At 44.6% G+C, this 57491-nt stretch carries 59 protein-coding genes (2 of these 59 cut by a window edge); 42 read left to right on the top strand and 17 right to left on the bottom strand.

Going from position 1 to position 57491, the window contains the following annotated elements; all coding sequences use genetic code 11:
* Positions 1-1680 carry the 3' portion of an arginine--tRNA ligase gene (gene argS / locus Q0230_RS05440; protein WP_298608815.1) on the top strand. It extends 33 nt beyond the left edge of the window, so 1680 of the gene's 1713 nt are visible here — the last part of the coding sequence; its start codon lies beyond the left edge, outside the window; its stop codon occupies positions 1678-1680.
* A gap of 46 nt (positions 1681-1726) precedes the next feature.
* Here the strand turns inward: argS and dacB are convergent, their stop codons facing one another.
* Positions 1727-3433: a D-alanyl-D-alanine carboxypeptidase/D-alanyl-D-alanine-endopeptidase gene (dacB, locus tag Q0230_RS05435; RefSeq protein ID WP_298608813.1), complete on the bottom strand. Its 1707-nt coding sequence runs from the start codon at positions 3431-3433 to the stop codon at positions 1727-1729.
* A gap of 254 nt (positions 3434-3687) precedes the next feature.
* On the opposite strand from dacB, the gene Q0230_RS05430 reads away from it, so the two are divergent.
* From Q0230_RS05430 to Q0230_RS05420, 3 genes are read left to right on the top strand one after another with little or no spacing between them, the layout of a single operon-like run.
* Positions 3688-4092: a septal ring lytic transglycosylase RlpA family protein gene (locus Q0230_RS05430; protein ID WP_298608811.1), complete on the top strand. Its 405-nt coding sequence runs from the start codon at positions 3688-3690 to the stop codon at positions 4090-4092.
* 33 nt (positions 4093-4125) lie between these two features.
* Complete coding sequence (locus Q0230_RS05425) at positions 4126-4950, top strand: polysaccharide deacetylase family protein (protein ID WP_298608810.1); 825 nt, start codon at positions 4126-4128, stop codon at positions 4948-4950.
* A 24-nt stretch (positions 4951-4974) separates the two neighbouring features.
* Positions 4975-6024, top strand: a complete 1050-nt coding sequence (locus Q0230_RS05420; protein WP_298608809.1) for a tRNA (5-methylaminomethyl-2-thiouridylate)-methyltransferase — start codon at positions 4975-4977, stop codon at positions 6022-6024.
* A gap of 120 nt (positions 6025-6144) precedes the next feature.
* On the opposite strand, the gene Q0230_RS05415 is transcribed toward Q0230_RS05420, so the two are convergent.
* Positions 6145-6435: a hypothetical protein gene (locus tag Q0230_RS05415; protein WP_298608808.1), complete on the bottom strand. Its 291-nt coding sequence runs from the start codon at positions 6433-6435 to the stop codon at positions 6145-6147.
* A 200-nt stretch (positions 6436-6635) separates the two neighbouring features.
* On the opposite strand from Q0230_RS05415, the gene Q0230_RS05410 reads away from it, so the two are divergent.
* From Q0230_RS05410 to Q0230_RS05390, 5 genes are all read left to right on the top strand, one after another.
* Positions 6636-8300, top strand: a complete 1665-nt coding sequence (locus Q0230_RS05410; protein WP_298608807.1) for an AMP-binding protein — start codon at positions 6636-6638, stop codon at positions 8298-8300.
* Positions 8301-8357: 57 nt separating this feature from the next.
* Positions 8358-10088 carry an ATP-binding protein gene (locus tag Q0230_RS05405; RefSeq protein WP_298608806.1) on the top strand — a complete coding sequence of 577 codons (1731 nt, stop codon included), beginning with the start codon at positions 8358-8360 and terminating at the stop codon, positions 10086-10088.
* Positions 10081-11433 (top strand): sigma-54 dependent transcriptional regulator, encoded by a 1353-nt coding sequence (locus Q0230_RS05400; protein ID WP_298608805.1) that lies wholly within the window; start codon positions 10081-10083, stop codon positions 11431-11433. The genes Q0230_RS05405 and Q0230_RS05400 overlap by 8 nt, the downstream gene beginning before the upstream one ends.
* A gap of 80 nt (positions 11434-11513) precedes the next feature.
* Positions 11514-11930 (top strand): XisH family protein, encoded by a 417-nt coding sequence (locus Q0230_RS05395; RefSeq protein WP_298608804.1) that lies wholly within the window; start codon positions 11514-11516, stop codon positions 11928-11930.
* Positions 11918-12325 carry a XisI protein gene (locus Q0230_RS05390; protein ID WP_298608803.1) on the top strand — a complete coding sequence of 136 codons (408 nt, stop codon included), beginning with the start codon at positions 11918-11920 and terminating at the stop codon, positions 12323-12325. The genes Q0230_RS05395 and Q0230_RS05390 overlap by 13 nt, the downstream gene beginning before the upstream one ends.
* Positions 12326-12395: 70 nt before the next feature.
* On the opposite strand, the gene Q0230_RS19670 is transcribed toward Q0230_RS05390, so the two are convergent.
* Genes Q0230_RS19670 through rimO form a run of 3 tightly spaced genes read right to left on the bottom strand, consistent with a single transcriptional unit; the run spans position 12396 to position 14404 of the window.
* Positions 12396-12806, bottom strand: coding sequence for a formylglycine-generating enzyme family protein (locus Q0230_RS19670; RefSeq protein ID WP_367274126.1), 411 nt, complete (start codon positions 12804-12806; stop codon positions 12396-12398).
* Positions 12807-12847: 41 nt separating this feature from the next.
* Entirely contained in the window at positions 12848-13054 is a 207-nt protein-coding gene (locus Q0230_RS05385; protein WP_298608802.1) for a hypothetical protein, read from the bottom strand.
* Between the two features lie 33 nt (positions 13055-13087).
* A complete protein-coding gene (gene rimO / locus Q0230_RS05380; RefSeq protein ID WP_298608801.1) occupies positions 13088-14404 on the bottom strand; it encodes a 30S ribosomal protein S12 methylthiotransferase RimO in 1317 nt (438 codons plus the stop codon).
* 261 nt (positions 14405-14665) lie between these two features.
* Between rimO and Q0230_RS05375 the strand changes: the two genes are divergently transcribed.
* The 3 genes from Q0230_RS05375 (at position 14666) to Q0230_RS05365 (ending at position 16811) form a co-directional block, all read left to right on the top strand.
* Complete coding sequence (locus tag Q0230_RS05375) at positions 14666-14899, top strand: hypothetical protein (protein ID WP_298608800.1); 234 nt, start codon at positions 14666-14668, stop codon at positions 14897-14899.
* 39 nt (positions 14900-14938) lie between these two features.
* Complete coding sequence (locus Q0230_RS05370) at positions 14939-15340, top strand: hypothetical protein (protein ID WP_298608799.1); 402 nt, start codon at positions 14939-14941, stop codon at positions 15338-15340.
* Between the two features lie 553 nt (positions 15341-15893).
* Positions 15894-16811 carry a phosphoribulokinase gene (locus tag Q0230_RS05365; protein WP_298608798.1) on the top strand — a complete coding sequence of 306 codons (918 nt, stop codon included), beginning with the start codon at positions 15894-15896 and terminating at the stop codon, positions 16809-16811.
* Between the two features lie 7 nt (positions 16812-16818).
* Here the strand turns inward: Q0230_RS05365 and Q0230_RS05360 are convergent, their stop codons facing one another.
* The 7 genes from Q0230_RS05360 to Q0230_RS05330 all read right to left on the bottom strand — a co-directional run bounded on the left by Q0230_RS05360 (position 16819) and on the right by Q0230_RS05330 (position 24293).
* Positions 16819-17232 carry an HIT domain-containing protein gene (locus Q0230_RS05360; RefSeq protein WP_298608797.1) on the bottom strand — a complete coding sequence of 138 codons (414 nt, stop codon included), beginning with the start codon at positions 17230-17232 and terminating at the stop codon, positions 16819-16821.
* Positions 17229-18266, bottom strand: a complete 1038-nt coding sequence (locus tag Q0230_RS05355; RefSeq protein WP_298608795.1) for a CDP-6-deoxy-delta-3,4-glucoseen reductase — start codon at positions 18264-18266, stop codon at positions 17229-17231. The genes Q0230_RS05360 and Q0230_RS05355 overlap by 4 nt, the downstream gene beginning before the upstream one ends.
* Positions 18267-18390: 124 nt before the next feature.
* Positions 18391-19674: a TRAP transporter large permease gene (locus Q0230_RS05350; protein ID WP_298608794.1), complete on the bottom strand. Its 1284-nt coding sequence runs from the start codon at positions 19672-19674 to the stop codon at positions 18391-18393.
* The gene (locus Q0230_RS05345; protein WP_298608793.1) at positions 19671-20291 is read right to left on the bottom strand and encodes a TRAP transporter small permease; all 621 of its coding nucleotides are present in this window, start codon (positions 20289-20291) and stop codon (positions 19671-19673) included. Before Q0230_RS05345 ends, Q0230_RS05350 begins: the two co-directional genes overlap by 4 nt.
* Before the next feature lie 92 nt (positions 20292-20383).
* A complete protein-coding gene (locus Q0230_RS05340; protein ID WP_298608792.1) occupies positions 20384-21391 on the bottom strand; it encodes a TRAP transporter substrate-binding protein in 1008 nt (335 codons plus the stop codon).
* A gap of 376 nt (positions 21392-21767) precedes the next feature.
* A complete protein-coding gene (locus Q0230_RS05335) occupies positions 21768-22907 on the bottom strand; it encodes a DUF1501 domain-containing protein (RefSeq protein WP_298608790.1) in 1140 nt (379 codons plus the stop codon).
* Positions 22908-22919: 12 nt separating this feature from the next.
* Complete coding sequence (locus tag Q0230_RS05330) at positions 22920-24293, bottom strand: DUF1800 domain-containing protein (RefSeq protein ID WP_298608789.1); 1374 nt, start codon at positions 24291-24293, stop codon at positions 22920-22922.
* A gap of 160 nt (positions 24294-24453) precedes the next feature.
* On the opposite strand from Q0230_RS05330, the gene cysQ reads away from it, so the two are divergent.
* From cysQ to acs, 19 genes are all read left to right on the top strand, one after another.
* Complete coding sequence (cysQ, locus tag Q0230_RS05325; protein ID WP_298608788.1) at positions 24454-25242, top strand: 3'(2'),5'-bisphosphate nucleotidase CysQ; 789 nt, start codon at positions 24454-24456, stop codon at positions 25240-25242.
* Positions 25243-25374: 132 nt separating this feature from the next.
* Positions 25375-26100, top strand: a complete 726-nt coding sequence (locus Q0230_RS05320; RefSeq protein WP_298608786.1) for a response regulator transcription factor — start codon at positions 25375-25377, stop codon at positions 26098-26100.
* Entirely contained in the window at positions 26097-26480 is a 384-nt protein-coding gene (locus Q0230_RS05315; protein WP_298608785.1) for a response regulator, read from the top strand. Before Q0230_RS05320 ends, Q0230_RS05315 begins: the two co-directional genes overlap by 4 nt.
* Before the next feature lie 98 nt (positions 26481-26578).
* The gene (gene trmB / locus Q0230_RS05310; protein ID WP_298608784.1) at positions 26579-27268 is read left to right on the top strand and encodes a tRNA (guanosine(46)-N7)-methyltransferase TrmB; all 690 of its coding nucleotides are present in this window, start codon (positions 26579-26581) and stop codon (positions 27266-27268) included.
* A 125-nt stretch (positions 27269-27393) separates the two neighbouring features.
* Positions 27394-28209 (top strand): hypothetical protein, encoded by an 816-nt coding sequence (locus Q0230_RS05305; protein WP_298608782.1) that lies wholly within the window; start codon positions 27394-27396, stop codon positions 28207-28209.
* Positions 28210-28375: 166 nt separating this feature from the next.
* Complete coding sequence (locus Q0230_RS05300) at positions 28376-28927, top strand: M23 family metallopeptidase (protein WP_298608781.1); 552 nt, start codon at positions 28376-28378, stop codon at positions 28925-28927.
* 109 nt (positions 28928-29036) lie between these two features.
* Positions 29037-29483 (top strand): tol-pal system-associated acyl-CoA thioesterase, encoded by a 447-nt coding sequence (gene ybgC / locus Q0230_RS05295; protein ID WP_298608780.1) that lies wholly within the window; start codon positions 29037-29039, stop codon positions 29481-29483.
* Positions 29473-30159: a protein TolQ gene (gene tolQ / locus Q0230_RS05290; protein ID WP_298608779.1), complete on the top strand. Its 687-nt coding sequence runs from the start codon at positions 29473-29475 to the stop codon at positions 30157-30159. The genes ybgC and tolQ overlap by 11 nt, the downstream gene beginning before the upstream one ends.
* Positions 30156-30566: a biopolymer transporter ExbD gene (locus tag Q0230_RS05285; protein WP_298608778.1), complete on the top strand. Its 411-nt coding sequence runs from the start codon at positions 30156-30158 to the stop codon at positions 30564-30566. The genes tolQ and Q0230_RS05285 overlap by 4 nt, the downstream gene beginning before the upstream one ends.
* 57 nt (positions 30567-30623) lie before the next feature.
* Complete coding sequence (gene tolA / locus Q0230_RS05280) at positions 30624-32183, top strand: cell envelope integrity protein TolA (protein ID WP_298608777.1); 1560 nt, start codon at positions 30624-30626, stop codon at positions 32181-32183.
* 2 nt (positions 32184-32185) lie between these two features.
* A complete protein-coding gene (tolB, locus tag Q0230_RS05275) occupies positions 32186-33433 on the top strand; it encodes a Tol-Pal system beta propeller repeat protein TolB (protein WP_298608776.1) in 1248 nt (415 codons plus the stop codon).
* 25 nt (positions 33434-33458) lie between these two features.
* Entirely contained in the window at positions 33459-34163 is a 705-nt protein-coding gene (locus Q0230_RS05270; RefSeq protein WP_298608775.1) for an OmpA family protein, read from the top strand.
* A gap of 5 nt (positions 34164-34168) precedes the next feature.
* Positions 34169-35389: a tol-pal system protein YbgF gene (gene ybgF / locus Q0230_RS05265; protein WP_298608773.1), complete on the top strand. Its 1221-nt coding sequence runs from the start codon at positions 34169-34171 to the stop codon at positions 35387-35389.
* Positions 35390-35556: 167 nt separating this feature from the next.
* Positions 35557-38493, top strand: coding sequence for a molybdopterin oxidoreductase family protein (locus Q0230_RS05260; RefSeq protein ID WP_298608772.1), 2937 nt, complete (start codon positions 35557-35559; stop codon positions 38491-38493).
* 6 nt (positions 38494-38499) lie between these two features.
* Positions 38500-39195 (top strand): 4Fe-4S dicluster domain-containing protein, encoded by a 696-nt coding sequence (locus Q0230_RS05255; protein ID WP_298608769.1) that lies wholly within the window; start codon positions 38500-38502, stop codon positions 39193-39195.
* A 12-nt stretch (positions 39196-39207) separates the two neighbouring features.
* Positions 39208-40152: a DmsC/YnfH family molybdoenzyme membrane anchor subunit gene (locus tag Q0230_RS05250; RefSeq protein ID WP_298608768.1), complete on the top strand. Its 945-nt coding sequence runs from the start codon at positions 39208-39210 to the stop codon at positions 40150-40152.
* A 258-nt stretch (positions 40153-40410) separates the two neighbouring features.
* The gene (locus Q0230_RS05245; protein ID WP_298608767.1) at positions 40411-42642 is read left to right on the top strand and encodes a hybrid sensor histidine kinase/response regulator; all 2232 of its coding nucleotides are present in this window, start codon (positions 40411-40413) and stop codon (positions 42640-42642) included.
* Positions 42643-42728: 86 nt separating this feature from the next.
* Positions 42729-43511 carry an ATP-binding protein gene (locus Q0230_RS05240; RefSeq protein ID WP_298608766.1) on the top strand — a complete coding sequence of 261 codons (783 nt, stop codon included), beginning with the start codon at positions 42729-42731 and terminating at the stop codon, positions 43509-43511.
* Positions 43512-43663: 152 nt separating this feature from the next.
* Positions 43664-45604 carry an acetate--CoA ligase gene (acs, locus tag Q0230_RS05235; protein ID WP_298608765.1) on the top strand — a complete coding sequence of 647 codons (1941 nt, stop codon included), beginning with the start codon at positions 43664-43666 and terminating at the stop codon, positions 45602-45604.
* A gap of 110 nt (positions 45605-45714) precedes the next feature.
* Here acs and Q0230_RS05230 read toward each other — a convergent pair whose 3' ends face one another.
* The gene (locus Q0230_RS05230) at positions 45715-46014 is read right to left on the bottom strand and encodes a DUF2288 family protein (RefSeq protein WP_298608764.1); all 300 of its coding nucleotides are present in this window, start codon (positions 46012-46014) and stop codon (positions 45715-45717) included.
* A 184-nt stretch (positions 46015-46198) separates the two neighbouring features.
* Here Q0230_RS05230 and Q0230_RS05225 point away from each other — a divergent pair, with 184 nt between their 5' ends.
* On the top strand, positions 46199-46882 hold the full coding sequence (locus Q0230_RS05225; RefSeq protein ID WP_298608763.1) for a SctK family type III secretion system sorting platform protein: 684 nt from the start codon (positions 46199-46201) through the stop codon (positions 46880-46882).
* Complete coding sequence (sctL, locus tag Q0230_RS05220) at positions 46860-47489, top strand: type III secretion system stator protein SctL (RefSeq protein ID WP_298608762.1); 630 nt, start codon at positions 46860-46862, stop codon at positions 47487-47489. The genes Q0230_RS05225 and sctL overlap by 23 nt, the downstream gene beginning before the upstream one ends.
* 52 nt (positions 47490-47541) lie before the next feature.
* On the opposite strand, the gene Q0230_RS05215 is transcribed toward sctL, so the two are convergent.
* The 3 genes from Q0230_RS05215 to cas6 all read right to left on the bottom strand — a co-directional run bounded on the left by Q0230_RS05215 (position 47542) and on the right by cas6 (position 48956).
* The gene (locus Q0230_RS05215; protein ID WP_298608761.1) at positions 47542-47736 is read right to left on the bottom strand and encodes a hypothetical protein; all 195 of its coding nucleotides are present in this window, start codon (positions 47734-47736) and stop codon (positions 47542-47544) included.
* Between the two features lie 86 nt (positions 47737-47822).
* A complete protein-coding gene (locus Q0230_RS05210; protein WP_298608759.1) occupies positions 47823-48167 on the bottom strand; it encodes a TusE/DsrC/DsvC family sulfur relay protein in 345 nt (114 codons plus the stop codon).
* Positions 48168-48269: 102 nt separating this feature from the next.
* The gene (cas6, locus tag Q0230_RS05205; protein ID WP_298608758.1) at positions 48270-48956 is read right to left on the bottom strand and encodes a type I-MYXAN CRISPR-associated protein Cas6/Cmx6; all 687 of its coding nucleotides are present in this window, start codon (positions 48954-48956) and stop codon (positions 48270-48272) included.
* Positions 48957-49143: 187 nt separating this feature from the next.
* Here cas6 and Q0230_RS05200 point away from each other — a divergent pair, with 187 nt between their 5' ends.
* Entirely contained in the window at positions 49144-50340 is a 1197-nt protein-coding gene (locus Q0230_RS05200) for an alanine--glyoxylate aminotransferase family protein (protein WP_298608757.1), read from the top strand.
* Between the two features lie 47 nt (positions 50341-50387).
* Here the strand turns inward: Q0230_RS05200 and Q0230_RS05195 are convergent, their stop codons facing one another.
* On the bottom strand, positions 50388-51254 hold the full coding sequence (locus tag Q0230_RS05195) for a TauD/TfdA family dioxygenase (RefSeq protein WP_298608756.1): 867 nt from the start codon (positions 51252-51254) through the stop codon (positions 50388-50390).
* 292 nt (positions 51255-51546) lie between these two features.
* Between Q0230_RS05195 and dsrA the strand changes: the two genes are divergently transcribed.
* From dsrA to dsrK, 8 genes are all read left to right on the top strand, one after another.
* A complete protein-coding gene (dsrA, locus tag Q0230_RS05190) occupies positions 51547-52845 on the top strand; it encodes a dissimilatory-type sulfite reductase subunit alpha (protein ID WP_298608755.1) in 1299 nt (432 codons plus the stop codon).
* A gap of 110 nt (positions 52846-52955) precedes the next feature.
* On the top strand, positions 52956-54029 hold the full coding sequence (dsrB, locus tag Q0230_RS05185) for a dissimilatory-type sulfite reductase subunit beta (protein ID WP_298608754.1): 1074 nt from the start codon (positions 52956-52958) through the stop codon (positions 54027-54029).
* A gap of 20 nt (positions 54030-54049) precedes the next feature.
* Positions 54050-54442: a sulfurtransferase complex subunit TusD gene (gene tusD, locus Q0230_RS05180; protein ID WP_298608753.1), complete on the top strand. Its 393-nt coding sequence runs from the start codon at positions 54050-54052 to the stop codon at positions 54440-54442.
* A gap of 3 nt (positions 54443-54445) precedes the next feature.
* A complete protein-coding gene (tusC, locus tag Q0230_RS05175) occupies positions 54446-54847 on the top strand; it encodes a sulfurtransferase complex subunit TusC (RefSeq protein ID WP_298608752.1) in 402 nt (133 codons plus the stop codon).
* Positions 54848-54856: 9 nt separating this feature from the next.
* Complete coding sequence (gene tusB / locus Q0230_RS05170; protein WP_298608751.1) at positions 54857-55171, top strand: sulfurtransferase complex subunit TusB; 315 nt, start codon at positions 54857-54859, stop codon at positions 55169-55171.
* 30 nt (positions 55172-55201) lie between these two features.
* Positions 55202-55540, top strand: coding sequence for a TusE/DsrC/DsvC family sulfur relay protein (locus Q0230_RS05165; protein WP_298608750.1), 339 nt, complete (start codon positions 55202-55204; stop codon positions 55538-55540).
* A 100-nt stretch (positions 55541-55640) separates the two neighbouring features.
* Positions 55641-56402 carry a respiratory nitrate reductase subunit gamma gene (locus Q0230_RS05160; protein ID WP_298608749.1) on the top strand — a complete coding sequence of 254 codons (762 nt, stop codon included), beginning with the start codon at positions 55641-55643 and terminating at the stop codon, positions 56400-56402.
* Positions 56395-57491, top strand: the 5' portion of a protein-coding gene (dsrK, locus tag Q0230_RS05155) for a sulfate reduction electron transfer complex DsrMKJOP subunit DsrK (protein ID WP_298608748.1). 490 nt of this gene lie beyond the right edge of the window; 1097 of the gene's 1587 nt are visible here — the first part of the coding sequence; it begins with the start codon at positions 56395-56397; its stop codon lies beyond the right edge, outside the window. Before Q0230_RS05160 ends, dsrK begins: the two co-directional genes overlap by 8 nt.

Here is a 57491-nt window from a genome sequence, read left to right as displayed (position 1 = left end):
ACTGCTGCTTTACATGCAGCCGTTGCGCCTGAGTCCACTTCTGCCATTATTAAGCCTTCGGCGCGACCTGAGTTTGGCGACTATCAAGCTAATGGTGTCATGGCAGCAGCCAAGCAGTTGAAGATGAACCCACGCGATTTAGCCGCTAAGGTTTTGGCGCAAGCTGAGCTAAGTGATTTAGCCGAGAAAGTCGAAATGGCTGGCCCCGGCTTTTTGAATATTCACCTAAAAACAGAGTGGCTAGCCGCAGAGTTGCCAAGCAATACTCAGCTTGATCCGGTGACTCCACAAACCGTCGTAGTGGATTATTCCAGCCCGAATCTGGCTAAAGAAATGCATGTCGGTCATTTGCGCTCCACGATTATTGGTGATGCGGTGGTGCGTGTGTTGGAGTTTCAAGGGCATAAAGTGATCCGCCAAAATCATGTGGGTGATTGGGGTACGCAATTCGGCATGTTGCTCGCGCATATGGCGGATTTGAAAGCACAGGGCGGCGAGTTGTCGATGCAATTAGCGGATTTGGAAAGCTTTTATCGTGAATCCAAGCAGCGCTTTGATGCAGAGCCAGCCTTTGCTGAGCGGGCGCGTGAATATGTGGTGAAACTGCAATCGGGCGATGCTGCATGCTTAGCACTGTGGCAGCAGTTTATAGCTATTTCCCTGACTCATTGTGAAGAAGCTTATCAAGAATTAGATGTTTCGCTGACGCGCCAAGATGTGATGGCCGAAAGCGCGTATAACGCTGATTTAGCGAATGTCGTCAGTGACTTACAAACTCAACATTTGCTGACTGAAAGCGATGGTGCACAGTGCGCTTTCATGGAGGAGTTTAAGAATAAAGACGGCTCTATCACACCACTGATTATTCAAAAAACTGGCGGCGGCTATTTATATGCAACCACCGATTTAGCCGCGATTCGTTATCGGAATAGCGTGCTGCATGCGGATCGGGTTTTGTATTTTGTCGATGTGCGCCAGGCTTTGCATTTCCAGCAAGTGTATACCTTAGCGCGTAAAGCAGGCTTTGCACCGGCAACCATGTCCTTAGAGCATATGGCTTTTGGCACGATGTTAGGTGAGGACGGCAAACCTTTCAAAACCCGTACCGGCGGCACAGTGAAGCTGGCTGATTTATTAGTAGAAGCGAAAGAACGCGCTTATCAATTAGTCAGTGCAAGAAGCCCTGAATTAAGCGAAGCCGAGCGCCAAGAAATAGCTCACACGGTTGGGATTGGTGCAGTTAAATATTCAGATTTATCCAAAAATCGCACCTCCGATTATGTATTTAGCTGGGAGTTAATGCTGAGTTTGGATGGCAATACTGCCCCTTATCTGCAATACGCCTATGCGCGCATTCAAAGTATTTTTAGAAAAGCCGGAGCTATTCAGCAAGCAACTATTCAATTACTTGAGCCGAGTGAACGCGCTTTAGGCTTAAAGCTGCTGCAATTCAATGAAATTGTGGAAAGTGTTGGGCGCGAGGGTCAGCCGCATCATTTATGTAATTACTTGTATGAGTTAGCGGTTAATTTCATGAGCTTTTATGAAGCTTGCCCGATTCTACGTGACGATGTATCAGCAGAGGTGCGTGCCAGTCGTTTGCAATTAGCGCAGTTGACTGCAAATACTTTGAAAACAGGTTTAGGTTTATTAGGCATTGGTGTGCTAGAGCGGATGTAACTACATTGAGCAAGAGCCAGGATAACTGACTCTTGCTTTAGGCGTTTTAGTAACCGAAGCTACGTGGGCCTGCAAACACCCATTCAACTAGATCATCATGCGCAGCCCGCACGGAGGCACGTGCACGCGGATCATTGTGCAGAATTGAGATCACATACATTTGCCCATTAGAAGCTTGTAAGTAACCTGCCAGTGCCCGTACATCGCGTAAAGTACCCGTTTTGAAGCGGCCACGGCCTGCGAGGCTCGAGTTCTTCATACGATTTTTCAGCGTGCCATCCACACCTAAAACCGCCATCGAGTTCATTAAATCATCCCGATAGGGGCTGTTGTAAGCATCAACGAGCATCTCACCCATATGTCGTGGGGTAATCTGCTCAATCCGACTTAAGCCTGAGCCATTTTCCAAACGCAATTCAGGGAAAGCTAAGCCGCGTGACTCTAGCCACTGACCAATGGCTTGCGCGCCTTTTTGCGGAGTGCCAGGAGCGCCTAATTGTTTAGCACCCACTGACAAGAGGATTTGTCTTGCCATGACATTATTGCTGTCTTTATTCACTTCCATAATGACTTCGCGTAAGGGACGTGAACGATGGGTGTAGACTAATTGTGCACTTTGTGGAGTGCCACCGCGCACGAAGGTTCCTTGCATTTGCCCGCCAAGTTCACCCACCCAAATCTTCCAGAAGCTCCCGAATAGGTTCACATTTAAGGCTTGGCGTGCTTGGGCATTAGCCGGCATGATGGGGCAAACTTTTTGCACCTTACCTTTGAGATCACGGAATTCGTAGCAGCTACCCCGTTCTTGATAAAGGATTGCTTCTGGCTGAGCATTATAAGCTGCCCCCGCATTTCCATCGAAAGCACCAGGGTCTTGGTACGGCACATTAAAGAAACCCGTGTCAGCGACTAGATTACCCTTAATACTGCTAATGCCACGCCCACGCAAAGCTTGTAGCATTTGTTTGAAATCGCTTTCTGCAAATTGTGGATTACCATAACCACGAATAATCACATCACCATATAAAGTACCGCCAGTGACATTACCATTAGTATAAATTTCAGTCGGCCAACGATAGTCAGGGCCAAGAATGCCTAAGGCTGCATAGGTCGTTACTAGCTTCATAGTCGAAGCAGGACTTTGTGGGTTATCCGCATTCGCAGTGAGAAGTGCAGGTTGATTGCCACTAGCTAGACGTACATAAGTACCCATGCCTGCTTCAGAAATACCATTAGCGCGTAAAGTTGTTGCAACTTGATCGGGTAAGCGAGTGAAGCGGCCAGGGCCGGTGTACATATGCCCTACGGCAAATTGTGCAACGGGACGGTTATCCGCTTGATTATCGGTATTAACAGTCGGTGGTGTACTAAACTGTTGTTGTACTTGCTCCATACGTTGACGCTGTTGCGCGCGCAGTTCGCGAGAGCGTTCTTGCATCGCTAATTGCTGTTGACGAGCAGAGTCAGCTTCCTGTTGAGCACGCTGTTCACGTTCGCGTCGTTCTTGCGCCAACAGGCGTAAGGCATTCTCTTGGCGTTGAGCTTCTTGTGCACGTTCTTCTTGCCAACGTTGTTGATTATAACGTTGAGCATTCGCTTGTTGCTGTTGTTGAGCAATGTAACGTTGCTGTGGTGGCGGAGCGGATGTTAATTCTCCGGCCGCTGGAATCTGGTTGCGTGGTGCAGGTGTCGTCCCACAAGCACTCACCAACGCTGAGCAAACAGCAATTACACTGAGGCGTAAAGTTAGCATGTAAATTCCCCGATCTTTTCCATCATGCTGAATTCAAGGGTCTAAGGGTAGAAGCTGTCTATAGAAAAAACAAGCTCATGATTAATTCAGGTTGCGCAATATGCGCAGCTTTAAATAAATATTCCCTGAATCTCTGAACTAAAAAATCGATTAAAACGCGTTGTATAAATGCTACAGCGAAAATACAACAATCAGTTTTAAAAAACTTATGGTATTTTCGCCCGAAAGCAACAACTTACAGAGGGATAAATAATATGAAGAAAGTTCTCGTATCAGTGTTGGGGTCGATGCTTATGGTAATGTGCATGACCAGCGAAGCCGCTACTCGGCATTCGATTAATGCCAATAAACCCGCTGCCGTGACTGAGGGTTTTGTAGGAATGGCTTCTTTTTATGCTAAGAAATTTCACGGTCGATTTACTGCCAGCGGCGAACGTTACTCTAATGATGGCTTCACTGCTGCACATAGTTTGCTACCGTTTGGCACTAAGCTCAAGGTGACAAATTTACGTAATAAACGTTTTGTTGTCGTCACTGTAAATGATCGAGGGGCTTTCCCTGCTTACGGACGGATTGTTGATTTATCGCGGGCAGCTGCTAAAGAGCTTGGTATGATTGGCCGTGGTACCGCCAAAGTGAAGCTAGAGGTGCTAGAATAAGCTAGTTAGCTATTTGCGGATTCTAAATTCTTGATGAAATTTAATTTAGCTCAAGCACTAATCTTTGGGTTATTGGCTTGGACAGGTATAGCGCAAGCCGTTGACTGTGAAGCAGTTCGGGCACGCTTTCAATGTGATACTACCACTAAATATCCATTACATTTAAGCTTCGATGATGGTCCCGCTTTACAAACCACTGATGTACTCAATGTTTTAAAGCAAGAAAAAATCCCCGCTACTTTTTTCGTTATTGCCAGCAAAGTCGATTGCCCAGCTATCCAAAAGCAATGCAAGATCGATCACCCCAATGAGGCTAAAGTCTGTACACAATCCGTACATGAATGTGAACAACGTAAACAGATACTTTTGCAAACTAAACAAGCTGGACATGTGATTGGCTCTCATTCGTATGAGCATTTGCACTATTCAGAAGTAGAACCAAAACTAATGCGAGAGCATTTCCGGTTAGCTCGCCAAGTCCTTGATCCTTATTTGAATACAAGTCCACCCTTGTTCCGTTTACCTTATGGTGATGGTTGGTTTAATCGCGAACAGCAGCCACAAGTGCTACAAGCTTTGAAGGAAACAGGTTTTCAACATATTGCTTGGCAATTATCAGCCTTTGATTGGGACGAAAAGAATCAACAGGGTGATAAGATTTTATCGAATGTATTGGAGCAAGTTTGTACACGTAAACAAGGTGGGGTAGTGCTATTCCATGATGGAGTGCACGATCAACTGCAACAAGGGCGTTTGTTTACAACCACTCATTTAAAAGAATGGATTCCTTCCTTGCGTTGTGTAGTGGATTTCAAACCACTGTCTTTCTTTGAAAAAGGGTATACTCCACGCCGTTAAATGGATGCTAGGGTAGTAAAACTGATGGACAGGCAACCGCGCGCTGTGGCTCTTATTTCCGGCGGGCTCGATTCGATGCTCGCTGCGAAAGCAGTAATGGAACAGGGTGTGCATGTAGAGGGTATCAACTTTTTCACAGGGTTTTGTGTCGAAGGGCATACCCATGCAATTCGTAAACAAGAACGCGACAAACCTAAGCGCAATAATTCACTGTGGGTAGCCGAGCAACTAGGGATCAAACTACATATTGTTGATATTGTTGAAGAATATAAAGATGTAGTGCTTAACCCCAAACATGGCTATGGTGCTAATCTAAATCCTTGTTTAGATTGCAAAATTTTCATGGTGAAGAAAGCTAAAGAATGGCTTATCCAGCATAATTTTGATTTTATTATCACTGGTGAAGTAGTTGGTCAGCGCCCCATGTCGCAACGTGCTTTTACCATGCCAATTGTAGCAGCTGAGTCGGGTGCAGAAGATTTGTTGCTGCGACCTTTATCTGCCCAGAACTTACCGCCCAGTCGTGCGGAGCGGGAAGGTTGGGTACAGCGTGAGCAGCTTTTTAATTTCAGTGGACGGAGTCGTAAGCCACAAATTGCTCTAGCCAACCGATGGGGGATTGAGGAGTATGCCCAGCCAGCAGGGGGTTGCTGTTTCCTAACGGATGCGAATTATTCAGGTAAGTTACGTGATCTTTGGGCGCATCGCCCGAGTCGTAATTATGAGCTGGATGATATTATGTTGCTGAAAATTGGTCGGCATTTGCGCCCACGTCCGCATTTTAAAATGATTCTTTCCCGTGAAGAGGGGGAAACGAATTTTTTGGAAGGCTACAAGAACGAATTTGTTTGGATTAAAACGGCCAGCTGCTCAGGGCCGCTAACTTTATTGGATGGTGATAATCTAACCGAAGACGATATTCAGTTAGCGGCTCAGTTAACGGCGCGCTATAGCAAAGGTAAAGATGCACCAACGGTAAGCTGCAAAGTTGGGCGCTCACGTGATCGGGATAATTTTACTGAGATAAATGTTCAGCCATTTAGTGAATCTATTCCGCCTGAGTGGTTACTCTAAGTTGCCACTGCCAGCTTCTATACTGGCAGTTTTAGAGCCGTAACAAGGATTTATTTAAAAGCACAGCCTGCTTGAATTCCCATTTTTTTGAAGATCATTGCTGCTAAGAGAGTGGGTTTCTTAGGAAGGACGGCAGACACTTAGTTTGCGAATCAAGTCTTCAACTTCCTGCGGGCTTAGTTTATGACCAGGCTTAAGTGCTGGATCCGGTTTAATACTTTTAACTCCTACGGTAGTCGAATTAGCCTTGATATTGCTCATAGCCTTTGTGGCTTGATCCGCTTCAGAATTAGTCACGGGGCTAACAGTAGCGGTTGAGCTTGAGTTGCTGATGCTTGGGGTTTGTGTGCAGGCACTCAAAGCCATACTGGTTAGCAGACTGAAAACAACTAAGGCAGAAGATTGGGGCATTTAACACTTCCTCGCATTAAGTGAATTGGGGTATTGGATCATATCATGGGCTGAATCTAAGGTGTTGTTTGCTCATCAAGCCATCTGGGAGGCTCATCCCTTTTTATTGCGCTGCAACTTGTCCTTTGAGAACATAAAATCTACAATGAAATCGCCTGAATGATACATAATTCAAATATATAGTAGGGGAGGAGAGCGGCATGGAAAAAATATGGCAACAGCACTATCCTGAAGGGGTTCCGCTTGAAATAGATACACATGTTTATAATTCTTTGCAAGATATGTTTTTGCAAAGTACTAAACGCTTTGCCGACTTACCTGCCTATGTAAATTTAGGTAAAAGTATTACCTATGCTGAAACTGAGCGTTTAACTGGTTATTTTGCGGCTTATTTGCGGCATGAAATCGGCTTAAAAAAAGGTGATCGCATCGCGATTATGATGCCGAATTTACTGCAATATCCGATTGTTTTATTTGCAGCTTTTCGTGCTGGCCTAGTTGTCGTTAATACTAATCCTTTATATACCGACCGTGAATTAAAACATCAGCTCAAAGATTCGGGTGCAACTGCTATTGTAATTCTGGAAAACTTTGCACACACTCTTCAAGATGTTTTGGCTGAGACTGAAGTTAAAACCATTATCACTACACGTATTGGCGATATGCTCGGCTTAAAAGGCTATTTAGTTAATTTTGTAGTTAAGCATATTAAAAAAATGGTTCCGCCTTTTTCTCTTCCAAATGCAGTAAATTTTAAAGAGGCTTTGCGTAAAGGGCGAAATCATCCGTTTAAAGATGAGAAGATTGACCATGAAGATGTAGCCTTTTTGCAATATACCGGCGGTACGACTGGTGTTGCTAAAGGTGCTATGTTGACGCATCGAAATATGCTGGCTAATCTTTTGCAGGCAGATGCTTGGACAGCACGTGATTTGACGCCGGGTAAAGAGATTTTTATTACCGCTTTGCCGCTTTATCATGTGTTTGCACTCACTGCAAATGCTTTATTTGCCTGTAAATTAGGGGCAAAAAATATTTTAATTACTAATCCGCGTGATTTTCCTGCCTTTGTTAAAGAATTAAAAAGCGAGAAGTTTTCATTTATTACTGGGGTGAATACTTTATTTAATGCGCTCTTAAATACTCCCGGATTTGATCAAGTCGATTTTTCAAGATTAAAAATCACATTAGGTGGTGGTATGGCAGTGCAAAAGGCGGTAGCGGATAAATGGCAAGCCGTCACTGGCTGTGTGCTGTTAGAGGCTTATGGTTTGACTGAAACCTCGCCAGCGGCTTGTATTAATCCTGTCGATATTAAAGCTTACAATGGCATGATTGGCTTGCCGATTTCATCCACCGAGATTGAAATTCGTGATTTAGACGGTAAGGTTTTAGCCGTGAGTGAGGTGGGAGAGCTATGGATTCGTGGTCCTCAAGTGATGAAAGGCTATTGGAATCGTCCTGAAGATACCGCTAAAACCATCGATGCTAATGGCTGGTTGCGCACTGGTGACATGGGCTTTGTGAATGAAGATGGCTATATCAAGCTAGTAGATCGCCTTAAGGATATGGTGCTGGTCTCAGGCTTCAATGTCTATCCGAATGAAGTGGAGGATGTCTTAGTCGCAAATCCCAAAGTCTTAGAAGCAGGTGTGATTGGCGTGCCGGATGGTGCAGCGGGTGAAGCAGTCAAAGCTTTTGTAGTGAAAAAGGATGAGAGTTTGACAGAGGCCGAGTTAATAGCATGGTGTAAAGAGCAATTAACCGGTTATAAGCGTCCAAAATCGATTGTATTTGTTAAAGAACTGCCCAAAAGCAATGTGGGAAAAATCCTGCGGCGGGAATTACGCAATTTGAATCCTTAGATTGATGTGACAGCTTTTAATTTTTTCACTAAACAGCGGCAGCTCTCTAAAAAAACTATGCTTAGTTTATTTTTATTGACTGCTGCCTTAGTGCTGAGCACGGTTTATTATTCAGTTAGCTTTTCCGCGCAAGACCGCTTAGAAGAAAGTGCAAAAAACTATTTAACGCGCTTGGTTGGGTCATTAGATGCTGTTTTAGCACGCCACAGTTATTTACCGGTTTTGCTTGCAGAAGAGCCAGTTATTCAAGATTTCTTACAGAAAAAGCCAACTGCCCTTAGCACTGAAGCTTTAAATATGTATCTAGAACGGATTAATAAAATTGCCGGAACTTTAGATATTTATTTGATGTTAGCCAATGGTGACACAGTGGCTGCTAGTAATTGGGCTAAAGAGCAGAGTTTCATTGGAAAAAACTTTGCATTCCGGCCTTATTTTCAACAAGCGATTCAAGGTCAATTAGGCCGTTATTATGCAGTGGGCACGACTTCTAATGAACGGGGTTATTATTTTGCTTACCCAATCAGTGATGAGGAAGACCGTTCTTTAGGTGTAATCACGGTAAAAGTCAATGTGGCTGAGATTGAGGCCTTATGGCAATCCGCACCGATTAAATTTCTAGTCACCGACTCCGAAGGCATTATCTTTTTAGCTAGTGACAGTGAGTGGCTATTTAAGACTATTAAGCCCCTCCCTGAGTTGCGCCGCCAAGCAATTCGCGATGTAAAACGCTATTTAGAGAAACCCTTGATGCCGTTGGAGGATTTTCGCTTAGTGGCACTTAATCCATCTTATCAACAAGCTTGGCTGAAAAATCAGTCGTATTTGCTGGCTGAACGTAATATGGAGACAGCGGGTTGGCAGGTGTATGTGCTATTGGACTGGAAAGAGATTACCAGCCCCGCTGCTACCGCTTTAGCCGTTGCAGCGGTGTTATGGTTACTGACGAGCTTATTAGTCTTATTACTTTGGAAGAATCAATCTCAACGTAGGCGTTATAAACAGGCGGCTATGGAAGCGCTAGAGTCGAAAGTCGAAGAGCGCACTCGAGAACTCCGTTTAGCTCAAGAAGGATTAGTGCAGGCGACTAAAATGGCAGCACTTGGGCAATTATCGGCAGCGATTAATCATGAGCTTAATAATCCATTAGGGGCAATTCGTGCCTATGCGGATAATGCCAATCAATTTTTAGAGCGTGGCTATCCTGAGATTGCTAAGGCTAATTTGCAGGAGATTTCTGCCCTGACTGAGCGGATGGCAACCATTACTCGCCAATTAAAGATTTTCTCGCGCAAAAGTAGCGGGAGTATTAGTGACTGCCATTTGCAGGTGGCCTTGGACTCAGCTTTTTTAATTGTGCGCCCCAAGCTTGCTCAAACTAAGGTTATTCTCCACGATCAGCGCGCAGCTGATATTGAATGGGTGAAAGCCGATTTGGTCTGGCTGGAGCAGATTCTGGTTAATTTACTCAGTAATGCGATTGATGCGGCAGCAGCACAATCCGAAGGTCAAGTCTGGCTAACCACACAACGTATAGCTGATAAAGTCAGCATCCAAGTACGGGATAATGGTGCAGGAATTCAAGAAGAGGATAAGCCGCATTTGTTCGAACCCTTTTTTACGACGAAAGCCTTAGGCAAAGGTTTGGGCTTAGGTTTATCGATTTCCTATCGCTTAGCTAAAGATATGCAAGGCGAATTATTAGCCGAGAACGCGCCAGAAGGTGGGGCGATTTTTAGCTTACTGCTACCTTTTGTAGAAACTTCATTGGAGACTCAACATGACTAAACTGCTGCTGGTGGATGATGAAAAAATCATTCGAGATTCAGTAGGGCAGTCATTAATGTTGGCAGGTTTTGAAGTGGATACCTTCGCTAGCGCAGCTGAAGTTTTACCTCAATTACAGGCTGATTTTGATGGGTTGCTGATTACTGATATTCGTATGCCCGAAATGGATGGCTTGGAGTTAATGGAGCAAGTCCACAAATTGGATGCTGATTTTCCGGTGATCTTAATCAGTGGGCATGCGGATGTGGCTTTAGCGGTGAATGCGATTCGAGATGGCGCGTATGATCTACTTGAAAAGCCATTTGCAACCACGGCTTTAATTGAAAGCGTAAAGCGTGCTTTGGAAAAGCGCCGTCTGACTTTAGAAAACCGTGCTTTAAAGGCTGAGCTGGCTCAACAACAAACCCGTTTAGGCCCACGGATTATTGGCCAAGCACCGAGTATTGTTGCTTTACGCAAAATGATTACGCGGATTGCGAATGTCGACGCGGATGTTTTAGTCTGGGGCGAAACGGGCACGGGTAAGGAATTAGTCGCACGCTCTTTGCATGAGCAAAGTAAGCGCCGTAATCATAATTATGTGGCGATTAATTGTGGGGCAATTCCAGCCAATTTAATCGACAGCGAGTTATTTGGGCATGAGGCCGGTGCTTTCACGGGCGCGAAGGGTTTACGCATCGGCAAGTTCGAGCATGCGAATGGCGGCACGCTATTTTTAGATGAAATCGAAAGCATGCCGATGACCACACAAATGCCGCTACTGCGTGTCCTACAGGAACGACAGATTGAGCGTTTAGGCTCTAATCAATTATTGCCCCTTGATATTCGCGTGGTGGCAGCGACTAAAATAGATTTAAAAGAAGCGGCGGAGCGTGCTGAGTTTCGCCGTGATCTATATTACCGTTTAAACGTTGTGACCTTAGAAGTACCGCCTTTGCGCACACGCCGCGAAGATATTCCCATGTTATTTCAGCATTTTATGCTGATTGCAGCGGCTCGTTCAGAGCTGGAAGTGCCACCTTTAAATAGCCAAGCTTTGCATGTCTTACTCGGGCATGACTGGCCAGGGAATATTCGTGAGCTGCGCAATATTGCTGAACGTTACGTGCTGTTAGGCGACGCTTATAGTTATGATTTAGCGGCTTTGATGAATGCAGACGGTGTGCCGGATGGCTTGTCGCTAGCTGATCAAGTCGCCTGCTACGAAAAAGCACTGCTTGAGCAAACCTTAAATCGCTATAACGGGAATATCAAGTTAGCGATGGAGGTGCTGGATATTCCACGTAAGACGCTCTCGGATAAGATGAAAAAGTATGGGTTGGAGCGAGGGCAGTTTTTGGAGTGAGCCTTAGCTAATTAAGTTTTTGTGAGTAGGCAACTACGAATTGCTACACTGTACTCAAGGAACTCTATTGGAGCTTGTGAATGCCTGCTTATGATTTTTTTCATAAAACTGTCAAAATGGCTTTGATCAAAGCAGGTTGGACGATTACGCATGATCCGCTGACTGTACCATTTGGTGATAGCAATTTGCACATCGATTTAGGAGCAGAGCGTATTTTGGCAGCCGAGAAAGGGCAGGAGAAAATTGCGGTTGAGGTTAAGAATTTTATTGCGTCTTCGGTGGTTTCAGAATTTCATACGGCTCTTGGTCAGTTTCTAAATTACCAATTTGTGTTAGAAGAATATGAGCCGCAGCGCACCTTATATTTAGCCATTCCTGCCGATGCTTACAAGGAGTTTTTCTCACTGTCCATTACGCAAAAAATTATTCAGCGTTATCAGGTTAGGTTAGTGATCTTTGATCCAATTCAGGAGGAGATTACCGTATGGAAAAGTTAGAGCTATATCGCAGCTATATTAAGCAAATTTTGGAACACTACGCGCAATTCAAACCCGCTTATGGTGATTTGAACATGCAACTTATTTTTGATGAAGTGCGGGATAGTTATCAGTTAATGACGATTGGTTGGTTAGGTTATGACCGCTATCATGGTTCAGTTTTGCATGTTGAAATTAAAAATGGGTTGATTTGGATTCAGCATGATGGTACAGAAGGAGGCATTGCAAACGAATTAGTTGAGTTGGGTGTGCCAAAGTCAGATATTGTCTTGGCTTTCCATGCGCCTTATAAGCGTAAGTTCACTGGATTTGCGACAGGGTTGGAGGCGAATCCCCCTCATTCCCCCTTTATCAAGGGGGAGGCTGAAAGCGGCACGCTTAACTCCCTTCCTTGATAAAGGAAGGGTTGGGGATGGATTTCCCCTCAATCCAAAAGCAAAAGGGTAAAAGCACAAAGAATCAAGGCTAATCAGTCCTAGAAACACGAAAACCAATAGCGTTGCTACGATTAGTCGGATTTTTCCAGTAACGGAGAGCCGAGCGCAAACCTAGTGAAATATCGTCCCAAGCACCGCCTCGCAACACATAGTAACCTGACTGCTCCGCAGTGTCGTAGCTAGCTGTGTAATATCCCTGCCCCCACTCCCACACATTACCAGCCGTGTCGTGTAAACCAAACCCATTGGCAGCATTGGAACCTACTGTGATGGTCTTATCAGAGTTCTTGCATTCGTCTTTAAAATTACCATAACGTGCTTGATCACAGCTAATCTGATTTGTACCCCAAGGATAAGTCCCTTTTTTGCCACCACGTGCGGCATATTCCCACTCAACCTCAGTAGGCAGCCGATAGTTTTTGCCCGTTTGTTGGTTCAGCCATTGAATATAGATCTAAGCATCTTCCCAGCTGACATTAATCACTGGTCGCTGCCCTCGCCCCAACCCTCATCCTCAGCATGTGGGCAAGCTTTAGCTTGTTCACAGGCATCCCATTCATCGGCTAGTACAAAAGTAATCGTCGATACCACTAAAGCACCCCAGCCAAGATACACAACATTACCTGCAGGTTCAGTTGAAATCGTATAGTGCTCATAGATTTGATAAGTGACTATGGAAACCAGCAATAGAACGGTAATGACAGTAGTACTTTTTAGCTTTTAAACCCGCTCTCCCCAAAGATCATGTTCATCCGCATGTGTAATCATCACTTGAGTAAATTCACCCACCGGCAACTCCACCCCTTCAATAATCACTTGTCCATCAATCTCTGGTGCATCGCGATAAGTTCGGCCAATACTGACCTCATCACCCGCTTCATCAATCAATACTTTCATGGTTTTACCAATTAAGCTGCTGAGTTTATTTGCACTGATTTCGGCTTGTAATTCCATGAAGCGTTCTAAACGTTCTTCTTTAACTTCTTCTGGTACCGGATTAGCCAGTTCATTCGCAGGCGCGCCTTCAACTGGGGAGTAAGCAAAGGCACCGACGCGATCTAATTGTGCTTCTTCTAAGAAGTCGAGCAAGGTTTCAAAGTCTTCTTCAGTTTCACCAGGGAAGCCGACAATGAAGGTGCTACGAATCGCCATATCGGGGCATTGTTCACGCCACTTCTCAACCCGCTCTAAGACTTTTTCCGCATGGGCAGGGCGACGCATATCTTTTAAAATACGCGGGCTAGCATGTTGGAAGGGAATATCTAAATAAGGCAGGATTTTGCCTTCAGCCATGAGCGGCAACAGATTATCTACATGCGGGTAAGGATAAACATAATGTAGGCGTGTCCAAACGCCTAGCTCACCCAAAGCTTCCGCCAATTGTTGGCTATGCGTTTTAAGCGGGCGGCCTTTCCAGAAACCAGTACGGTATTTAGTATCAATTCCATATGCGCTGGTATCTTGAGAGATCACTAATAGTTCTTTTACGCTTGCATTTACTAGGTTTTCCGCTTCTTGCATGACATCACCAATTGGACGCGACACCAAATCGCCGCGTAAATGCGGAATAATGCAGAAAGAGCAACGATGATTGCAGCCTTCGGAAATTTTCAGATAAGCATAGTGGCGCGGGGTTAAACGGATACCTTGCGGCGGCACTAAGTCGGTATAAGGATCATGCAGCGGTGGCAAGTGTTCATGTACCGAATTCATTACCGCTTCATAAGCATGCGCACCCGTGACCGCAAGTACATTCGGATAAGCACTTAAGACTTTTTCTGAATCTGCACCCAAACAGCCAGTAACAATCACTTTGCCATTTTCATCTAAGGCTTCACCAATCGCATCTAAAGATTCTTGAATCGCAGAGTCAATGAAACCACAGGTATTCACAACCACCAAATCAGCATCATTGTAAGTCGGGCTAATCGCATAACCTTCCGCCCGTAGTTGCGTCAAAATGCGCTCGGAGTCGACCAAGGCTTTTGGACAACCAAGACTGACAAAACCGACACGAGGGCTAGCTGACTGTTTCATACTGGGATACCGCAAACCTACTTAGCAAAGGGTGGCTATCATAACGTATTCATCCACAGGATGCTCATAGAATCAAAACTTTACAAGGCTTAACCTGTGGATAAGTTTTTCGCGGTTTTTAGCTTGCTTAGCAGATTCAATCTATTTTTAGAAAATTTCGAATTTTAAGACGTTTTTAATTTTCAAAAAAATACAATGTATTCATGCAGCGTAGAGGCTAGCTAAATTAAATCATTAAATTAGAGAAAAGGATAAAATAAAATGAAATTGGCATTGTTTTTAGCACCTGTCATGGCTATGGCTTTATTAGGAAATGTTGCTTACGCAGGTTCAGTTCCAGCTAAGCCAACTCACCATTCCGTAGTAAAACATCATGTTCATCTTGTTAAGGGCGCTAAGCACCATAAGCGCCATCATGTTAAATTGCATCATGCTAAAAAAATGCAACATGTGAAGCATCATGCCTATAAGCACGTTGTTAAAAAACATGCTTAATCGTTACTTAGGTAATTAAGTTTATTCAAAAAATATATTTTGGATTTGATTCTGCTTAAATATATTAAATTTAAGTTTTACGTAGAGATTTTGATTATGAAAAAGTTAACAGCTTTAGTTTTAGTGACAGTACTCAGCACTTTCTCTGTATCAGCAATGGCTTGCCCTAAGGGTACGAGCTTATCAGGTGGTGTAGGTATGCATCATCAAGGTGGTAAGTGCATATCAAATGGTTTATTAAAGAAACAGGCCTTAGAGGCTAAAAAGGCAAGTATGGCACATAATAGTAAAACTAAAGTAGTGCATAAAAATACTAAGAAGGTTAGCCTTAAAAAGGTTACTCCATCTAAGCAACTGACTTCTGTAAAACCAACGACAACCAAAACTAGTTTAACTCCAGCCACAATACCAGCACAAAATCCAGTTAATCCAAAGCTCTAATTTATTTAAGTATCAGATGTTAATAAATCTTAATACTTATTAACATCTGATGGCTATTTGATGCTGCTCTAGTGATTAGTAGTAAGTTAAGAATTATTATTAGCGGCCTGCTAAATTTAATAAGATCATTAAATTAAAAACTATATAAGCTAGGCTGATTATCAGTTAGGTTTGATTATATATCTATCTATATAAACTCATTAAAGCTATGCAAGGCTTTTCTTTGTCTACAAACTTATCAACAGCTATAAATTAAACTTATTAATGGTGGGTTCACCTAAGGCTTAAGGGCTTTTATAATTTTTATTATAAATTCAATACGTTGCGATAGCTAATCCTTGTTTTTTTAAGCTTTGCCAGCTAAGGCTAGGTTGTATAATTAAGCTTTTCAGCGAGTTATCCACAGCTTAATCAAAAAATAGCTGCTAAGCTTCAAGCTTGTGGATAAGTATATCTCTAGGTGATGGTCTGTCCCTACCCAAAGACATATACAGCTTAATCCAAGCTATTGGCTAGAATGAGTACTTGCCTATTTAGTGAGTAAGAGGTGGATATGTCTAAGTTGCATCCAGTTATTGCTGTGACTGGTTCATCCGGAGCAGGGACGACGTTCGTCAAACGCACCTTTGAAGGCATTTTCCGTCGTGAAAAAATCAAAGCAGCCATCATTGAGGGTGATAGTTTTCATAGTGTAACGCGTGCAGAGTTTAAACAACGCTCGACCAATGAGCGATATTTCAGTCATTTTGGCCCTGGAGCTAATGACTTTCATGCTTTAGAGTCTTTGTTTAAATCCTACGGTGAAGCAGGGACTGGCAAGAGGCGTTATTACCTGCACAATGAGGCGGAAGCACGGACACATACACAACGCCTACTCAAGGAGAAAGGCATTAGTTGTAACTGTGGTTCGGGTGAGTTTACTCCTTGGGAAGAGTTAGATCGTGATACGGATATGCTGTTTTATGAAGGCTTGCATGGCTTAGTGCAGGATGACACTACTGAGCAGAAGCATGGGGGATACAATGTGGCGCAGTATGTGGACTTAGGTATAGGTGTCGTACCTAGTGTCAATCTAGAATGGATTCAAAAAATTCATCGGGATCACGCAGAACGTGGTTACACTACTGATGCTACTGTGGAGACGATTTTGCGACGCATGCCTGATTATATTAATCATATTACTCCACAGTTTTCGCGCACTGATATTAATTTTCAGCGCGTACCGACGGTAGATACTTCCAATCCATTTATTGCCCGTGATATTCCCTCACCCGATGAAAGTTTTGTGGTGATTCGCTTTCGCGATCCGAAAAAGTTCGATACTGATTTTCCCTATTTACTAGCTATGATCCATGATTCCTTTATGTCACGACGTAATAGCATTGTGGTACCAGGTGGAAAAATGACTTTAGCGATGGAGTTAATTCTTAACCCCATCATTCACGATATGCTCGAAGCACGCCCACAATAAATTAAGTTTAAATACTTAAGACTTGGCGTAATTGCTGGAGTAAGGATTCAGCGGCTTCAGGTGGGTAAGCCTCCGCTTTAAACTTACCCCAGACCGGTGCAGGCCAAGTGGCATCCGTTTTGAAGCGTGCGATATGATGCAGATGTAATTGTGGAACTACATTCCCTAAAGCCGCGATATTTAACTTATCGGCTTTAAACAGCTGCATGAGCTGGCGGCTGACTAAATCAGACTCACTCCAAAGCTGGGTACGTTCAGTTGCAGAAAGTTGGTAAATCTCGCTGATTTCATTGCGTTGCGGCACCAAAATCAGCCAAGGATAGCGGCTTTCATTCATTAGCAGCACGCGGCACAAAGGCAAATTACCTACTAAGAGCGTATCGGCGGCAAGTTGCGGATGTAATTCGAAACCTTGACTCATGCGTGCTTCTCAGCCAAAGATTTCAAAGTGTCGGGGCTGTAATCAAAAGAGTCAGAATACAACTGCTCACTCCTTAAGCCGCAGGCTAAAAAGGCTGCTCGACCGGCGATAATCATGGGGGGAGGGCCACTCATATACACTTGATAGGCTGCTAAATCTGGAAAATCAGCCACGACCGCTGCATGTACCCAACCCGTGCGACCTTGCCAGTTATCTTCAGGCTTGGGTTCAGAGAGCACAGGAATATATTTGAATTGTGGATAGCGATTCATCCAGTCACGCGGCAAATAATCCATATATAAATCTTCTTTACTACGCACGCCCCAGTATAAGTAAACAGCTTGGTCAAAGCCTTTCAGCTTTAAATATTCCAACATGCTTTTGAGAGGAGCAAACCCTGTACCACCGCCGACTAAAATGATCGGCTGGGTGAGTTCGCGAATATAGAAGTTGCCCAAAGGCCCTTGCATGCGCATTAAGGCTTTTTCTTTCATCTCATTGAATACGTGTGAAGTGAAATAACCATTGGGAACATGGCGAATATGCAACTCAATGAATGCTTCACCCGTCGGCGCATTCGCAATCGAAAAGCTGCGGCGTTTGCCATCACGTAATAAGAGGTCAATATATTGACCGGCCATAAAGCGTAAGCGCTCGGTAGCTGGGAGCTTCAAAGTCATTTCAATCACATCACTATTGAGCTTGCGTAGCTTTTCAACGCGTACCGGTAAGGTCTTGACTTCGATATCGGGTAGCTCACCCACTTGCGGGCAATCGATTTCTAAATCAGATAGAGCCACCGCTTGGCAGAGTAATGCTCGACCTTGGTCCATGTCATAAGGAGAAAGTGCGAGCGGTTCACCTTGCGGATAATCAACGCTACCTTGCTTGAGTGTGACCATGCAAGAACCACAAGAACCACTGCGGCAGCTATAGGGAAGGGCAATACCTTGTCTTAGCCCAGCATCCAGCAGATTTTCTTGTTCTTCAGCATTAAATGTATGACCACTGGGTTGGACGGTGACTTTGAACATTAAGCAGGCTTCCTCTACCAAAATTAGTAGGTCTAGTGTAGCGATTGCTTAGGATTTAGGGAATTTAGCGAGGTTTAAAAAGGGCATCTTAAGATGGATGACAGATGCCCCAACGGGAGATCGTTTACATAACGCCTAAAAGCTTAGGGAACCATAAGCTAATAATAGGTACATAAGTGATTAGAACTAGGAACATCAGCATCGATAATAACCACGGCCAAACCGCAATAGTCAGTTCAGTAATACCCATTTTGGTAATGCCTGAGGCTACATACAGATTCAAGCCTACCGGCGGATGACACATCCCTACCTCCATATTCACCACCATGATGATGCCAAAGTGAATGGGATCAATGCCTAATTTCATTGCCATCGGGAATAGAATCGGCGCGAAAATCAACACAATGCTGGAAGGCTCCATGAAATTACCTGCTACGAGTAGTAAGATATTCACAGCTAAAAGGAAAATGACCGCATTCATACCTTGTGCCAGCATCCAATCCGCTAAGGTCTGGGGGATTTGCTCATTGGTAAGAATGAAGGAAAACATGACCGCATTCGTGATGATATACAGCAACATGGCCGACATACTGGCGGAGTTCAGCAAAACTTTAGGCACATCCTTTAAGCCCATATCTTTATAGACAAAGACGGCTACAAAGAAGGCATAAACAGCACTCATTGCCGCTGCTTCCGTCGGGGTGAAGATTCCGGTATAGATACCACCCATGACCACTACAATCAGCATTAAACCCCAAATCGAATCACGGAAAGCTTTCCAGCGGGTTGCCATATTGGCTTTAGGCTGGCGTGGATAATCAAACTTACGTGCCCGATACCATGTGGTGAACCCTAGAAAACCCGCCAACATTAAACCGGGAATCACCCCAGCCATAAATAGTGCACCCACGGAAGTATTGGTGGCGACTGCATACATCACCATCACAATCGAGGGTGGAATCAAAATGCCCAAAGCGCCTGAGGTGGTGATTACACCCGCCCCGAAGTTTCTGGGGAAGCCTGCCTTTAACATCGCGGGTAAGAGAATCGAGCCGATGGCCACTACCGTTGCTGGGCTAGAACCGGAAACTGCAGCGAATAAGGCACAAGCCATTACACCTGCTAAACCTAAACCACCATACCAGTGTCCCACCATGGAGGAGGCGAAATTAATCATCCGCCTGGCAACGCCTCCATGTGTCAGGAAATTACCTGCCAAGATGAAGAAGGGAATCGCCATGATTTCGAACTTTTCAATACCGGTGAAGAGTTTTAAAGCTACTGCTTCTATCGGTACTTGGGTCATCGTGAACAAGAAGGTAAGTACAGTTAAACCCAAAGCAATCGAAATGGGCATACCCGTGAGCATGAGAATCAGCAATAAACCAAAGATAATTAAGGCGCTCATGATTTATGCCCCACAGTAGTGGTTTCCAGTTCATCTTCTAAGCCATCAACATGACCATGATCATGATGCGGCATTTCACCTGTGCGTAAAAAGGTGACTAGAACTTGAACAAAGCGGAAACACATCAACGAGGAGCCTAAAGGCACCGCTAGATACACAATCCAAGTCGGCCATTCTAAATCCGGGGTAGTCGGGCCTTCATAGTGCTCACCAGTTTCCATACCTAAGCTGGATAACAGCACATAAGCGAGTCCATTTTCCCAGACCATCCTTGCACCTAAAAGGGCGACAATTCCGGTGAATAAAATGCAAGCACCTAGGGCAAAAATAGTAATGATGCGGCGCTTTTCAGGGTTGAGTCGATTGACTAATACATCCACACCAACGTGAATACCTTGGCGAACCCCATAAGCAGCCCCAAATTTAGCCATCCATACAAAGAGAATGATGCACAGCTCTTGCGCCCAACTCAGATTGATTTTGAGTAAGAAATCCTGAAAAGCACCCAAATGCCAACCTGATAAATAACGGTGAACAACCGCTACAAAAATTACCAAGGTGGCGGCTGCAATCAGAAAGGTAATGAATATTTCTTCCAGACGATCAAGCCACTTCATACACTCCTCCCGCAGATGTACTGAATTCAGCCAAACAGCAAACTAGTGGCCTACTCACTAGGGTTAGTAGGCCACCTAATGAAAGGGAGAGCTTATTTGGCTGGATCGAAACCAGTTGCAGCATAGATTGAGGTAAGCAGATCTTTACCAATACGGTCTGCCATTTCAGCATGCACAGGAGCCAAAGCTTTTTGGAAGGCTTTAATTTCATCTTCAGTGGGCTGGTAAACTTCAGTTTTACCGCTGGCTTTCACCGCTTCTAACGCTTTGTCATTTTCTTCTTTAGCGATTTGGTTCGCATAATCAGTTGATTCTTTTAATGCTTCATCTAAAGACTTACGGACATCTTCAGGCAATTTATCCCAGAAAGCCTTATTCGCAATGACCGCATAACCTAAATAACCATGATTGGTTAAAGAGGCATTTTTCTGCACTTCATGCATTTTTTGCGTGTAGAGGTTAGAGGGTGGGTTTTCAGTCCCGTCCACAACGCCCGTTTGTAGGGCTTGATAGGTTTCAGAGAAAGGTAAAACCTGAGGGTTAGCACCCAGTGCTCGCATCTCTGCTTCTAAAACTTTAGAGGATTGAATACGCATTTTTAAGCCTTTGAAATCATCTGGTGTTTTCAAGGGTTTATTCGCGCTCATGATTTTGAAACCATTGTCCCAGTAAGCTAAGCCTTTTACGCCTTTGGCTTCCAATTTCGCTAATAAGCCAGCACCGACTTCACCTTGAGTGACTTTGTGCAGATCGTCATAGTTGCGGAAAATATAAGGTAGGTCGAAAGCTTCGAATTCTTTCACCCCCAAAGGACCAAATTTAGCCAAAGAAGGTGCTAACATTTGCACCGCACCCATTTGTAGGGCTTCCATTTCTTCTTTGTCTTTGTAGAGTGTGCTGTTGGGGAATACTTCTACTTTAACTGCACCTTTGGTTTTTTCTTCAGCTAATTGCTTGAATTTTTCAGCCGCTTTGCCTTTTGGGGTATCAGGAGCAACCACGTGGCTAAATTTAATAACAATCGGATCAGCTGCATAGGCATATAAACTGGACAAACCCAATACAACCGCTGTAGTTAAAGTAAACAGTGTCTTTTTCATCTCTCGCTCCAAGTAGAAAACATACAAAACAAAACTTGTATTGAAAGATTCGTGCCAACTTGCGTGGTTTTCTTTTTTAATAATTTTTTTAATAAAAACAATGAGTTATTTTTTATGATTAGATGGGCTACTAAAGAGAAGGCGGTTTTCCACCAGTTTGCTGGTTGAGGCTCGGCGAAAATCCGCCAGAAAAAATACAGCCCCGTTGCGGCGGGGCTGGGAGAAGAGGAATATACATAGAGATAAGCTAGTTATTATATTTTTAAGCTTAGTACAGCTGCTTGCATCTAGTGAGCGCTTTAGGCAAGCGGTGGCTTTTCGGCTTTAAATGGTTTAATTAAGCTCACCACTGAGCCTGCCTACGGTGTTTGTATTACTAGACGAAAGCTAAGTTGCCACTGTGTTTCTCACTTAGTCCCCACCAGTTATTGCGAATAATCGAATAAATATCCCTAAAATCAGTGCTGTAGATTAAATCACCGCGCTCATCTAAATCGGTTAAAGAAGGGTATTCACCATAAAAACCTCCTTTGACTTTTCCTCCGGCCACTAAATGAACCGAAGCAGCGCCATGATCAGTGCCCTTGCTGGCATTCTCTTTCAAGCGACGTCCAAATTCTGAATAGGTCATGATGACCACCTCATCCCACATACCGATCCGCTTTAGATTAGTGCGCATACTCGCAATTCCTTGCGCGAGACTTTCAAGCAGAGGTTGATGGCGTAAGCTGTGATTAGTATGGCTATCAAAATTTTCCAAAGAAATTTTATAGGCAGGCACATTTAAGCCCGAGGCAATTAACATATAAACTGAGTTGAGGCTTTGACCAAAGTTACTGATAGCAAAAGGATCTTTAGCCGCCGGTATATCTTTGAGATATTCGGCTATAGTGCTCGATAACATATTAATTTGTGACTGTACACTCAGAATATGTTGCAAGGATTTATTAGTTGAATTTGATTTTAAATTAGCAATTTTTGCACCGTTCTGTGCAAAATTTTGCGGATTAGCGATGGTCAAAGCAGAGACATTATTGCCGTACAAAGGGCCAAGATTGGTATCAATAGCAATCCCTGCTAAGGGGTGCTGGGCAAATGCTTGAGCAATCCAACCATCGTTTACTCCTTGTATATCAACTCTTGCAGTATCCCAAACTTCAATAGCCTCAAAATGTGAGCGATTTTCGGCATCACAACCTACCCCTTGTAACCAGGCTAGTTGGCCTTCATTCCAAGCAGGCATTAAAGTCTGTAAAGCTGGGTTTAACCCCAATTGTGCGGAGAGCGTTAATACTTTAGAGCGGTTTATCGCAATACTTGGGCGTGCACTGTAATAAGCTGGATTCGCATAGGGAATCAGGGTATTTAGGCCATCATTCCCACCTTTTAATTCAATTAAAATTAAAATCCGGCGATTGCCCGCCATAGTGCTTAAACTATTTGCCCATAAACTCGGTGCTGCCAATAGGCTTAGTGTACTTAGACCCAAGCCTTTCAAAAACTCACGACGATTCATAAATTTTTATTCTTAACGTAGTTGATAAGTTGGGTCTTTTAAAACGGTAATTAAAATCTTTTCTATGGGTAGGTTACAATTAGGTGCTGCTACGGGGCTAATGGGAAGTAACCAATTAAGCAATGCACTACTATTGTTTGAGCAACTGGACTTTGGCAGGAGGTTGTTAAGTAAGGCACTTAGTTTCGTAGAGTTACTATTTCCCACCGATGGGTTTTTAGTGACAAACTGGTTGACTAGGCTTTGTAGGTCTTTACTGTGCTCAGCTAAAAACTTAGGTATTAAGTCATAACGACGAATCAAACGCGTATTTGTGATCCAATCTTTACCACCTCGCCAACCTTTTACATCTGGTGGATTAAATAATTCCTGACCTAATTGTAAATTAGCTATTCTTAAGGCTTGGTATTCTGTAAAAGGAATTTGTAACTCACGTAGTAAGCCCAGCGTAAATTCAATTGGGGATTTAATTAAACTGCCCCGTTGTGCTTGCTCCCAAAATACAGAGCTAGTCACTACTTTTAGAAGTAAAGTCTTGATTTCATAGCCACTATCACGGAATGCACTAGCCCAATCTTTAATGATAGCTGCGTCAGGTTGGTCATAATTAATAAACTCTTTCCAGAATTTTTCAGCAATATATTCAGCAGTTCTTTGTTGGTCGAGAATTATATTAATAATATCAGTGCCATTAAAGTTACCGACTTTTCCTAAGAATTGCTTCTGAGTATTATCATGGTGATTTGTTCTAAATAAGAACTCCGCTTTAATCGGATCTAGGTTCCAGCCAGAGAAAGCACGCGCTACATTGATGATGTCTTGTTCACTATAATGACCAACTCCTAAAGTAAATAACTCTAAAAGCTCACGGGCAAAATTCTCATTGGGGCTACTCGCGATATTTTTTGCACCATCTAAATAGCTCAACATAGCCGGATCTTTGGCTATGGCATGCAACAGTTCTGCAAAATTACCTAAGGCATATTGACGTAGCAGTTGATGCTGTTTAAACATCCATTGTGGCCAAAGCACTTTCTGTAAACTAGAGGTAAAGTGGTTATGCCAAAATAGCGTCATCCTTTCCCATAAGGGAGCATTGGTTTTGTGGATTTGCTCTAACCACCAGCTACTTAAAATAGTCCCTTCCCGCCGAGCTAATTGATCAATTACTTGCTTTTTTTCAAATGAGCTAGTGTAGAAAATACTCATATCCTCCCAATTAGAGATTAAGGGAGTATTAGTTAAAGTGGGCAGAGTAGAAGGGCATAAAGCTTCGACAACTTGTTCTACGCTTTGGCCAATCCGTTGTTTACAAAGGTTGTGGTTTATCCCCAGTTCGAGACGCGCTGCAAGATGGCGCGCAGCTGCATAATCCTGAATAAGCATGGGTTTAGCTGCTCTTAATGTTTGTTATGATTTTGTCTAAACGTTAAAGTTATGATGACTAACTGTCTAATCTTGCAGACCAGTGGTGGTATGCAAGTCTTTACCTAGCTGTTTATGCTAAAGTGTCAGTTGATTTCCCTTCAAATACAATGAGTCAAGTATGGATTTAGAAGAACTCAGCTTAGCGGTTGTGGATATCGCTCAAGCCGCTGGTCTAGCCATTATGCAAATCTATGAATCGGCCGATTTTGAGGTTGAGCATAAAGAGGATCATTCACCGCTGACCGCCGCTGATTTAGCCTCACATCACACAATTGTCGAGGCTTTACAGATTTTAACGCCCCAGTATCCCATTCTCTCTGAGGAGTCAGCAGCATTGCCATTTGCTGAGCGTAGTCAATGGCAAACCTATTGGTTGGTTGATCCTTTAGACGGTACTCGTGAGTTTATTAAGCGTAATGGTGAATTTAGTGTATTAATTGCACTGATTCATAACCATGAACCGGTACTAGGTGTTGTACATGCCCCCGTTTTGCATAAAACTTGGTATGCCAGTTTAGGCAATGGAGCTTATCTGTGCTCTAAGCAGAATGAACCTGAGCCTTTGCAGGTGCGTGAGCGGGGCGAGGTTGTCACGGTAGTGGGTAGCCGTTCTCATGCAGGTGAGTCCTTAAATGAGTTCCTCAAGCAATTTGAACACTATGAATTGATCTCAATGGGAAGTATTTTAAAAGCTTGTTTAGTAGCTGAAGGTAAGGCCGATTTCTATCCGCGTTTAGGTGCCACTTCAGAATGGGACACTGCCGCTGCCCAGATTATTGTTGAGGAGGCTGGTGGAAGAATGGAGGATTTACAGGGACAAGCTTTACGTTATAACTCCAAAGAGTCTTTGCTTAATCCACACTTTATTGTCAGTGGTAATAATTACTGTTTTGAACGAAATTATTAGACCAGTCATAAAATATACAGTAAATATTTGGTTAATTTGTAACAAATGTTGCAGAATACTCCCTAAGTTGGATATTTATTAGTGATAATACTAAGTTGATTGAGGAAAACTTTATTTTAGTGGCTTAAACTCATGGCAAAAGCTGGTGATTTAGAAAGCAGTAGAATCTTGTTAGTTGATGATGACGAAGTACTTCAGCAACTTTTACAAGAATTTTTAACAGACCAAGGTTATATGATATCAGCACTCTCCAATGGAGAGGCACTTGCTGGATTTTTACACTTAAATTCAGTGGATGTCATTGTTATGGACATTTTATTACCCGGGGAGCATGGATTATATTGGTTAGCTTGGTTAAAAAATAATTATCCTTCTTTACCAGTGCTTATTTTATCATCACAAAAAGCGGTGGATGATCGGATTGCTGGTTTACAGTTAGGAGCTGAAGATTATTTGATTAAACCCTTTCATATGACTGAACTATTGTTGCGTTTAAAAAATATCCTTAAAAATAAACGCCCCATTGAGCTTAAAGCCAATCATTCTTATACCTATTGTTTTGATCCTGAACATGCTTTGTTTTTCCGAGATGGAAAAACCATTAAATTGACAACGACTGAAACGCGGTTAATGCGTTTTTTGTTTGATCATGCCGGCAAAATTGTCACCCGCGATGAAATTTCTGAAGCTTTACGCGGCAATAGCCATCACCCGCTAGATCGTAGTATTGATGTTCATATGAATCGTTTGCGTAAGAAAATTGAAGATAAGCCTAATTTGCCAAAATATTTAAATACAGTATGGGGCAAAGGTTATCGCTTCTTACCACCTAAAAAAGAAGATGAGTTGCATCAATGATGACAGCCAAAGTCTTATTGGTTGATGATGATGAGTTGAATCGTTTTGTTGGTCAGGAGTTGCTAGAGAGTTTGGGAATGGAGTCGATTGTCGCAGGTTCAGGCGCAGAAGCCCTCGACAAATTACAAAGCTGTCGTTTTGATTTAGTCCTGATGGACATCAGTATGCAAGTGATGGATGGCTATGAAACGACACGTCTGATCCGTGCTCAGATTCAATTCAAATGCTTACCTATCATCGCACTTACAGCTCATGCTCTTGTGAATGAGCGTGCAAAATGCTTGCAAGTAGGTATGGATGATTATTTAGCCAAGCCTTTTACTCTGGCAGAGCTAAAACAAGTTATTCATAAGTGGACAGGTGTTGCTTTCTCAGTTTGAGCTTTGAAATTCTTGTTTTTACAAAGTTATTTATCGTACCTGACAGTATTTAAAGCTTATGCTCTAATAAGCCTCTTTTCGACTCAAGCTCAAGTCACATGGATACCACTCATTCTTTGCGCCCAATTAAAAGTTTTGTCTTAAGGCAGGGTCGTTTGACCAAAGGGCAGGAGCAAGCTTTACAGACAGGCTGGCCTTGTTTTGGCATAGAGAACTCTAGGGAACTATTAGATTTTCCAGCCCTCTTTGGGAACCCTGCCCCTGTTACTTTGGAAATTGGCTTCGGTAATGGTGAGAGCCTAGCGCAAATGGCTTTAGCAGCACCGGAGCGGAATTTTCTAGGGATTGAGGTGCACACACCAGGGGTTGGGCATTTGTTACATTTGGTGCAAAAGCATCAGCTTACTAATGTGCGGGTGTTGAATACCGATGCAGTCGACATTATTCAGCAGCGTATTCCAACAAAGTCTTTAGAGCGTGTGCAAATCTATTTCCCCGACCCTTGGCATAAGAAGCGCCATAATAAACGCCGGATTATTCAAACTGAGTTTGTGAGCTTATTAGCCACTCGTTTGCAAGCAGGGGGGCTACTACATTTAGCAACAGATTGGGAGGATTACGCCGAATCTATGGCTGAAGTGATGCAAGCCAGCCCCGATTTTCACAGCGCGAATCCAAGTGGCGAAGCCTTCTCACCACGCCCTGAGTTTCGGCCTTTGACTAAGTTTGAACAACGCGGTTTAAAGCTGGGGCATGGGGTTTGGGATTTACTTTATCTTAAAAATTAACGCCTATAATGGACTGTTACCGATGCTCAGCTAAATTTAACTGTTTAAGCTTACAGTCTTATTCAGCAAAATAATTGTTTGCTATTTATTCCAGTTACACACGCGTTAGTAACTGGGATGGATAGATGTTCAGTAAACTTAAATTCTTAATCGTCTTTACTCTATTTATCCCCACTTGGACTTCTGCACTCGCGCCACCCTTTCAGGTCAGGGTCGATCCAGCTTGGAAAGCGGCTGATCCTAAAGATGTTCAAGCTGTTCTGGATTCCACCATTCTGTCCATCGCTCCGTATATCGGCAATCGACACTTAGAGCCTGTAGTGGTTAGAAATGAAGAAAAAGGCCCGGTGTCCCTCTATGAACGTGATAAGCAAGGTGATTATGTGGTGCTCTTAGACGTGAAAGGGCGCTATTGGTCGCAGTTAGCCTATCAGTTCTCTCACGAAACCTGTCACTTATTGAGTAATTATGATCTAGCCCCCAATAATGTCTCTAAGCAGCAATGGTTCGAAGAGTCGCTGTGTGAGGCCTTTAGCTTGTTTAGTGTAGGCAAGTTGGCGGATCAGTGGGAACAACACCCCCCTTATCCAAATTGGAAGGAATATGCGCCGGAGCTGCGTAAGTACTTGGCGGATATGCTGAAAGAAGAGCAACGTAGCCTTGCGCCTAACCTTGCCAGCTGGTACCAAGCCCATAAAGCTACATTTGAAGCCGATCCTTATGCTCAGGGTCGGAAATTAAATGAAAAAATGGCTTCACATTTGTTGAAGATATTTGCTGAACAACCTGAGGCTTGGGCAGCAATTAATTACATTAACTTAGGAGATGATAGCAAAGATAAATCGTTAGCTAAGTATTTGAAAGATTGGCATGACAATACTCCAGCAAATCTACGTGCTCCGATTAAAGCGATTCAGCAGCAGCTAGGAATCAAAGGGTAAACTAGTGATTTATTAACGAACTAAGCGCAAATCGTCGGTAGAAAGTTTATTTCCTAGCGTTTTTGTGTGAAATTAAGAAAAAATAGCTGAACTTTTCAACGAAACACACATCTGTAATTTGTATGGAGGTTGCCTTACATACGCGATAAAACGAGAGGGCTGAGCGATGCAAAAACCATTATTATTCTTAGGCGCACTCACCATCTTTATGATGGGTTATTGGATCCCCGAAGATCGCCATGTGCCAGTAGAAGGTGCCAAACCCTATGACTGGAACCCCGCTGCTTACTGGTATGTAGGTGGCCAAAACGCACAAAAAGGTATCAATATTTTCGCCCGCGAAGGCACTCCTGTAGTCGCAAGCACTAGCGGTTGGGTTGTGTATAGCGAAAATAATCCTGAAGGTAACAATACTGTCTTAGTACTAGGCTCTAAGTGGCGTTTACACAATTATGCAAACTTAGAAAAAGTCGATGTTAAGCCAGGAAGTTGGGTAAAAACCGGTGAGCAAATTGGTGCAGTAGGTTTGCCGAATAAAGACGCGAAACGTCCCGCTAATTTATATTATTCGATTCGCAGTTTGTCACCACAAGTTTCTGAGTTAAAACCAGAAAAACCATTTTGGCTGGATCAAGTCTTTTATGTGAATCCACATAAATTCTTGACTGAATACCAATCTAGCGATGGTGAAGAGGCTCATGCTGAGCCGTTACATTAACTGTTTATTAGCTCTGGGTTTTTCTCATTGCTTGGTCTGAGAATTCAGAGTCTATAATCGGCGCATAAATTTATTGGTAGGCTTCTACCTTTTTCATTATCCTTGCGCCATGAAAACTGAAACTCCTGAAAATTTACATGGCTTTACCTTGCCAGTGCGAGTCTATTATGAAGATACGGACGCGGGCAGAGTGGTCTATCACAGTAATTATATTAACTTTATGGAGCGCGCTCGCACTGAGTGGTTACGCTCCTTAGGTTATGAACAAGATACTCTTATTCATGAGCAAGGCATTGTATTTGTGGTGCGTAGCTTGCAAGTCGATTATCTGAAGCCTGCTTTATTTAATGATCTCTTACAGGTTGAAGCAGCTATCCATGAGTTAGGGCGAACTAGTGTCCATTTCCGGCAAAATATCTGGCGTGAGAATAAACGTGAAAATACACGTGAACATTTAATCGCAGGCATAGTCAGAGTGGTGTGCGTGGATGCCGAGAGTTTCCGGCCGAAACCGATTCCAGCAGAAATTCGAGGTAAGTTCAGCGGTGAACACTGATTTATCGATTTTGCATTTAATTTTTAATGCAAGTTTAGTCGTCAAAATTGTTATGGGGCTACTGGTAGTCGCTTCTTTGCTGTCGTGGACTTTAATTATTGTGAAGTCCAGTAAACTCAAGCAAGCACGGCGGCAAGCAGAACAGTTTGAAGAGCGTTTTTGGAGCGGTATTTCTTTACCTGCACTCTATGACGAACTGGCTAAAGCACCACAACGGACTGGTTTAGCGCGTATTTTTTATGACGGCTTTCATGAGTATCGCAGGCTTAGTCAATTAGATAATGCGAATAATCTGCCTATTACCGAAGCTGTGCAGCGCTCGATGCGGGTGGCTGCTTCTAAGGAAATTGATGGTTTAGAGCAAAACTTAGCCTTTCTAGCCACGGTGGGTTCAACTAGTCCTTATGTGGGCTTATTTGGCACAGTATGGGGGATTATGAATGCATTTCTTTCTTTAGGGAAAATGCAACAGGCTACTTTAGCAGTAGTGGCACCTGGGATTGCGGAAGCTTTGATTGCGACAGCGATTGGTTTATTTGCGGCAATTCCTGCGGTCATTGCCTATAACCGCTTTGTGGATCATGTCGATCGGTTAGCGGTGAATTATGACAACTTCCGTGAAGAATTTACCGCTTTATTAGAACGTCATGCGGCCACTCAACAGGTGCGGCGATGAAACGTACCCGTAAGTCGATGGCGCAAATGAATGTCGTGCCGTATATCGATGTTATGTTGGTTTTATTGGTGATTTTTATGGTCACTGCGCCCATGATGCAGTCAGGCGTGGCTATAGATGCACCGGATGCAGATGCTGCTGCACTACAATCTGATAATCAGCAGGAACCTTTAATAATTTTAGTTGATCAAAGAGGACAATATCTGTTGCCAGATGGCGACAAAGTGAGTTCTAAACAACTGAATACTTATGTCGCTCAGCAATTACAAGGGAAACGTAATAAAGCTGTGAATATTCGTGCCGATGCAGGTGTTGAGTATCAATATGTGATGACAGCGATGGTTGCAGCCCAAAAAGCCGGGGCTACAGCTATCAATTTGTTGGCTGATCCTGTTAAACCGAAGTGAGCAGCCTGCTAAACAATAAGGTTTTAAATTTGCAGGAACTGTAGAAATTAATAAGTCATGTTCAAAGAACTGCTAAAAAATCCGGTTGCTCTGTTTTGGGCAATTGTCATCCATATCATTGTACTGATTCTACTGATTATAGGCTTTCAAATGAATAAGCAGCCTAAGCCACTAGAAGAATCGGTCGCTGTACAAGTCAAAGGTCTGCAACCTTTAGCAGAACCCAAGCCGGCCTATACTGAAGCTCCCTATACGCTTGAAGAGCCTAAAGCGCAGTCCACACCTATTGAGCCAAGTGCTAATCAAAAACAGCAAGAGCAAGATCAAAAGCTACGTGAGCAAGCGCGGCGCGAGGCTATTGCTGAGGCAGCAGCGATGGCTAAAGCTGAAAAAGAAGCTGAACGTAAACGGATTGCTGAGGAAAAGAAGCGTGCCCAACTTGAGCAAACGGCTGTAGAACAAGCACGTAAAGAAGCAGAGACTGAACGGAAACGGCAAGAAGCGGAAGATCGCCAAGCTGAACGTGAGCGCCAGCAAGCTTTGGAAGCCGAGCGTCAAGCGGAAGAGAGTCGCCAACAATCCCTAAAAGCTGAACGCGAACGCAAAGAGCAGGCTGAAAAGGAGTTGGAAGAAGAACGCCGCAAAGCAGATGAAGCTGAGCAAGCTTTAGCTGAAAAAAAGCGTGAACAAGAAAAAGCTGCAGAGCAAGAACGTAAAGAGGCAGCTGAACGTGAGTTGGCGCGTGAAAAGCGAAAAGCAGAAGAGGCAGAAAAACAGTTAGAGCAGGAACGTGAGGAGCGTCAAAAAGCTGAACAAGAATGGGAAGAAAAACAAAAGCAACTGCAAGCTGAGCGTGATGCCGAGCAGCAAGCTTTAATTAAAAAAGTCGAAGAAGAAGCGCGTAAGAAAAAAGACGAGGACGAACAACGTGAAGCGGCTGAAATTGAACGCAAAATCAAAGAAGCTGAAGAGAAGCGTTTAGCGGATGAAAAAAAGCGCCAAGAAGAAAAAGAATTAGCTGAAAAGCGTGCTGCTTACCAAGAAAAATGGAAGACTGAACAAGAGAAACTTAAGCAAGAAGCTGAAGATAAGGCGAAAGCAGAAGAGGCTGCCAAACGTAAAGCTGAAGAAGAGCGTAAGCTAGCAGAAGCAAAAACTCGTGAAGATCAAGAACGGCGTTTACGTGAAAGTAGCGAGCGTGCTCGTGAGCAAACTGAGCGTGATAAAGCTGAATTAGAGGCCAAAGCGAAAGCTGAGTCTGAAGAAAAAGCTAAGCAAGTAGCCGCTGAAAAAGCTAGAAAAGAGGCCGAAGCTAAGCAGAATGCAGGCCCTAGCCAACAAGCCATTGAGAATGCCGCTCTTGCTTGGGGTGCGCAAATTAAACGACGGGTAAGTTCGCGCTGGAATCAACCTGCCGATACCTTTGGCATGCGTGCTACAGTGTCTCTATCGATCAAGCCACCGGGCAATATTCGTGAATTGCGAGTCACGGATTGTAATGGTAGTCCACAGTTTTGTGATTCTTTGACAGCGGCTTTGTATAAGTCTGAGCCCTTCCCAGAGCCAGATTTACCAGAGCTTTATAATCAAAATTTAAGATTAATTTTTGAGCCATAACCATGAAACGCCAATTGATTGTGTTATTAGTGTTAGTCAGCGGGCTATTTGCCTCGTTGGCGAGTCGTGCTGAATTGGTGATCCGTATTACCGATGGCACCAATGATGGGATTCCAGTCATGATCGTACCTTTTCAAGGTGGTGATCTGGCCGGAGTGATTGAAGCTGATTTGCAGCGTACCGGTTTATTTACTTTGATTGATCCAGCTAAAGCAGGTCAGGCTTTAGCGATGGGACAGCCTTTCCAAACAGAACCTTTGCGTGCTAGTGGTGCCGAATATGTGATTGTAGGCAAGCAGGTTGGCTCTTTAGAGTTTGAAATCTTGAATGCAGCTACTGGTAAACGCACTGCGGGTTATCGGATTGCTCAGATTGGCAATACGCGTCGAATGGGGCATAAAGCCGCTGATTTAATTTTCGAGCGCTTAACCGGTAAACGTGGTGCCTTTGATACACAAGTAGCCTATGTATCAGCAAATGGCCCTGCTAAAGCACAAACTTATCAGTTAATTGTGGCTGATGCCGATGGCTTTAATCCGCGTACTATTTTGCGTTCGAATAAACCAGTGATGTCTCCAAGTTGGTCGCCTGATGGGAATCGTTTAGCCTATGTGTCGTTTGAAAGTAATCGCTCAGTGATTTATGTGCAGGATCTAGTATCAGGTGATAAACGCGCTATTGCAGATCATCCAGGCATGAATGCCGCGCCTGCATGGTCACCAGATGGGCGTTTAATTGCTATGAGTTTGTCCCAAGAAGGCAATCCAGATATTTATTTGATGGATGCTAATGGCGGCGGTTTGCGTCAAATCACCACTTCTAAAGCGATTGACACTGAACCTGCTTGGGCAAATAACAATACTTTAATTTATACCTCAGACCAAAGTGGTAGCCCGCAATTATACCGAACAACCGTGGCGGGCGGCGAAGGTTCACGTTTGACTTTTACGGGGGAGTACAATGCGGCGCCCAGTGTAGTAGGCAATACCGTGGCCATGGTGCGGGATATTGGTAGCGCCAATCGAATTGCTTTAATGAATGCCTCGTCGAGTGATTCTAAGCTGGTGTCAGAAGGTACTTATGATGAATCACCTTCTTTAGCCCCCAATGGCGAAATGGTTGTTTATGCGACTGAGTCTGGTGGGCGTGGGGTATTAGCGGTCGCTAGTGCTAACGGTAAGGCGCGTCAGGTCTTAGCTACTCAAGTTGATGATGTGCGTGATCCCGCATGGTCTCCTTATTTAGATTAATGCTATGAACGAGGGAGTAATAGCAATGCATCGTAAACTTTTTTTCAGTTGTATCTTAGCGGTGGGTGTCTTAAGTGGTTGCCAAACCGCTCCACGGCCGCTAGAACCCATTCCTGATATTAATGCTCTAGGCGGCGCAGGTGGCTATGGGCAAGGCGGCATGGGGCAAGTCGGTGCTGGTCAAGGCCAAGGGGGAATGGGAGGAAATGGTCAATCTGGTAATGGTGCAGGTGGACTTAACCCTAATGGTGGCCAAGGGGGGGCAGGTCAATACGGTGGTGCTGGTCAAGGCCAAGGTGGCTATAGACAGGGTGGTTATGGGAATGGCACAGGAATGGCAGGACAAGGTAATAGCCCTTATTCACCTGCAGACTTAAACAACCCTGGCAGTATTCTTGCACAACGTGTTATTTACTTCGATTATGATCAAGCGCGTATCCGTGCAGAGTATTTGCCCGTGTTAGAAGCACATGCTTCTTTGCTTGCTGCCTACCCTAACTTACGAGTTAGACTGGAAGGACATGCAGACGAACGCGGTTCACGCGAGTACAATGTAGCTCTGTCGGAACGTCGGGGCTACTCGGTACGTGACTACATGGCGGCGCGAGGGCTGAAAAATCAGCAAGCTGAAATAGTGGGTTATGGGGAAGAAGTACCCGCTTCACTGGGGCATGGTGAGAAATCATGGAGTGAAAACCGCCGAGTTGAAATTATTTATGTAGGAGAATAAAGGGTATGTGTTACAAGCTTGACCGGAGCCTGTTAGGCGTTCTGGTGGCTGTTATGCTAATCGCCCCACCTGTGCAGGCACTCAATGATGATGTGGCTGTACAGTTGCTTGAGCGACTTAATGATTTAGAAGGGGAAGTAAACGCCCTACGCACTGAGAACGAAACCTTAAAGGATAAGCTGGAGGGTGCGCCTACGCGTGCGGAGGATGAAGAGCAAGTTAAAGCCGAAGCTGCCCAAGCTGGTGTTGAAGACGGGGTACAGTTAGACGAAGAAGCGAAATCATCAGACTCCGGAACAAGCACTGAGCCACCCATTCCAGGGGTAAATATTCTTGTGGAAGAGGCTACCGCAGCAACCGATGCCACGGATATTCCAGCTTTGGAGCAAGAACCTGCAACATTAGACGCTGCTGAATCTGTGGCCGCTCGTGAAACTAGAGCAGAAGATCCTGCTACTGCGGTACCTGAACAAGCGGATTATTTAACCACGAGTCCAGCCGATGCAGCACCTGCATTACTCAATGCGGGTGCTGCAACTGTGACTACTGAAGCTGCCGATGCAGTGACCGCTGAAGCAGCTCCGGCAGAAACTAAACCTGCAGAGGCCGCCGCTGTAAGTACTGCAACTGATACATCTGTAGAGGTAACGCCTACACCTATTACGACTGCTACCACTACAGAATCTCCGGTTGCTGCACCTGTGGTAGATCCAAAAAGTAAGGATAGCTATTACTATTACGGTACGCCCGAAGCTGAGAAAACTACTGAGGTAAAACCAGCGACAGCAGCCGTTCCGGCAGCAACCCCTACTGCAGCTCCCGTCGCTAGTACAGAAGATGGGCGTAAAGCAAAGGCTGATTACAATCAGGCTTATCAACTGTTAGTGAACAAGCCAGCAGAAGCAGCCCCTTTATTCCGTAGTTTTTTGGAAAAATATCCTCAGCATGAATTAGCCGCCAATGCTCAATATTGGTTAGCTGAAGCACTCTATGCGCAGAAGGATTTTGAGGGTGCTTCTAAAGAGTTCATGAAAGTACTCAAGCAATACAAAGATAGCCCTAAATCTTCAGGGGCAGCTTTGAAACTGGGTTACTCATTTTATGAGCTCCAACAATGGGAATATGCACGCCGCACTTTAGAGGATACTGTACGTTTCTTCCCCGATAGTAGTTCAGCTAAATTAGCAGAAGCACGCTTACAGAAGATGAAAGAGGAAGGGCATTAAAAGCTCTTTTGCTTAGACTCAAGTTTAATAAACCGGCTGCTAGCCGGTTTTTCTTTTTATAAGATAATTTTATTTATGTAGATAAAAATTGTTGTTGCTAGAGTTAGCAGGATGGCAGAAGATGCGAACTTAAGTATATTACTGTATTACTATATTCAGAGGTACAGATGAGTGCATTGCCAGAGTTTGAGAGGCGCGGGCAGCAAGAAGTGAAAGCCACCACTTGTTATATGTGCGCCTGCCGTTGCGGCATTCATGTCACGGTCGAAGATAATAAAGTTCGCTATATTCAAGGCAATCGCGACCATCCGATCAATAAAGGGGTGCTGTGTGCTAAGGGTAATGCAGGCATCATGAAGCAAAATTCCCCTGCCAAACTCAACTCACCCCTATTGCGTAAGGTCGGTAGTGAGCGTGGTGCGGGTGAGTTTGAAGTAATCACAATGACGGAAGCACTCGACATTCTCGAAGCGCGGTTACGCAAGATTCGGGAAACCGACCCGCTGAAACTAGCTTATTTCACCGGCCGTGATCAGATGCAGGCCTTGACGGGTTTCTGGGCATCGCAATTTGGCACACTGAACTGGGCAGCGCACGGCGGATTTTGTTCGGTGAATATGGCAGCGGGTGGGCTTTATACGATGGGGCATGCCTTCTGGGAGTTCGGTGATCCAGACTGGGATCGTACCAAGTATTTCATGCTCTGGGGGGTGGCTGATGATCATGCTTCTAATCCTATTAAGATTGGACTGGAAAAGCTTAAGCGTAATGGCGGCAAATTCGTTGGGATAAATCCGGCACGTACCGGCTATCAGGCGATAGCGGATGAGTGGGTGGCGATTAAGCCGGGTACTGATGCGATACTCGCGCTCTCCATGCTGCATGTACTTCTCAAAAATGATCAATTTGATTGGGAATTTTTAATTCGTTATACCAATGCAGCTTACTTGGTGGTGCATACTCCGAATCAAAAAGGGCATGGCTTATTACTGCGTGATGCAGAGGGTAAACCACTGGTTTGGGATATGAAGCTACAAGCAGCGACCGACGGTACACGCCCTAGTATTACGCCTGCGCTGTTTTATGAGGGTGATGTCAATGACAAGCCCGTTAAGTCAGTGATGACGCTGATTGCCGAGGAATATCTTGATGAGCAGTATGCTCCTGAACATGCGGCGAAAATCTGTGGCGTTCCGGCTGAGCAAATCGAACGCTTAGCGCTAGAAATGGCGCATGTCGCTTTCAAAGAAAGTATTGAAATTGATGTTCCCGAGGGTTGGACGGATTGGGCAGGGCGTAAGCATTATAAGTTTGTGGGACGTCCGGTTTCCATGCATGCGATGCGCGGTATTTCGGCTCACTCCAATGGTTTCCAAACTTGCCGCGCGATTCATTTCTTACAAATCATGCTTGGCACGATTGATGTCCCCGGTGGGCATTTAGCCAAACCACCTTATCCCAAACATATTCCACCCGCGATTAAACCGGCCAAAGATTGTGCACCGAATACGCCTTTGAAAGGGCCACCACTCGGATTTCCCACCGGGCCTGAAGATTTGGTGATGGATGCAAATGGCAAGGCCAAACGTATCGATAAGGCTTATTCGTGGGATGCGCCGATGTCGAATCATGGCCTGATGCATATGGTAATCACCAATGCAGTGAAGGGTGATCCATACAAAATTGACACCCTAATGATGTTTATGGCGAATATGGCGTGGAATTCGACCATGAATACCGCCGAAATTCAGGACATGCTGCGTGAGAAAGAGGCCGACGGCGACTATAAGATTCCGTTTATTGTGGTGTCCGATGCTTATCATTCGGAAATGGTCAATTTCGCTGATTTGATTATTCCTGATACGACCTATCTGGAACGCTGGGATACGATTTCGATGTTGGATCGCCCCATTTCTGAGCCACACGCGGCTTGTGATTCGATCCGTCAGCAGGTGATTCGACCTGAGCGCGATGTCTTATCGTGGCAGGAGGTGCAAGTCGAATTAGCAGGGCGTTTAGGTTTTCCAGCTTTCACTAATCCGGATGGCTCACGCAAATATCAAGGCTATAAAGATTTCATTATTAATTGGCAACGTGAACCTGGCATTGGCTTCTTGGCAGGCTGGCGGTTGGATGAAAACGGCAATGAAGTGCACCTACGTGGCAAACCCAATCCCAAACAATGGGAGCGTTATGCGGAAAATGGTGCGTTCTTTGAAATGCACTTGCCGGAACCTATCCGCTACTACCGTCATGCGAATAAGGACTATCTAGAATTTGCTAAGTATGCAGCGTGGGTCGGTTCAACGAATCAAATCGTGATTGAGTTGTATTCCGAAGCTCAGCAGCGTTTTAAATTAGCCGGACAGGGTTTATATGATGGCCCGATGCCGACTGAAGCGCACCATAAAGAACGCTTGAGCACTTATTTCAATCCGCTGCCGTTTTATTACAAGCCACTGGAACAATGCCGGATTGATGAGGATGAATATCCGTTGTATGCGGTGAATCAACGCCCTATGTTCATGTATCACTCCTGGGATTCGCAGAACGCTTGGTTGCGCCAAATCTGTGCGCAGAACTTTTTGTATATGAATCGTCAGCGTGGCGCAGTCTTGGGGATTAAAGATGAAGCGTGGTGCTGGGTGGAATCGCATCATGGCAAAATTCGTGTGCAAGTGAAACTGGTCGAAGCCTGCCAATATGATACGGTCTGGACATGGAACGCGATTGGTAAGCAAAAAGGTGCGTGGGGTTTAAATGAAAATGCCAATGAAGCGAATGATGGCTTTTTAATGAATCATCTGATTTCGGAATTGCTGCCAGTAAAACATGATGCCTTGGATAATGTGACTAATTCCGATCCGATTACTGGGCAAGCCGCTTGGTATGACTTGAAAGTAAAGGTTTATCCGGCGGCTGAAGGTGAAATCGGTACATGGCCGACCTTCCCTGCGATTAAGCCCCTACCCAATGCGAATGTTTCCCCCGATATCTTAGGTTATCAAGCCCATCAAGCGGTGAACTTAGCGCGTCCACGGGAGGATGTCTTAAGTCGTGGCAGTGTGCATGATGGTCGGCGTGGCACAGCGAATAAGGAGTAAGGAGCAATGAAATTAGGTTTAGTCATTGATCTGGATGTCTGTGTTGGCTGTCACGGCTGCGCAGTATCTTGTAAACAGTGGAATACTTCGGGTACGACTGGCCCACTCACGGATTACAACCCTTACGGTAAAGACCCGAGTGGCGTTTGGTTCAATCGCATTCGTAGTTATGAAGTGGGTGAGTATCCACATAATAAAACTATCAATTTTCCGATGTCTTGCATGCACTGCGAGCAGGCCGATTGCGTGGACGTTTGCCCTACGGGTGCAAGCTATAAACGTGCGGAAGATGGAGTAGTATTAGTCGATCAAGACAAGTGCATGGGCTGTAACTATTGCTCATGGGCTTGCCCTTATGGCGCGCGTGAACTGGATCGCTCTTCAGGCACGATGAAGAAATGCACGCTCTGTATTGATCGCATCTATGATGAACGTTTAGATGAATATGATCGTCAGCCCTCTTGTGTGATCACTTGCCCTGCCCATGCGCGTCATTTTGGCGATTTTGATGATCCGAATTCGAATGTGAGCACCTTAGTGCGCGAGCGCGGCGGTTATGCGCTCATGCCAGAACTTGGCTATAACCCCACCAATCGTTATTTGCCACCGCGTGTAACCCGCTTAATTCCAACAGATGATGTGAAGAAAAAATCACTAATTAATTCGGTCAAAGAATGGGTCAACCAAGCCATTGCGCGTTAAGGAGGATTTGATATGCATCCAGCTTTTTCTGTTATTTTTTTTACGGTGGCTTCGGGCGCAGGTTATGGATTATTTATTCTGATGGCCTTGGGTTATATCTTAGGTTTTATTGAGTTTAATAAAACCCTTGTCCTAGTGGGTGGCTTATTATCCTTAGGTTTAATTTCAGCGGGTCTCTTATCTTCAACTTTGCATTTAGCCAATCCAAAAAATGCATGGCGGGCTTTTTTTCGCTTTAAAACATCTTGGTTAGCCCGTGAAGGTGTATTCGCAATTTTATTTTATCCAGTTGCTCTGTTATTTTTATTCGGTGTCTGGGTTAATGCTGAAAAGCCTGATTATAATGGTTTGGTAGCAGTCATTGGTTTTGCGGCTTTTACTTTAGCGTTTGCGACTTTATTTAGTACAGGTATGATTTATGCTTGTTTGAAAACCATTCGGCAATGGAATACAGCTTTAACTCCAACTAATTATATTCTTTTGGGCTTGGCAAGTGGCTCTGTTTTATTAGTAGCAGTTTTAGCTCTAAATCATCAGCCAGTTAATTTACTAGCAACTTTATCAGTCATATTAATCAGTATGGCTGCGATCAGTAAAGCTATTTACTATTTTTGGGTGCGAACAGTCACTGGACCAACCATTAATACGGCTACAGGGTTTACTCGTGCACAAGTGCGCTTACTAGATACAGGACATACAGCAGGTACTTTCCTAACAGATGAGTTTGCTTATTTTGCCCCAGTGAATTTGCTGTTAAGCCTAAGAATGACAGTATTTATAGCTGGATTTTTTATACCATTGTTACTTATTGGCTTAATCGCATTAGGTGTACAAAGTGTATATTTGGCCTTGCTAGCAGTGTTAGCAAGCTTTGTCGGTATAGGTGCAGAACGTTGGTTATTCTTTGCTGAAGCTCGCCATGTGATTCGTCTCTATCATGGCGAACAACATGTCTAATAGAAGCTAGTTAAAGATTTTTATTATTTGATACTTAAAATTTCAAGTAAAAGTTAAATCCGAGCCTTTTACTTTGTTTTACTAAATGTTACTTGTACTTGAATTTTAGCTAGTCTACTGTAAGCCCTAATAGCAACAGAGTACCGAGGTGCTCTGAAATAATATGGATGAGGGCTTATGAAAAGACTAAGGCAAGTGTGTTTGATTTGCTTGCTTGGTGTTTTGTTACTAACTATTTCTGTAACAAACGCGGCTCCTGTGCCGAACTTAGTCTTAACTAACCAAGACTCCAATGTACTAGTCTCTGATTTTGTTGAGTATTTCGAAGATACTTCCCTCAAACTTACGCTTGAACAGGTAACACATCCGCCTTATACCACAGCTTTTGAAGCCAATACTCAAGAGCGTGTTAATTTTGGACGTACTCAGTCAGCTTGGTGGGTAAGGTTTCAAGTACAAAACCAAGCTGATTTTCCTTGGTATTTGCTCTTAGATTCTTCTTTAGGGGCTGACCTAGATCTGTTCATTTTGCCTCAACAGGCGCTGCCAGCAAAGCCAGGTAACTCTACACGCTTTTACGCTAAGCCTTTGCCCAGTTACCTACGCCATGTTTGGAGTCTCAATTTGCCTAAGGGACAGACTTTCCAAATCTATCTACGGGTAACTAATGGCGATGCCATTTTAGCATTACCTATAAAATTTCTTAGTGCAGAAGCCTTGATCAATCATAGTGTGGATAACTATCGATTAATTAGCTTTATTTACGCCGGAATGATTACTCTTGGCCTCTACCAATTGTTTATGTTTTTTGTATTGCGAGAATCTAATTATCTGCTTTTGACAGTTTATATTTTTGCTATCATGGCTACTATCCATCGCACTAATCCTGTTTTTCCCTGGTTAAATTTTCTAAGCAATACAAACTCTTATTTTTATTCGTTGCCTTTTTTTCTTACCTTGATTGCACATGCTGAGTTTACTCGTCGTATTTTAGATATTAAAGACTACTCTGTACTAATTGATCGAATTTACCGATGGGGAGTTTATGCAGCTATTCTCGGTATTTTTGTAACGGGTTCAATCTCAGGTGGATTAAACATCCCAGTGTTTTTGTCTTTCGGCTTATTAGCTCTTTCCTTAGTGACTAGTTATTATATAGCCTCTAAAGGAAATAGGATTGCCCGTTATTTTTCTTGGATCTATTGGTTGCCAATCAGTATTCATATGCCTGGCTTTGTTTTTCAGGTATTTGAAATAAATGAGTGGACCGCTCATATTGATGCCTTTACTAGTGTAGGTACTTTGACTTTCATTCTACTCCTTTCTGTTTTACAAGCGGAAAGAGTCAGAACTTTACGTGAGCAAATGAAGCAGGTGGAGGCCAGTAGCGCTGCTAAAGAAGAGTTTTTAGCAATTATGAGCCATGAATTGCGTACTCCCATTAATTCAATCGCAGGCCTAACTACTTTGCTAAAGCTCAGCTCAGTAAATGATAAACAAAAGGTTTATTTAGAAAAACTAGATTTAGCGACTGAGCACATGATGCAGCTAGTGAATCATGTTTTGGATTATGCAAAGTTAACTAGTTACACTTTTCAGTTAAAACCCGAACCCTGCAAGCTATCGTTGGCTATCCACTCAGCTTTACCTCTTGTTCAACAGCAAGCAGAGCAAAAGGGGTTGATTTTTAGTTTTGAAGGAATAGGCAACTTAGACACAACTCTATTCATGGATCGGACTTCTTTGACTCAAGTGGTTCTGAATTTGTTGAGTAATGCAGTGAAGTATACCCATGAAGGTTCTATTAAGTTAAAAGTACAGGTCAAACAGCCTGAAAATAAGCAAAAAATTATCCAAATCAGTGTCATTGATACAGGCGAAGGCATCCCTTCTGAACGTTTAGAGTCGTTATTTGACCCCTTTACTCAGTTTTCTACCCAAACAGCACGTAAAGGTACAGGCCTTGGTTTGGCAATAAGTAAACGCTTAGTTGCTGCAATGGGTTCAGAATTAAAAGTCAAATCAACGCTTGGCTTAGGTAGCGAGTTTAGTTTTGAATTGCAATTGCCGGTGGTGTTCTCAGAGGAAAAGAGTAGTTCTAATATCATTAGCCCTTTAACACGAGGCTTACGTTTACTAGTGGCGGATAATTCAGAACTTAATCATCCGGAGGCTAGTAATATGTTGCGTCAGTTAGGGGCGGAGGTACAAGTTGTGCCCAATGGGCAAGGGGCAATTTTATGCCTGCAAGAACAAGATGTTGATATAGTATTGGTAGATATGACTTTACCTGAACTAGGTGGTTTAGAGTTAGGACGCTGGGTAAGGCATTCAGGACGTAATCCTAAATTGCCTATTGTTGCGATTACTTCAAATAATGTGGCTGAACTGGAACCTACTTGCCGTGAATTAGGCATTAATGCTTGTTTACGCAAACCCTTAGATTATCAATCCTTATCAAAGACCTTGAATCGTGCCCTCGCTGCTTAAAGGATATATGTGTAGTGGCTTATAAGACCCTAAATCTATACGACTCTAAGTAGCATCCGTTTAAAAAATCGGTTATGTTGCTGCTCATGAATAATACTGCTGAACTTATCTTAGAAACACCCACCGATAGTTTTGTTAGTCCACCTAAATCGTTGGTACGGGCGGTGGGGAAGGCTATTGGCGACTATAAATTGATTCGGGAAGGTGACCGAATTCTCTTAGGCTTATCGGGTGGTAAAGATTCCTTGTCGCTGTTGCACATTTTGCGGCATTTCCAACGCCATGCCCCTGTACGTTTTGAATTCGCAGCAGTAACGATTGACCCGCAGTCGGGGGCTTTTGATCCATCACCACTGATTCCTTATATGGAAAAGTTGGGTGTACCTTATTTCTATGTGCGTGAGCCGATTATGAATCTGGCGGAAACACATATGGACAATAACTCCTACTGTGCGTTTTGCTCACGAATGAAACGTGGACTCATGTATAAGACCGCACGTGAGCAGGGTTATAATGTGTTAGCTCTTGCACAGCATTTAGATGATTTAGCTGAAAGCTTTCTAATGTCAGCTTTTCATGGTGGCAAGCTCAAAACGATGAAGGCACATTATCAAATTGATGCAGGTGATTTACGTGTGATTCGCCCCTTAGTACAGGTGCGGGAACGGCAAACGGCTGATTTTGCTAAGGCTGCACAATTGCCGGTAATCATGGAGAATTGTCCGGCCTGTTTTGATATGCCGACGCAAAGACAACATATGAAAGAGCTGCTAGCTGCTGAAGAGGCTAGCAACTCTAATCTTTTCAAAAGCCTAGCCACGGCAATGCAGCCTCTCATTCGTGATGGACTAGAAAATACTTTCGAATAAAATTGTCGACAATCCTTGGATATTTCCGGCGTTTTTCTGGACTTTTCACTAAGATTGTATAAATATAGCGTGCCGGAGAGCGATTTATACGAATAAAAATACAGAAGCACCCAGTAGTTTGTAAGCCATTTTTCGTTAGTGAGGAGTCAACCATGTCTATTAAGACGTATCCTGTGCCTGCTGAGTTTGCAGCTAATGCTCATGTTAATGCAGAACAATATGCCAGCATGTATAAGCAATCCGTCGAGGATCCAGCCGCGTTCTGGGGTGAGCAAGCTGAAAAATACCTAACTTGGAGCAAGAAGTGGGATAACGTTCTGGATTGGAGCTTCGATGAAAGCGACATCCATATCCGCTGGTTTGAAGGTGGTAAACTAAACGTTGCTGAAAACTGCTTAGATCGTCACTTAGCAACTCGCGGTGATCAAGTTGCAATTATTTGGGAAGGTGATAGCCCAGATGAAGACCGCAAAATCACTTATAAAGAATTACATGAAGAAGTTTGTAAGTTCGCGAATGTGCTGAAAAGCCGTGGCGTGAAAAAAGGCGACCGCGTTTCTTTATATTTACCAATGATTCCTGAAGCAGCCGTCGCTATGCTGGCTTGCGCACGTATCGGTGCAGTTCACTCTATCGTCTTCGGTGGCTTCTCTCCTGATGCTTTACGTGATCGTATTCAAGGTGCTGAATGCGGAGTCGTTATTACTTCTGACCAATCCATGCGTGGTGGCAAGCGTGTTCCGCTAAAAACCAATGCAGATAAAGCGATTGCTCAATGCCCCACCGTACATACCTGCATCGTGGTTAAGCGTGGTGGTGATCCCGTTGAATGGAATTCTCATGATGTTTGGTACCATGAAGCCTTAGCAGCAGCTTCCGCGGATTGTCCTGCAGAACCAATGGATGCGGATGATCCTTTATTCATCCTTTACACTTCTGGGTCTACGGGTAAGCCAAAAGGTGCTCTACATACCACGGGTGGTTATTTGCTACAAGCAGCGATGACTCAGAAATTGGTATTCGACTATAAAGACGGCGAAGTTTACTGGTGTACAGCGGACGTGGGTTGGGTAACAGGTCACTCTTATATCGTTTACGGCCCATTAGCCAATGGCGCTACCTCTTTAATGTTCGAAGGTATTCCAACTTATCCAGATGCAGGTCGTTTCTGGGATGTCTGCGACAAGCATGATGTTGCGATTTTCTACACTGCACCCACGGCTATTCGTATGTTGATGGGTCAAGGTGAGGAATTTGTTAATCGTGCAAAACTCGAAAAATTACGTGTACTTGGGTCAGTGGGCGAGCCAATCAATCCAGAGGCTTGGGAATGGTATAACCGCGTGGTCGGTCGTAATCGTTGCCCAATCGTGGATACTTGGTGGCAGACGGAAACAGGCGCACATATGTTAACTCCATTGCCAGGTGCTACACCGTTGAAGCCGGGTTCTGCAACCAACCCGTTCTTCGGTGTGCAACCTGTGCTCTTAGATGATAAAGGCATGGAAATCGAAGGCAATCCTGCTGAAGGTAACCTTGCGATTAAAGCACCTTGGCCATCTATGATGCGTACTGTTTACGGCGATCATAAGCGTTTCTATGAAACCTATTTCGCGATGTATCCAGGCTATTACTTCACAGGTGACGGTGCTCGCCGCGATGAAGATGGTTATTATTGGATTACTGGCCGTGTGGACGATGTTCTGAACGTTTCAGGTCACCGTTTAGGTACTGCTGAAATCGAATCAGCTTTAGTCCTACATCCACAAGTGGCTGAAGCGGCAGTCGTTGGCTATCCACACGAGCTGACCGGTCAAGGTATCTATGCTTATGTCACGCTGATGTCTGGCGTTGAAGGTACTGAGGCACTGAAGAATGATCTGATCAATTTAGTGCGTAAAGAAATTGGCCCTATCGCTAAGATCAACTTGCTGCAATGGGCACCAGGCTTACCAAAAACTCGTTCTGGCAAAATCATGCGGCGTATTCTGCGTAAGATTGCTGCGAATGAACTGGATGGTTTGGGGGATACCTCAACATTGGCTGATCCAAGCGTAGTAGACAACTTAGTAGCGCAACGCGAAAATAAATAGTTTTTTGCTAAAACCGCTATAAGAAATTGCCGCTCCTAGAAGCGGCAATTTTTTTCGACTTAGCTTAATCTTGCTTAAGTATTTTCAGTGAGGTGAGGTTTAAGAAGCATTTAGCTACGTTTTTGAACCACCACCCAAGGCGCTACTACCACTGCCCAAAGATTATTGTCATCAGCTGCCCATTCTTTGGCGATTGCATCAGGCAGAATGCGCACTTGTTGGGCGGTTAGCCAGCCTGAAACTTGGCTAGCATCATCATTGGCTAAAGCAGTTGCTACTTTAATCAGATCAAGCTCAGTTACTACTTGCAAGATTCGCCCGCGTGCAAAGAAAAATCCTAATTCTTTCCAAGTGATGCGACCTGTTTCTAAGTTCAAGCGAGTAGAAAGGGGTAGTTCGAGTTCATCCATATCTTAAATCTCAGCGCTTATGCTTTTTTCAGAGGGTGGCCTATTGTAAAGAGCTTGAAAGATGAATGCCAAAGATCGTTTAACTTAGTAAAGCCTCCGGTTGTCGATCAGGTTTTTATAGACTTCATTCATTTGACTGATAATGTGCACAATCAGTCAACTCAATGTGAATGAGCTCAAACACGTGGAATCCACCAGTAATAGCAAGATAGCGAATTTAGTGTGGGAATTTAATTTCCGCCCTGATCACTATACGCACATGAGTTGGCTTGACCAAATGCCAGACGGCCCGATTATTAAAAAATTAGTCGGCAAGCAGCGCAGTGCTGATCGAATTGTGCAATATTTATTGCAGCGTTTTGGCCTAGAAAACCAAGTCTTTTTTAATTTCTCAAATGCTTTAACCCGCATTGCTTTGTGGTCAGGCGACGACTTAGAGCGCTTAGTTTTGTACACAGGGACAGTCTTTTACTTTAAGCGCGTACAAAAAATTGTGGTGCGGGAGGAAGTACAACAACTGCAAGAGCAACTGGGTTCTGATCTGTTTAGTTTCATGCATCGGCGTGCGGCTTTAATGAAAGGCAATTTACCTTTAGATTTAAAGCTGCCTGAAAAGCTCGACCCGCATCATAGTTTAATCGTGGCAGGTATGCTGTGCCTGAACCAAGCTCTACAAGAGTATCCCATCGCTTTACGCAAGCGATTAATGCTGAAGTTGCCTTACCAATGGTATCTATTGCTGAAAAAAGCTGAGCCTTTGGGTAAGCAATTACACGGGCAAAATAAAGAATGTGCCGCCTTAATACAAAAAATAGCCATAGAAGTGCGCATGAGGATCGATAGTGATGGACAAATTCGTTTCAATTAAACCGCTCGACTCGCAACTAGAGCCGGGCAAAGTCGTCCTGAAAGCCAATGACTATCGGCATTTAGTGAATTATGAAACTTTAGTCCAAGAAATGGCACAACGCGATCAAGAGCGCGAGCAACGTGCGACCCAAGCGCTCAATGATGCTATTCAAGCCGGAATGCAACAGGGACGGGAGCAAGCGCATGATCAAGTTGTACAGCAATTGTTGGGCTTTACCATCAAAATGCATGACAATTTGCGCAATGTTGAATTAGCCCTTGTGCAAGTAGTGATTGAATCCGTGCAGCAAATTTTACATACCTTTGAAAATCGAGAATTGGTAGCTAGCACGGTGCGGCGCGGGATGGATTTAGTTCGTAGTAGCAAAAAGCTCATTATCCGTGTGCACCCACAAATGCAGGATGTGGTCTTAGAGCAGCTGGAAGAATGGCAACGTACAATTGTCCATATTGAGGTATTACCCGACACTCAATTAAAGTTGGATGAATGCGTGCTGGAATCTGATGTGGGTATTATTCATGCGAGTGTTGAGCAACAAATTGAGTCGTTGATTCGGGCTTTGCGTAAGACCTTTCCTTTACCTAAAGCCCGCCCACCGCAATGAAAAAAGCCGCTGTTTCCTAGCGGCTACGCATACTATCAAGAGCAAGTGTGGTTTATTTCCAAAAATTAGCTTCTTTGGAGGCAATCTCGCGAACTTCAGCCGCTAGTTCCGTGTAGCGGTTGCGGTAGTCTTTCCATTCACCAACATAATAATCTTCGGCATTAAATTCACCTGACTTTTCATAAGCCATGAATTTCTTTTGCATTTCTAGCATTTCTTGAATTAGGGCTTGTTTACGTTCGTTCATGGTGTTGATCTCTTAAACTTAAGCAATTTATTACAGCAGCATAAAGCTTGAAACCTAGCCAGCCCATACCTCTTAGTGGTTAAGCCTTAGTAGCCACCTTTGCGATGGGTAGCGGGCAAACCGGCGATCTTCAAACCTTGTTTACTGGGTGCACGTGGAAATAAGTTATAGAGGTCTTTGCTACTGAGCTTTTTATTGTCCCATTTTTCAGCCATTGCTTTGAGAATGGCGCGCTCCATTGGCTGATTACCATTATTGTTAAGGTACTCATCGCGCAAATAATGGAGTACATCCCAATGCTGCTCGCTCAATTCGCCGATCCCCTCCTCGGTTGCTAGTTGTTGAGCAATGGTTTTATCCCAGTCATTCAAATCGACCAGATAACCGGCCTCAGTCAGCTCAATAGTTTTACCATTGATTTCTAATACCATAGTTATTCCTCTCATACCTTAAGCCGTATTCAATACGCTTTAGAAAAATTATACTAAGTGCTTTAAGCCTCACTACTGCTCTAAAGGGATAGCAGTGTTGATTTATTCGGTCGGTTTAAGCGTTTTAATGCTTTTATGCGGGAGTAATAGGCCACAGCCGTAGTGTCGACCTGTGCCTAAGCCAACTTGCTGTAAGCGGATCGAGGTTTCAGTATCCAAATCGGCGAGCATTAAATGCCGGGTAAATATAGTGCCTGCGTCGGTACGCAAATGAGAGCTAAGTCCACAGAGCATTTTTTTGAGTTTGAACTCTGTGAGTTCCTGCACCTCTGCCGCCATACGTTGCAGGAAGGCTGCTTCAGATTCACTTTCCTCTGAAACCACATAGCGCGCAAACAAAACGGAAGCATTAGAAAATGGCTTTTCTTTAGCTTCACCTACTTCAATCCTATACTCCCCAAAGCTCAAGGTTTGACCAGTTAAAGCTTGAGCTGCTTGGACACGGTGCTTAGGGATACGTAGTTCCAACCGAGTACGGTGTGAGGGTATCAGTATACCTGTCTGCTCTTCAGGGCGTAACCAGCCATTACCGCTTGCAGCCACATGAATGGTATGGACACCAGCCAAAGTCTCCTCAGCAAACCAAGGCAGGGCTTGGTGGATGGCGCTTGATAACTCCCAAGCATGGTCAATGGGGAGTCGTTTACAACGCATAGCAAAGCTTAAGTCTAAAACATCAGCTGATGCTTGATAGGGCAGGGTTTTGTCTTCGTCTTCTTGCCAAAACATCCGATCTTACCTTCAGAAAATCAGACTAGCAGCAAAGCATGATTAGCCCCCTTTGTATATATTCAGCAGGGAGGATGACTGATTATGTGAGGATGATAATGAAGGGTCTTGCAATCAAGTTGTGCATAGCACAATATCCCCCAGGTTTTAGTTAAATTTATTAAAAGCGAATAGGACATCAAATTTCATGAGCGAGTCTCTCTCCCCTCCGAATATTGTTCCTTTAGAACAAATTTTACCAGACGAACCATTGTTAATGATGGGGGCGGGACCGGTACCGATTCCGCAGAAAGTTGCGGCGGCGAATTCAATCGTTATTAACCACCTTGGCGATACCATGAACCGTGCGATTGAGCAGGTTAAAGACATGAGTCGCTATGTCTTCCAAACCCGTTCTTCGCATGTGATGGGTGTGAGTGGCCCCGGTTCGGCAGCGATGGAAATGGCAGTTGCTAATTTGGTAACCCCTGGCTCACGGGTCTTGTGTATTACCAATGGCTATTTCAGCCAGCGCTTAGCAGAAATGGCGCGGCGGGTGCGAGCAGAACCGACCATTTTAGAAATGCCCCGCAATCAAGGGGCTGATGTCGAAGCGGTTGAGCGTGAATTACAACGTACTAAATACGATGTCGTAACGATGGTGCAGGGGGAAACCTCTAATACGGTTTACAACCGTAATCTGGAGCAAATCGCGAAACTGGCGAAAAAGTATGGCTGCCTGATTATTGTGGATGCCGTTTGTACGCTCAGCACCATGCCGCTTGAAATGGATAATTGGCAAGTGGATGCAATTATCACGGGTGGGCAAAAAGGCTTATCCTCGATTCCGGGGGTATCTTTATTAGCTTTCTCAGAAGAAGCATGGTCACGCAAAATCGCCAATCGCCAAGACTTGCCATATCATTGGTGCTTGGATGCGCAATTAGCCGATAAATTCTGGAATCAAAAATCCTATCATTACACTGCGCCAGTCTCGGGGATTTTAGCGTTACATGAAGCCTTGCGCTTAGTCTGCGAAGAAACCTTGCCGAATCGTTTCCGCCGGCATCTACGTTGCTCGGAAGCCTTACAAGCTGGTTTAGAGGCCATGGGCTTAGATTTGCTGGTGGAAAAACAGCACCGTCTAAATTCAGTCATTGGCATTGTAGTTCCGGATCATGTATCGGCTGATGCAGTGCGTGCAGATATGTCTTGTGTGCACAAAGTTGAAATTTCCGGCGCGTTTGGTTTGAATATCCTCCGTATCGGCCAAATGGGTGAACAAAGCCGGGCGCATAATTTATTTAGAACCTTGCATGCTTTTGGTTCGAGTATGCGGAAATGCGGTGCGAAATTGGACTTGCCGGCTGGGATGGCAGAGTTAGAGAGGATGTTATCGCATTAATTCTGGTTTGAAGCCAAAAAAAGAAGCTCATATACTAGAGCTTCTTTTTAGCTAGTAGCTCGTTCTAAATACCGCCCCCGATACAACAAGCGCTTCTTTTCAGGCTCTTCCGCATCCACAAATGCCGTCCGACAGTGCAAGACATTATTACAGATTAAGCCTTCACCCGCCCGCAGGGTATAACGCAGCTTATAAGCTGAATCCTGTTCCCACAAGTCGAGTAAAAACTGAGCGGCCGCTTGAGTGACTGAGTCACCCCGCCAAATCACATTCTTTTGCCGTGCTGAATAGCGCATATGCAAATGACCATCCGCATCAAAACTGAAAACAGAGCCAGTTTGTGCAGGGCGGATTTCCTCATCCTTTAAAATATTGGCTGGAATGGTAAAAGCTTCGGGATGCTGTAGAGCATGGATATACTCACAGTTTGCGTTGCGTAATAAAAGATAAGCTAGTTCATGATCCATCAGTTGAGTTTCACCACCTTGTAACGCTGGGCGGACACAATGCAAAAGCATACCGTGGATTTGTTCGTGAGCGGCGTTGTAATAGCCATCCGTATGCCAGCTTAGCTTTTTATCGGTATACGGAATGTAAGCGTGTTGACCTTGGTGTTGGGTGACTTGAATAGCCGTCAAGCTATCTGCATCCGCACATAAATTATGCGCTAGAGTCTTCAAGCCCATATTTTGGGCAAGCTGGTGAACTTGTTGTTTAGAGGCATTAGCTTGCTTGGCAAAGCGGTAGAAAGCAAAGTTATAGCGCTTTAAATTGAGTTTAAGCTGCTGGAGTTCTGCTGGTGTAGCCGCATCTGCGTGTTGGATTTCAACCAATAGATCACTAGGGTCGACAGGGTAAAGTGCCAGCTTTTGCTCTCGCCACCTTTGATAAAATTCTTCATCCCATAAGTTCATAAACACGCCAGTAAGTTTGAAAGTTTAAATATTATAAAATAATGATATTCTATCTTTAGCGTTGGCTGAGAGAAAACTTGTCGAGCTTTTTAGGTCTATCTCCTTAGAGATAGGGCTATTTTATGGCATTCCCCATGAGTGAGATTCTTTGGCAAGAATCATAAGCATACACTTATGAACATGGTTTAACCGTGTGGATAGGTGTCCACCGCAAGCGATTCTAAGCTGGGCTACTTAAGCTAATTTCGCAAGTAGTCAGGCTAGTCATAAGTGCAACGATGAGGAGGCAGCTATGGCAACAAAACATTATCCAACCCCGATGCTGGATGTCTTAGAAGAAGGGCCGTGGCCTAGCTTCATTTCTGGTATTAAGAATCTCCGTGATAACCATCCTGACGAGCGTATTCGTAATGTCACTAATGGCGTATTAGGTCAGTTGGAGCATTCTTATGAAACGCGCATGGGTTATTGGAAAGGGGGAACGATTTCAGTCTATGGCTATGGGGGGGGGATTATTCCGCGCTTCTCAGAAGTGGGGCATATGTTCCCTGAGTCCAAAGAATTCCATACCTTGCGCGTGCAGCCACCGGCGGGCAATTACTACACCACCGATATGCTGCGTCAGCTGGCGGATAGTTGGGAACGGCATGGTTCGGGTCTGCAAACCTTTCACGGTCAAACTGGCAATATTATGTTCATCGGTGCGGATAGTAAAAGCTATCAAGGCTTCTTCGATGAGATTAATGAATACGGCTGGGATTTAGGTGGTGCAGGCCCTTGCGTGCGGACTGGCATGTCGTGTGTGGGTTCGGCACGCTGCGAAATGTCCAACTGCAATGAGCAAGCAATCCATCGTCATTTATTAAATAATTTTACCGATGATGTGCATCGTCCAGCCTTGCCTTACAAGTTCAAGTTTAAGGTTTCGGGCTGCCCGAATGATTGCATGAATGCAATTGAGCGCGCTGACTTTGCCATTATTGGTACGTGGCGCGATGAGATGAAAATCGACCAAGCTGCCGTGAAAGAAGCGATTATGAAAAAGGCGGCTGAAATCGGCAAAGAAGGTGATCGCGCGGCGGGTCGTCAATATATGTTCGACAATGTCATTAGCCGTTGCCCTACGGGTGCCATTAAGCTGAATGATGATGACACCATGACGGTGGATAACAGCAATTGTGTGCGTTGTATGCACTGCTTAAACGTAATGCCGAAAGCACTGCACACAGGTGATGATAAGGGCGTGAGTATTCTCATGGGGGGTAAACGTACCTTAAAAATCGGCGATTTAATGGGCACAGTGATTATTCCTTTTATGAAAATGGAGACTGAGGAAGATTACGAGCGCATTAAAGAACTCGCTTCCACCGTGATTGATTACTGGGCCGAAAATGGTTTAGAGCATGAGCGCTGCGGTGAAATGATTGAGCGTATTGGCTTGGTGAACTTCCTCGAAGGTATTGGCCTTGACCCTGATCCGAATATGATTAAGCAACCGCGCAATGTGTCTTATGTACGTATGGATGGTTGGGATGAGGCTGCGGAAGCGTGGTTCAACCGTAAGCGTGAAGAAAAAATGGCGGCTGCTTAACCCCACCCTCGATCCCTCCCCTTATCAAGGGAGGGACGCTCTCCTCCCCTGACAAGGGGAGGTTGGGAGGGGTTTCAGTACTACTGTTAAAGATTTTTTGGAGAATTTGAATGGCAGCCGAAATGCGCGAACCGATTGAGTCTGGATGCCCCGATGGTTTCCAGTATATGCATCCTGTGATGCGTCGCAACTACGGTCAATGGTTATATCACGAAGATCCACGTCCCGGTGTATTGGTCCATGTCGCACGCAGTGGTGAGAAAGTCTGGACAGTACGTGCGGGAACACAACGTATTCTGGATGTGTTTACGCTACGTAAACTGATGGATATTGGCGATCACTATGGCGAAGGCTATGTGCGCTTTACGATTCGTTCCAATATTGAATATATGGTCGCGGATGGTGCGAAAGTCGAGCCGTTGGTGAAAGCCTTAGAAGATGCGGGTTTCCCTGTGGGTGGTACTCGAAATTCTGTGGCGACTTTGTCGCATACCCAAGGCTGGTTACACTGTGATATTCCGGGAACAGATGCTTCAGGTGTCGTGAAGGCAATGATGGACGAGTTGGTCGATGAGTTCAAAGGTTGGAATATGCCGAATCGCGTGCATATGACTACTTCTTGTTGCCAGATTAACTGCGGCGGTCAAGGTGACATCGCGATTAATGTCCAGCACGTTAAGCCACCGAAGATTAATCATAATCTGGTGGGCAATATCTGCGAGCGCCCCTCAGTGGTAGCGCGTTGTCCGGTGGCAGCGATTCGCCCTGCGATGGTGGATGGTAAGCCATCACTCGAAGTGGATGAGAAGAAATGTATTTGCTGTGGTGCTTGTTATCCACCTTGCCCACCAATGCAAATTAATGATCATCAATACACGCAACTGGCGATTTGGATTGGTGGTAAGCACTCCAATGCACGCAGTAAACCGACCTTCCAACGTTTAGTGGCGGCTGGGATTCCGAATAATCCACCGCGTTGGCCGGAAGCGACCGCCATCGTGAAAAAGATTTTGCAGTGTTATAAAGAAGGTGCGCGCGATTGGGAGCGGATCAATGAGTGGGTCGAGCGTATTGGCTGGCCACGTTTCTTTGAAGTAACTGGTTTGCCCTTCACCAAATATCATATTGATAACTGGCGTGGCGCACGGACTAACTTGAATTCTTCAACCCATATCCGCTTCTAAAGCCGATAACGAGGAAGGACATGAAATACACCATTATGGTCAATGAAGGCCCTTATCAGCATCAGTCCTCTGATACCGCGCTGCAATTTGTGCGCGCTGCTTTGGCGAAAGGGCATACCATTTTTCGGGTATTCTTTTATCACGATGGCGTGAACAATGGCACACGCCTGGCGGTTCCGCCCAAAGATGATCGGATGTTGCAAAAAGAATGGTCAGAGTTGGCGGAAAAGCACGGCTTGGATTTAGTGATTTGTATTGCAGCAGCCCAACGTCGCGGCTTAATGGATGCGTCTGAAGCCAAGCGCCAAGGTTTAAGCGCCGATAATATTGCAGCCGGTTTTCGGATCTCTGGCTTGGGTCAATTGATCGAAGGTGGGATTGAGTCGGATCGTACCATCGTGTTTGGGGATTAAAACATGGCGAAGAAATTCCTATATTTGAACCGCAAAGCCCCTTATGGCACGGTGTATGCGCTGGAGTCTTTAGAGGTGGTGTTAATTGCTGCGGCCTTTGAGCAAGAAGTGAGCCTTGCCTTTTTAGATGATGGTGTATATCAAATTGCTAAAGGTCAAAACCCAAAAGCGGCGGGCATGAAAAACTTCTCACCGACATACAATGCCTTGGGCGATTATGGCATTACCCAACTGTATGTGGAGCGCGAATCCTTAGTGGAGCGCGGCTTAACGGAAGAGGATTTAATGCCCATCGTTTACGAAGATGAAAACGATGAGTATGCTGAAAAGCCTTCGGTTCAGGTGATTTCGCGGGCAGAAATGTCGCAAATTATGGCTGAACAAGATGTCACGTTGAGCTTCTAGGGGTGAGTGATGAGCATGTTGCATATTGTGAATAAATCGCCGTTTGAGCGAAATGCGCTGAAAAGTTGCTTAGCTCATGCGTTAGCGGGCGATAGCGTGTTATTAATTGAAGATGCGGTGATTGGTGCGGTGAGTGGCTCTAGTATCGTGACTGAGCTGCAGCAAGCCATCAATGGTAATGCGGTAAAGATTTATGCCTTAAGCCCCGATCTAGCGGCACGCGGTGTAAAGGCTGAGCGAGTGCTGGAAGGCATTCAAGTGGTAGATTATGCAGGTTTTGTGGATTTGACCGTCGCGAACGAAAAAACTCAAAGCTGGCTATAACTTTTAACTTTATTAAACAGGAGGCCGTGAATGGCTCTGGAAATTGGCGGAAAAACCATCGCAACGGATGAAGAAGGTTACTTAGAAAACCTGAATGATTGGACACCAGAAGTCGCGACCGCAATGGCTTTGGCTGAAGAAACGCCAGTGGCACTGAATGACGAGCATTGGGAAATTATTAATTTCCTGCGTGAGTATTATGAAGAGTATCAAATCGCTCCAGCGGTACGCGTCTTAACTAAAGCCGTGGGTAAGCGTCTGGGGGCGGATAAAGGCAATTCCAAATACCTCTACAGCTTGTTCCCTTATGGTCCGGGTAAGCAAGCGTGCAAATATGCTGGTCTACCAAAGCCAACCGGCTGCGTCTAATCCATATTCTTTAAAATTAAAGTGCTCTAGTTGCCTAGAGCTATCTGCCCGACCCTAGCTTGCTAGGGTTGCGCTGAGGTTTTGTTTGTAGGAGTCAGTTGTGACCTTTGTGAGTATTCTCTACGGCCTGCTATTTTGGGCGGCGACACTGGTACTCGTAGGCGGAGTAGGCCGCCGGATTTACTTCTACCTACAAATTCCTGTGCCCTTAAAAATCCCCACCACACCCGCCCCGATTACCCAAAGCGGCGTGGTATGGCGCATGTTCCGTGAAGTGGTATTTTTCCAAAGTTTATTCCGCGCCAATAAATATACTTGGCTTTTTGCCTTTATCTTCCATATGGCCTTGTGGCTGGTGCTATTACGCCATACACGCTATTTCATGGAAGTCGGTGCGTTTTTAAGCTTTATCCAGCCTTTCGGTAAATATGCCAGTTTCGCGATGGTATTTGGCCTAGCCGGTTTATTAGCGCGGCGCATTCTAGTGGATCGGGTGCGCTATATTTCCGCACCGTCTGATTTCTTAATGCTGGCCTTATTAATTGCGATTGGCTTGAGTGGGATACTAATGAGCTTTGTCGCGTCTACCGATATTGTGATGGTAAAAGGCTTTTTCCGTGGCTTAATGACCTTTGATTTTCACCCCTTGCCCGCCTCGCCGATTTTGCTGCTGCATTTATTATTAGTGGCGATTTTGATGCTGGTATTCCCGATCAGTAAATTAATGCACGCCCCTGGTGTTTTCCTCAGCCCCACGCGTAATCAAGTCGATAATCCACGCGAAAAGCGCCACATTTCTCAATGGGCGTTAGAGCTGGAGCAACAGCAGAAAACCTATTTGGACGAGGTGAAAAATGGCTGATTACGACGTTCCAAAGCTGAATGGCGAAGGCTATGTTGAGATTCCAACAATCAAGCCAGATGCAATGGCAGGTAAAGGCCCCTACATTGCTAAGCCCGATTTTCAAAAGGCGCTGCATTTTCCAAGTGATTTCCAAGCCGACGAGCAGGGCAAATTTGAATTAGTGCCTGATTGGAAAGAGCGCGCCTTGGCCAAGCTGGATGATTTGCGCCATCGCTATCGTTCGCTGCAATTGTATTTGGATATTTGTGTCAAGTGTGGTGCATGCACCGACAAATGCCATTATTACCTCGGTACGCAAGACCCGAAGAATATGCCAGTAGCGCGTCAAGATTTAATGCGCAAAGTCTATCGGCGCTATTTCACCTTTGCGGGTAAACATTTCCCCAAATTAGTCGGCGCGGTGGATTTGACTGAGGAGGTGATCGACGATTGGTATAACTATTATCACCAATGCTCCCAATGTCGGCGCTGCTCGGTGTATTGCCCGTATGGAATTGATACTGCTGAAGTGTCGATGGCCGCGCGCGAAATTCTCGATCATATTGGGCGTGGTTCCAAATATAACAATGAAATCATCGGTAAGGTGTTCAAAGTTGGCAATAACTTAGGTTTGCCGCAGCCCGCGCTGGCCGACACTTTAGAAGGTTTAGAAGAAGACGTCGAAGCCGATACGGGTATAAAAGTGCGCTTCCCATTGGATGAGGAAGGCGCTGAAGTCTTATTGGTAACGCCTTCCGCTGACTTCTTCGCCGAGCCACACGTCGATGGCTTAATGGGCTATGCCAAAGTTTTCCACGAAGCCGGTATTAGTTGGACGCTGAGTTCGTATGCGTCCGAAGGTGCGAATTTCGGCCTGTTCATTGGCTCTTACGAGAATATGCGTCGCATTGCACTGCGGATTCGTGAAGCCGCCATCAAGCTCAAAGTAAAGCGCATTGTCTTCGGTGAGTGCGGGCATGCGTGGCGGGTGGCCTACAGTTTCTTGAATACCCTCGCAGGGCCTTTCGATTTTCTTGATCCGAAATATCCGGTGCCGCAGCACATTCTGGAAGTGACTTGGGGTTTGATTCAAGACGGCAAGCTGAC

Origin of the sequence: uncultured Thiothrix sp. (assembly GCF_937876535.1) — a bacterium.
GTDB lineage: Bacteria > Pseudomonadota > Gammaproteobacteria > Thiotrichales > Thiotrichaceae > Thiolinea.
This window is presented reverse-complemented; position numbering and strand designations above follow the sequence as displayed.

Bases quoted from the DNA above. Each gene is read 5' to 3' on its own strand.
- dacB (WP_298608813.1), bottom strand. From the start codon at position 3,433: ATGCTAACTTTACGCCTCAGTGTAATTGCTGTTTGCTCAGCGTTGGTG.
- Q0230_RS05430 (WP_298608811.1), top strand. From the start codon at position 3,688: ATGAAGAAAGTTCTCGTATCAGTGTTGGGGTCGATGCTTATGGTAATG.
- Q0230_RS05425 (WP_298608810.1), top strand. From the start codon at position 4,126: ATGAAATTTAATTTAGCTCAAGCACTAATCTTTGGGTTATTGGCTTGG.
- Q0230_RS05420 (WP_298608809.1), top strand. From the start codon at position 4,975: ATGGACAGGCAACCGCGCGCTGTGGCTCTTATTTCCGGCGGGCTCGAT.
- Q0230_RS05415 (WP_298608808.1), bottom strand. From the start codon at position 6,435: ATGCCCCAATCTTCTGCCTTAGTTGTTTTCAGTCTGCTAACCAGTATG.
- Q0230_RS05410 (WP_298608807.1), top strand. From the start codon at position 6,636: ATGGAAAAAATATGGCAACAGCACTATCCTGAAGGGGTTCCGCTTGAA.
- Q0230_RS05405 (WP_298608806.1), top strand. From the start codon at position 8,358: ATGCTTAGTTTATTTTTATTGACTGCTGCCTTAGTGCTGAGCACGGTT.
- Q0230_RS05400 (WP_298608805.1), top strand. From the start codon at position 10,081: ATGACTAAACTGCTGCTGGTGGATGATGAAAAAATCATTCGAGATTCA.
- Q0230_RS05395 (WP_298608804.1), top strand. From the start codon at position 11,514: ATGCCTGCTTATGATTTTTTTCATAAAACTGTCAAAATGGCTTTGATC.
- Q0230_RS05390 (WP_298608803.1), top strand. From the start codon at position 11,918: ATGGAAAAGTTAGAGCTATATCGCAGCTATATTAAGCAAATTTTGGAA.
- rimO (WP_298608801.1), bottom strand. From the start codon at position 14,404: ATGAAACAGTCAGCTAGCCCTCGTGTCGGTTTTGTCAGTCTTGGTTGT.
- Q0230_RS05375 (WP_298608800.1), top strand. From the start codon at position 14,666: ATGAAATTGGCATTGTTTTTAGCACCTGTCATGGCTATGGCTTTATTA.
- Q0230_RS05365 (WP_298608798.1), top strand. From the start codon at position 15,894: ATGTCTAAGTTGCATCCAGTTATTGCTGTGACTGGTTCATCCGGAGCA.
- Q0230_RS05360 (WP_298608797.1), bottom strand. From the start codon at position 17,232: ATGAGTCAAGGTTTCGAATTACATCCGCAACTTGCCGCCGATACGCTC.
- Q0230_RS05355 (WP_298608795.1), bottom strand. From the start codon at position 18,266: ATGTTCAAAGTCACCGTCCAACCCAGTGGTCATACATTTAATGCTGAA.
- Q0230_RS05350 (WP_298608794.1), bottom strand. From the start codon at position 19,674: ATGAGCGCCTTAATTATCTTTGGTTTATTGCTGATTCTCATGCTCACG.
- Q0230_RS05345 (WP_298608793.1), bottom strand. From the start codon at position 20,291: ATGAAGTGGCTTGATCGTCTGGAAGAAATATTCATTACCTTTCTGATT.
- Q0230_RS05340 (WP_298608792.1), bottom strand. From the start codon at position 21,391: ATGAAAAAGACACTGTTTACTTTAACTACAGCGGTTGTATTGGGTTTG.
- Q0230_RS05335 (WP_298608790.1), bottom strand. From the start codon at position 22,907: ATGAATCGTCGTGAGTTTTTGAAAGGCTTGGGTCTAAGTACACTAAGC.
- Q0230_RS05330 (WP_298608789.1), bottom strand. From the start codon at position 24,293: ATGCTTATTCAGGATTATGCAGCTGCGCGCCATCTTGCAGCGCGTCTC.
- cysQ (WP_298608788.1), top strand. From the start codon at position 24,454: ATGGATTTAGAAGAACTCAGCTTAGCGGTTGTGGATATCGCTCAAGCC.
- Q0230_RS05320 (WP_298608786.1), top strand. From the start codon at position 25,375: ATGGCAAAAGCTGGTGATTTAGAAAGCAGTAGAATCTTGTTAGTTGAT.
- Q0230_RS05315 (WP_298608785.1), top strand. From the start codon at position 26,097: ATGATGACAGCCAAAGTCTTATTGGTTGATGATGATGAGTTGAATCGT.
- trmB (WP_298608784.1), top strand. From the start codon at position 26,579: ATGGATACCACTCATTCTTTGCGCCCAATTAAAAGTTTTGTCTTAAGG.
- Q0230_RS05305 (WP_298608782.1), top strand. From the start codon at position 27,394: ATGTTCAGTAAACTTAAATTCTTAATCGTCTTTACTCTATTTATCCCC.
- Q0230_RS05300 (WP_298608781.1), top strand. From the start codon at position 28,376: ATGCAAAAACCATTATTATTCTTAGGCGCACTCACCATCTTTATGATG.
- ybgC (WP_298608780.1), top strand. From the start codon at position 29,037: ATGAAAACTGAAACTCCTGAAAATTTACATGGCTTTACCTTGCCAGTG.
- Q0230_RS05285 (WP_298608778.1), top strand. From the start codon at position 30,156: ATGAAACGTACCCGTAAGTCGATGGCGCAAATGAATGTCGTGCCGTAT.
- tolA (WP_298608777.1), top strand. From the start codon at position 30,624: ATGTTCAAAGAACTGCTAAAAAATCCGGTTGCTCTGTTTTGGGCAATT.
- tolB (WP_298608776.1), top strand. From the start codon at position 32,186: ATGAAACGCCAATTGATTGTGTTATTAGTGTTAGTCAGCGGGCTATTT.
- Q0230_RS05270 (WP_298608775.1), top strand. From the start codon at position 33,459: ATGCATCGTAAACTTTTTTTCAGTTGTATCTTAGCGGTGGGTGTCTTA.
- ybgF (WP_298608773.1), top strand. From the start codon at position 34,169: ATGTGTTACAAGCTTGACCGGAGCCTGTTAGGCGTTCTGGTGGCTGTT.
- Q0230_RS05260 (WP_298608772.1), top strand. From the start codon at position 35,557: ATGAGTGCATTGCCAGAGTTTGAGAGGCGCGGGCAGCAAGAAGTGAAA.
- Q0230_RS05255 (WP_298608769.1), top strand. From the start codon at position 38,500: ATGAAATTAGGTTTAGTCATTGATCTGGATGTCTGTGTTGGCTGTCAC.
- Q0230_RS05250 (WP_298608768.1), top strand. From the start codon at position 39,208: ATGCATCCAGCTTTTTCTGTTATTTTTTTTACGGTGGCTTCGGGCGCA.
- Q0230_RS05240 (WP_298608766.1), top strand. From the start codon at position 42,729: ATGAATAATACTGCTGAACTTATCTTAGAAACACCCACCGATAGTTTT.
- acs (WP_298608765.1), top strand. From the start codon at position 43,664: ATGTCTATTAAGACGTATCCTGTGCCTGCTGAGTTTGCAGCTAATGCT.
- Q0230_RS05230 (WP_298608764.1), bottom strand. From the start codon at position 46,014: ATGGATGAACTCGAACTACCCCTTTCTACTCGCTTGAACTTAGAAACA.
- sctL (WP_298608762.1), top strand. From the start codon at position 46,860: ATGGACAAATTCGTTTCAATTAAACCGCTCGACTCGCAACTAGAGCCG.
- Q0230_RS05215 (WP_298608761.1), bottom strand. From the start codon at position 47,736: ATGAACGAACGTAAACAAGCCCTAATTCAAGAAATGCTAGAAATGCAA.
- Q0230_RS05210 (WP_298608759.1), bottom strand. From the start codon at position 48,167: ATGGTATTAGAAATCAATGGTAAAACTATTGAGCTGACTGAGGCCGGT.
- cas6 (WP_298608758.1), bottom strand. From the start codon at position 48,956: ATGTTTTGGCAAGAAGACGAAGACAAAACCCTGCCCTATCAAGCATCA.
- Q0230_RS05200 (WP_298608757.1), top strand. From the start codon at position 49,144: ATGAGCGAGTCTCTCTCCCCTCCGAATATTGTTCCTTTAGAACAAATT.
- Q0230_RS05195 (WP_298608756.1), bottom strand. From the start codon at position 51,254: ATGAACTTATGGGATGAAGAATTTTATCAAAGGTGGCGAGAGCAAAAG.
- dsrA (WP_298608755.1), top strand. From the start codon at position 51,547: ATGGCAACAAAACATTATCCAACCCCGATGCTGGATGTCTTAGAAGAA.
- dsrB (WP_298608754.1), top strand. From the start codon at position 52,956: ATGGCAGCCGAAATGCGCGAACCGATTGAGTCTGGATGCCCCGATGGT.
- tusD (WP_298608753.1), top strand. From the start codon at position 54,050: ATGAAATACACCATTATGGTCAATGAAGGCCCTTATCAGCATCAGTCC.
- tusC (WP_298608752.1), top strand. From the start codon at position 54,446: ATGGCGAAGAAATTCCTATATTTGAACCGCAAAGCCCCTTATGGCACG.
- tusB (WP_298608751.1), top strand. From the start codon at position 54,857: ATGAGCATGTTGCATATTGTGAATAAATCGCCGTTTGAGCGAAATGCG.
- Q0230_RS05165 (WP_298608750.1), top strand. From the start codon at position 55,202: ATGGCTCTGGAAATTGGCGGAAAAACCATCGCAACGGATGAAGAAGGT.